We start from the raw sequence: 55,931 nt of genomic DNA, 5'->3' as shown, positions 1-55,931 counted from the left end.
GGCCGGGCCGACGGCCACGGCCGCGCCGTCGCCGTCCAGGTCCCACCAGCGGTCGCACTCGACGTGCAGGCTCACCAGGTCGGTCTCCGGAAAGGCGTTGTGGCAGTGCGCGGTCACCTGGGAGCCCTCGATCGAGGTGGCGCAGTCGGCGCCGAACGGTTCGCGGACTGCGGGCCGCGAGGGCTGCACGGGGGGTTCGACGGGGATGTCGGAGAGGTCCACGACGGCCGGTCCCGCCACCTCGGGGCCGGTTGCCGCCTCTTCTCCGGAGGGCTGCGCGGCCACCGCCGGGATCAGGAGTCCGGTCACGATCACCGATGTGACCAGTATCGATACCGCTCGGCTCGGCCTGGTGCGCACTCCTGCCTCCTCCCCGCCGGAGCCGGGAAGATCCCGACCTGGCCAGTTTGCAGGCATCTGTCCGGGTTTTCGACTCGGGAAGATCCGGCCGACCGGTGAACATGCGAGCGAAGGGCGCCCCGCGGGACCGCCCGGCCCCGCCCCGGCGGTCACCGCGCCGCCCCGGCCCCGGCGGCGGACGCGAGAACGGCGGCGGCCGCGCCCCCTGGAGGGAAGCGCGGCCGCCGCCGTACGACACCGGGTTCTGACCTGGGGTCAGGCACCCATCGCGTGGACGCCGCCGTCCACGTGGACGATCTCGCCGGTGGTCTTCGGGAACCAGTCCGACAGCAGGGCGACGACGCCGCGGCCGGTCGGCTCCGGGTCGCTCATGTCCCACTCCAGCATGGAGCGGGTGTTCCAGACCTCGGCCAGCTCGCCGAATCCCGGGATGGACTTCGCGGCCATGGAGCCGATCGGACCCGCCGAGACCAGGTTGCAGCGGATGTTCTCCTTGCCCAGGTCGCGGGCGAGGTAGCGGCTGGTGGCCTCCAGGGCGGCCTTGGCCGGGCCCATCCAGTCGTACTGCGGCCAGGCGAACTGCGCGTCGAAGGTGAGGCCGACGACGGCCCCGCCCTCCGCCGGGAAGAGCGGCTTGCAGGCCATGGTCAGCGACTTCAGCGAGAACGCCGAGACGTGCATGGCGGTGGCGACCGACTCGAACGGCGTGTTGAGGAAGTTGCCGCCGAGGGCGTCCTGCGGCGCGAAGCCGATGGAGTGCACGACGCCGTCGAGGCCGCCGAGCTCGTCGCGGACGAGGCCCTCCAGGCGGGCCAGGTGCTCGTCGTTGGTGACGTCGAGCTCGATCACCTTGACCGGCTTGGGCAGCTTCTTCGCGATGCGCTCCGTCAGGGACGGGCGCGGCCACGCGGTGAGGATGACCTCGGCACCCTGCTCCTGCGCCAGCTTGGCCGTGTGGAAGGCGATGGAGGACTCCATCAGCACACCCGTGATGAGGATGCGCTTGCCCTCGAGAATTCCGCTCATGGTGATCAGTGACCCATGCCCAATCCGCCGTCAACGGGAATGACGGCTCCGGTGATGTACGCGGCGTCGTCCGACGCCAGGAAGCGGACGGCTGCCGCGATCTCCTCGGGCTGCGCGTAGCGGGCGAGCGGCACCTGCGCCACGATCCCCGCGCGCTGCTCGTCGGTGAGCACCTTCGTCATGTCGGTGTCCACGAATCCGGGCGCGACGACGTTGAAGGTGATGTTGCGGGAGCCCAGCTCGCGGGCGAGCGAGCGGGCGAAGCCGACCAGCGCGGCCTTGGAGGCGGCGTAGTTCGCCTGCCCCGCCGAGCCGAGGAGCCCGACGACCGAGGAGATCAGGACGACGCGGCCCTTCTTCGCGCGGAGCATGCCGCGGTTCGCGCGCTTGACCACCCGGAAGGTGCCGGTGAGGTTGGTGTCGACGACCGAGGCGAAGTCCTCCTCGGACATCCGCATCAGCAGCGTGTCCTTGGTGATGCCGGCGTTGGCCACGAGCACCTCGACCGCGCCGTGCGCGTCCTCGATCTGCTTGTAGGCCTGCTCCACCTGCTCGGAGTCGGTGATGTCGCACCGCACCGCCAGGACACCGAGCTCGGTGAGGGCCTGCGGCGGCTCACCCGACCGGTACGTGATCGCGACCTTGTCGCCCGCCTCCGCGAAGGCTCGGGCGATGGCGAGGCCGATGCCCCGGTTTCCTCCGGTGACGAGAACCGAGCGGCTCAACGGATCACCCTTTCGCTAGCGGTCTGAATACCGAAAACCTATAGGTCGCATCGCTCGTACGGGGAATCGACCCCCGACAGGGCCTCGCAGCGGGCTCTGTCGAATCCCTACAGAAAGATGTAGGCACAAGCGCCCCGATCGCGACATGATCGGGGCGACCGTCCCAGACCCCGGGAGGACTTCCGTGCCCCATTCCATCGACGCGGCCTTCACCGCGCTGCCCTTGCGGGCGCTCGCCGACGCGGCGCTCGCACGGGCCCGCGCGCTGGGCGCCGAGCATGCCGACTTCCGGCTGGAGCGGATCCGCAGCGCCTCGTGGCGGCTGCGCGACGCCAAGCCCTCCGGCGGGTCCGACACCACCGACCTCGGCTACGCGGTCCGGGTCGTGCACGGGGGCAGCTGGGGGTTCGCCTCCGGTGTGGACCTGACCATGGACGGCGCCGCCAGGGTGGCCTCGCAGGCCGTGGCCATGGCGAAGCTGTCCGCCCAGGTGATCAAGGCCGCCGGTTCGGACGAGCGCGTGGAGCTCGCCGAGGAGCCGGTGCACGCGGACAAGACGTGGATCTCCGCCTACGAGGTGAACCCCTTCGAGGTGCCGGACGCCGAGAAGGCGGCGCTGCTCGCCGACTGGAGCTCCCGGCTGCTGGCGGCCGACGGCGTCGCGCACGTGGACGCCTCGCTGCTCGCCGTCCACGAGAACAAGTTCTACGCCGACACCGCGGGCACCTCGACCACGCAGCAGCGGGTCCGGATCCATCCGCAGGTCACGGCGGTCGCCGTGAACGGCACCACCGGCGAGTTCGACTCGATGCGCACCATCGCCCCGCCCGCCGGCCGCGGCTGGGAGTACCTGACGGGCACCGGCTGGGACTGGGACGCCGAGCTGGAGGAGATCCCCGGCCTGCTCGCCGAGAAGATGCGGGCGCCGAGCGTGCAGGCCGGGCGCTACGACCTGGTGGTGGACCCGTCCAACCTGTGGCTCACCATCCACGAGTCCATCGGCCACGCCACCGAGCTCGACCGGGCGCTGGGCTACGAGGCGGCGTACGCGGGGACCTCCTTCGCCACCTTCGACCGGCTGGGCAAGCTCAAGTACGGCTCTCCGATCATGAACGTGACGGGCGACCGCACCGCCGAGCACGGGCTGGCCACCGTCGGCTTCGACGACGAGGGCGTCCAGGCGCAGAGCTGGGACCTGGTCAAGGACGGCACCCTGGTCGGCTACCAGCTGGACCGGCGGATCGCGAAGCTGACCGGCCTGGGACGCTCCAACGGCTGCGCCTTCGCCGACTCCCCCGGGCACGTGCCCGTGCAGCGCATGGCGAACGTGTCCCTCCAACCGGATCCCGGCGGGCTGTCGACCGAGGACCTGATCGGCGGCGTGGAGCGCGGGATCTACGTGGTCGGCGACCGCTCCTGGTCGATCGACATGCAGCGCTACAACTTCCAGTTCACCGGGCAGCGGTTCTTCCGGATCGAGAACGGCAGGCTGGCCGGGCAGCTGCGCGACGTCGCCTACCAGGCCACCACCACCGACTTCTGGGGCTCGATGGAGAAGGTCGGCGGCCCGCAGACGTACGTCCTGGGCGGCGCCTTCAACTGCGGCAAGGCCCAGCCGGGCCAGGTCGCGGCGGTCTCGCACGGCTGCCCGTCCGCGCTGTTCCGCGACGTGAACATCCTGAACACCACGCAGGAGGCCGGCCGATGAGCCGATCGACCAAGCCGCACGAGATCGTCGAGCGGGCCCTGGAGCTGTCCACCGCCGACGGATGCGTCGTCATCGCCGACGAGGAGTCGAGCGCCAACCTGCGCTGGGCCGGCAACGCCCTGACCACCAACGGCGTCACCCGCGGCCGGACCCTGACGGTCATCGCCACCGTCGACGGCAAGGAGGGCGCGGCCTCGGGGGTCGTGTCGCGTTCCGCCGTCACCGCGCAGGACCTGGAGCCGCTGGTGCGGGCCGCCGAGGCGGCCGCGCGGGGCGCGGGTCCCGCCGAGGACGCCCAGCCGCTGGTCACCGGGACCCCGGCGTCGCCGGACTTCACCGACGCGCCGGCCGAGACCGGCTCCGCCGTGTTCGCGGACTTCGCCCCGGCGCTCGGCGAGGCCTTCGCCCGGGCCCGGGCGGGCGGCCGGGAGCTCTACGGCTTCGCCAACCACGAGCTGGTCTCCACGTACGTCGGCACCTCGACCGGCCTGCGGCTGCGCCACGACCAGCCCAACGGCACCCTGGAACTCAACGCGAAGTCCCCGGACCGCCAGCGCTCGGCGTGGGCCGGCCGCTCCACCCGGGACTTCAAGGACGTGGACCCGACCGCGCTGGACGCGGAGCTCGCCGTACGCCTGGGCTGGGCGGAGCGGAAGATCGACCTGCCCGCCGGGCGGTACGAGACCCTGCTGCCGCCGACGGCCGTGGCGGACCTGCTGATCTACCAGATGTGGTCGGCGGCGGCCCGGGACGCGGTGGAGGGCCGTACGGTCTTCTCCAAGCCCGGCGGCGGCACCCGGCTCGGTGAGAAGCTCACCGACCTGCCGCTGACCCTGCGCAGCGACCCGAACGCTCCGGGCCTGGAGTGCGCCCCGTTCGTCATCGCGCACAGCTCCGGCGACAGCGGCTCGGTCTTCGACAACGGCCTGCCGGTCCCGGCGACCGAGTGGATCCGGGACGGCGAGCTGGCCAAGCTGTCCACGACCCGGCACACGGCCGGCCTGACCGGCCTGCCGGTCTCCCCCGGCTTCGGGAACCTGATCCTGGACGGCGGCGGCGACAAGAGCCTCGACGAGATGGTCGCGGACACCGAGCGGGGGCTGCTGCTGACCTGCCTCTGGTACATCCGCGAGGTGGACCCGGCCACGCTGCTGCTCACGGGCCTCACCCGGGACGGCGTCTACCTGGTGGAGAACGGGCAGGTCGTGGGCGAGGTGAACAACTTCCGCTTCAACGAGTCCCCCGTGGACCTGCTGTCGAGGGCCTCGGAGGCGGGCCGGACGGAGAAGACCCTGCCGCGCGAGTGGAGCGACTGGTTCACGCGGGCCGCGATGCCGGCTGTCCGCATCCCGGACTTCAACATGAGTTCGGTGAGCAAGGGCGTCTGACCCACCTAGACTGAGCACGGCATTTCCACAAAACGTAAGGAGTCGAGAGACCGTGACGGACATCGTCGACGAACTGAAGTGGCGCGGGCTCTTCGCCCAGTCCACCGACGAAGAAGCGCTGCGCAAGGCCTTCGCGGACGGTCCGGTCACGTTCTATTGCGGCTATGACCCGACCGCCGCCTCGCTGCATGTCGGCCACCTGGTGCAGGTGCTCACGATGCGGCGGCTGCAGCTGGCGGGCAACCGGCCGCTCGCGCTGGTCGGCGGGGCCACCGGTCAGATCGGCGACCCCCGTCCGACCGCCGAGCGCACCCTGAACGATCCCGCGGTCATCGCGGAGTGGGTGAACCGGCTGCGCTCGCAGATCGAGCCGTTCCTGTCCTTCGAGGGCGAGAACGCCGCGGTCATGGTCAACAACCTGGACTGGACGGCGGGCATGTCCGCCATCGAGTTCCTGCGGGACATCGGCAAGCACTTCCGCGTCAACAAGATGCTGACGAAGGACTCGGTCGCCAAGCGGCTGGAGTCGGACCAGGGCATCAGCTACACGGAGTTCAGCTACCAGCTGCTCCAGGGCATGGACTTCCTGGAGCTGTACCGGCGCCACGGCTGCACCCTGCAGCAGGGCGGCTCGGACCAGTGGGGCAACCTGACGGCCGGCCTCGACCTGATCCACCGGGTCGAGCCGGACGCGCACGTCCACGCGATGGCGACCCCGCTGATGGTCAAGGCGGACGGCACGAAGTTCGGCAAGACCGAGGGCGGGGCCGTCTGGCTGGACCCGGAGATGACCACGCCGTACGCGTTCTACCAGTTCTGGCTGAACGTGGACGACCGGGACATCTCCACCTACATGCGGATCCTCTCCTTCAAGTCCCGTGCGGAGCTGGAGGAGCTGGAGGCGCAGACCGCCGAGCGGCCGCAGGCGCGTGCCGCGCAGCGGGCGCTGGCGGAGGAGCTGACCGCGCTGGTGCACGGCGCCGACCAGTGCGCCGCCGTGATCGCCGCGTCGCGGGCGCTGTTCGGCCAGGGCGACCTGGCGGAGCTGGACGAGGCCACGCTGGCCGCGGCCCTGTCCGAGCTGCCGCACGTCAAGGTGGCGGAGCCGGCCCTGGTCGTGGACCTCTTCGCGGAGACGGGTCTGGTCGCGAGCAAGTCGGCCGCGCGCCGGACCGTGAAGGAGGGCGGCGCCTACGTGAACAACACGAAGGTCACCGCCGAGGACGCGGTCCCCGCCAAGGAGGACCTGCTGCACGGGCGCTGGCTGGTCCTGCGCCGCGGCAAGAAGAACCTGGCGGCGGTGGAGGTCACCGGCGCCTGACGCCCGACGCCTCACGGGTGTCGCGGAGCACGGCGGAGGGGCCGGTTCGGACTCATGGTCCGGCCGGCCCCTCCGGCATGCCGTGGCCTAGGTGGTCTGGCGACTGCTGCCGCGCATCGCCTTGTAGGCCATCTCGCCGAGGAAGACGAAGAGGACGGCTCCCGCGAGCTGCAGCAGGTGGCGGGTCCAGTCGATGCCCCGGGTGTCGGCGACGCCGATCCAGGCGGCGACGGCGTTGCCGAGGACGCTGCCGATGATGCCCATCAGCGTGGTCAGCCACAGCGGCTGGTGCTGTTTGCCCGGCAGGATCGCCTTGGCTATCAGCCCCAGCACGAAACCGACGATGATCGCCCACAACCAGCTCATGTCCAGCCTCCTCCTGGCGCGGTGTGCGCACGTGGGCCCAGTTTCGACCGGTCCGGCGTACCGCGCATTTCGGGCGGCACCATTGGGGGTCCCCCTGTCCCCACTGCGACGGGGGCCGCGTACCGTGGAAGGGTCCGGTCCGGGGAAGGACCGGCCGGCGATCGGGTGGTAGGACGTGGAACGGGTGAAGCGACAGAAGCAGAACGGGGCCGAGGTCTTCCGGATCACCGGCGCCCGGATGGGGCTCGCCGAGGACGTGCGGGGCCGCCAGCGGCGCTACGTGATCTCGATGGTCGTCAGGACCCTGTCGGTCATCGCGACCGTGCTGCTGTGGAACGTGTCGCGCCCGGTGGCCGTCGTGACGCTCGTCGCGGGCGCCCTGCTGCCCTACGTGGCCGTTGTCATCGCCAACGCGGGCCGCGAGTCGACGCCGTCCCTGCCCTCCCACTTCGTCCCGGCTCCCGTCCGTCCGGCACTGGACGCGGGAAACCTCAAGAAAACCTCAGATCAATCATGAAGTTCCGGTGCACCGCACCGGGTCCTGCGTGACATACTGCTCACGCGCTCCGCATCCCCCGTCGGAGCGACGGACCGACGCCGGGCAGCTCCCCCCGTGGCTGCTCGGCGTCGCCTTTCCGTTCTAGGGTGAGGTCGTGACTTCCTCCGACTCCCCCGCCCCCGGCGAAATCCCCACCTGCTCGGCCAAGGGCTGCCGCGACGCGGCCGTCTGGGTCCTCGCGTGGAACAACCCGACGCTGCACACGCCGGAACGGCGCAAGACGTGGCTGGCGTGCGAGGAGCACCGCGAGCACCTCTCCCAGTTCCTGGGGGTGCGCGGCTTCCTCAAGGACGTCGTGAAGCTCGACGAGTGGGTGCAGCCGGAGGGCTCGGAGCGCCTGCGCTGACCCTGCGCTACTGCTGGCCCGGGGCGGCGGCCGGTCCCGTACCGGCCGCCGGTACCGACCGGTCAGCCGCCGATCGCGGACATGGGGCGGTCGGGCTGGAGGAACGACGGGTCGTCGAGGCCGGAGCCGGCCTTCTTGCCCCACATCGCCACCTTCCACAGCCGGGCGATCTCCTCGTCCGGGGCGCCCGAGCGCAGGGCGGCGCGCAGGTCGGACTCCTCGGTGGCGAACAGGCACGTGCGGACCTGGCCGTCGGCCGTGAGGCGGGTACGGTCGCAGGCGCCGCAGAACGGACGGGTGACCGAGGCGATGACGCCGACGGTGGCGGGGCCGCCGTCGACCACCCAGCGCTCGGCCGGGGCGGAGCCGCGCTCGTCGGCGCCCTCCTCGGTGAGCGTGAAGCGCGTGCGCAGCGACTCCAGGATGTCCCCGGCGGTGATCATGCCGTCGCGCTTCCAGCCGTGCTGGGCGTCGAGGGGCATCTGCTCGATGAAGCGGAGCTCGTACTCGTTCTCGACGGCCCAGGCCAGCAGGTCGGGGGCCTCGTCGTCGTTGAGTCCGGGCATGAGCACGGCATTGACCTTGACGGGGGTCAGGCCGGCCTCGCGGGCCGCGGCCATGCCCTCGATGACGTCCTTGTGCCGGTCGCGGCGGGTGAGGGTCTTGAAGACCTCGGGGCGCAGGGTGTCCAGGGAGACGTTCACCCGGTCCAGGCCGGCGGCCTTCAGGGCCTGTGCGGTGCGCTTGAGCCCGATGCCGTTGGTGGTCAGCGACATCTTGGGGCGGGGTTCCAGCGCCGCGCACTGTTCGACGATCCCGACCAGACCGGGCCGCAGCAGCGGTTCGCCGCCGGTGAAGCGGACCTCGGTGATGCCGAGCTGCGTGACGGCGATGCGGATCAGCCTGACGATCTCGTCGTCGGTGAGCAGGTCGGACTTGCCGAGCCACTGGAGGCCCTCTTCGGGCATGCAGTAGGTACAGCGCAGATTGCACCGGTCGGTGAGCGAGACGCGCAGGTCAGTGGCCACGCGGCCATAGGTGTCGAGAAGCACTGTGGGCCCCCTCCCCTGTCCGGAAAGTAGACATACGCGCGACATCGGCTCTACTTCACGCGTTCTATTTCGAGACTACGGGACGCGTGTGTCGTTCTGTGATGCCCGAATGAACGAGACGTGACGTGGCCGCGTCGTAGGGAACTACGACACGGCCACGCTGGGTGTTCGGACGATGTCAGACCGCCCCTGTTCCGGTGAGGGACCGCACCTCCAGCTCGGCGAACTTCTGCGGGTCGGCCTCCTCCTTGGTGAGGACGGTTCCCAGCCACCCCAGCAGGAAGCCGAGGGGGATGGAGATGATGCCCGGGTTCTCCAGCGGGAACCAGAAGAAGTCCGCGTCCTTGAACATCGAGGTGGGCTTGCCGGACACGACCGGGGAGAAGAGCACCAGGCCGACCGCCGAGACGAGCCCGCCGTAGATGGACCAGAGCGCGCCCTGGGTGTTGAAGCGCTTCCAGAAGAGGCTGTAGAGGATCGTCGGCAGGTTGGCGGAGGCGGCGACCGCGAAGGCGAGCGCGACCAGTCCGGCCACGTTCAGGTCGCGGGCCAGGGCCCCCAGGCCGATGGCGACGGCGCCGATGACGACCGTGGACCAGCGGGCGGCCCGCACCTCCTCCTGCTCGGTGGCCTTGCCCTTGCGGATCACGTTCACGTACAGGTCGTGGGCGAAGGACGAGGAGGAGGCGAGGGTGAGGCCCGCGACCACGGCGAGGATGGTGGCGAAGGCGACCGCGGAGATCACGGCGAGCAGGACGGCCCCGCCGGTGGAGTCCGCGCCGCCGCCGACGGCCTGGGCCAGCAGGGGTGCGGCGGTGTTGCCGGCCTTGTTCGAGGCCAGGATGTCGGCGCGCTCCAGCAGGGCCGCGGCGCCGAAGCCGAGGGCGATGGTCATGAGGTAGAAGGCGCCGATGATGCCGATGGCCCAGTTCACGGACTTACGGGCGGCCTTCGCGGTGGGCACGGTGTAGAAGCGGATCAGGATGTGCGGGAGGCCGGCGGTGCCGAGGACGAGGGCGAGGCCGAGGGAGATGAAGTCCAGCTTGGACGTCGAGTCCTTGCCGTACTTGAGGCCCGGTTCGAGGAACTTGGCTCCCTGGCCGCTGTTCTCGGCCGCCTTGCCCAGCAGGTCGGAGACGTTGAAGTTGAACTCCAGCAGCACCAGGAAGGTGATCAGCAGGGCGCCCGCGATCAACAGGACGGCCTTGATCATCTGGACCCAGGTGGTGCCCTTCATGCCGCCGATGGTCACGTAGACGATCATCAGGACGCCGACCAGCGCGACGACCGCCACCTTGCCGCCGTCGCTGGTGATGCCGAGGAGCAGCGAGACCAGCACGCCGGCGCCGGCCATCTGGGCGAGCAGGTAGAAGATCGAGACCACGATGGTGGAGGTGCCGGCGGCGGTGCGGACGGGCCGCTGGCGCATCCGGTACGCGAGGACGTCGCCCATCGTGTAGCGGCCGGAGTTGCGCAGCGGCTCGGCGACGAGCAGCAGGGCGACCAGCCAGGCCACGAGGAAGCCGATGGAGTAGAGGAAGCCGTCGTAGCCGAAGAGGGCGATGGCTCCGGCGATGCCGAGGAAGGACGCGGCGGACATGTAGTCGCCGGAGATGGCCAGGCCGTTCTGGAAGCCGGTGAACTGGCGGCCGCCCGCGTAGAAGTCCGCGGCGTCCTTGGTCTGGCGGCCGGCCCAGACCGTGATGATCAGGGTGGCGACGACGAACAGCCCGAACAGGGTGATGATGAGCGGCCGGTGCTCGGAGGCGCCCGCCGCGACCGTCGTCAGGTGGTGCGTTCCGCTCATTCGGAGGCCTCCATCCGCGCCTTGATGGCCGCCGCCCGGGGGTCGAGCTTGGCGGCGGCGTGGCGCGCGTACAGCCAGGCGATGAGGAAGGTCGTCGCGAACTGTGCGAGGCCGAGCACCAGGGCGACGTTGATGTTGCCGAAGACCTTGGTCCCCATGAAGCCGCCCGCGTAGTTGGACAGCAGGACGTAGAGCAGGTACCAGGCGATGAAGGCCACGGTGAGCGGGAAGGCGAAGGAGCGGTAGGAGCTGCGGAGTTCGGCGAACTCGGGACTCTGCTGGACGCTCACGAACTCATCGGCCGTGGGGCCCGCCAGGGGCGTTCCCGTGCTGCCCGGAGGCGGCGCTGCTTCGGTGGTCACGGGGGAATCTCCTTGTGACGCAGGTGCGGTGGGGACGACGGACAAAACAACCTCCGTGTGGGGCCGATGGCGCTGAGCCCCCTCTGTCAACGGCACGGCCGGCGTGCCGGGACGGTTCAACACCCGTGGATTCTTCGGAAACTGATTTCTCGAACTGATGGCGGAGAGGGGAACGGCGGCACTAGGTTCACTTGTCATGGACCCGTCCGACGCGACCGCGTGCGGACGGCTTTTTCAAGATGATCTGGAGAACCCATGGCTCATCTGGGATCCGCCCGCCGGCGCGCCCTCGCCATACCGGTCGGCCTGGCGCTCACCGCCTCGCTCGCCCTGCTGCCCTCGGTGTCGGCCTCCGCCGCCCCGCTGGCCGGCTCAGCGGACGCGGCGACGGCTTCGAAGGCCGCGACCACCGGCCCCAAGCTGTCGTACGTGGCGAACCTGAACGCCTACGCCACGGTGAAGGCGGCGAAGAAGGCCGTCGAGCGGGCCGGCGGAACCGTGGTGACGGCCTATGAGCAGATCGGCGTCGTCGTCGCACACTCCCAGAACCCCGACTTCGCCAAGCAGCTGCGCGCCCAGCGCGGGCTGTTCGTGTCGGTCGGCGCCACCCGGACGGCCCCGATGTCGGCCGTGCAGACCACCGAGGAGGGCGCGACCCAGCGGCTGAGCGAGGCGGACGCCGCCAAGGCGGCGGCGCAGGCGCAGGAGGGTCAGGAGCCGCTGGAGCCCAACCAGTGGGACCTGCGGACGATCAAGGCCGACGAGGCTCACAAGATCAACGATGGCAGCCGGAACGTCACCGTGGGCATCATCGACACGGGTGTGGACGACACCCACCCCGATCTCGCCCCGAACTTCTCCAAGGGCCAGTCGGCCAACTGCGTCGGCGGCGTCGCGGACACCACCGAGGGCGCCTGGCGCCCGTACGCGGACGGCAGCGACCACGGCACGCACGTGGCAGGCACCATCGGCGCCCCGCGCAACGGCGTCGGCATCAGCGGTGTGGCGCCCGGCGTGAAGATCGCCGCGATCAAGGTGAGCGAGCCCGGGACCAGCCTCTTCTACACCGAGGCGGTCGTCTGCGGCTTCATGTTCGCCGCCGAGAAGGGGATCGAGGTGACCAACAACAGCTACTACGTCGACCCGTGGCTCTTCAACTGCAAGTCGGACGACGACCAGAAGGCGCTGGTGGAGGCCATCGGGCGGGCGACCAAGTACGCCGAGCGCAAGGGCACGCTGCACGTGGCCTCGGCCGGCAACTCCAACCAGGACCTGGCCGCGGCCTCCCTGGAGGACACGACCAGCCCGAACGACACCACCCCGGTCACCCGCACCATCGACCCGAAGGTCTGCCTGGACCTGCCCACGCAACTGCCGGGCGTGGTCACCGTCTCCGCGACCGGCGACAAGGGCCTGCGCTCGTACTACTCCAGCTACGGCCTCGGGGTCGTGGACGTCGCGGCCCCCGGCGGCGACAAGTGGCAGGTCCCGGCCACCCCGGACGCCAACGGGCGCGTGCTGTCGACCGTCCCGGGCGGCTACGGCTACAAGCAGGGCACCTCGATGGCCGCCCCGCACGTCGCGGGCGTCGCGGCGCTGCTCAAGAGCGCCCACCCGTCGGCCACGCCCTCGCAACTCCAGGCGATGCTGAAGGCGCAGTCCACCAAGGCGGCCTGCCCGGCGCAGATCTACGACGCCACGGGCGCGCTGATCAACGCCACCACCTGCCAGGCCAAGTGGGGCCAGACCGGCTACTACGGCCACGGCGTCGTGGACGCCCTCAAGGCCGTGAAGTAGTCCGACGCGGCAGACGGACGGGCCGGGCGGGGATCACCCCGCCCGGCCCGTCCTCGCTTGCGCCCGCCGGCGGGTCAGGGCTTGATCAGCACCTTGAGCGCGCTGCGGTCGTCCATCGCGCGGTAGCCGTCCGGGACCTCGTCCAGGGACACGGCGCGGTCGAAGACGGGCGCCGGGTCGATCGCTCCGCTGAGCACGTCCTCCAGGAGCTCCGGGATGTAGGCGCGGACCGGGGCCACACCGCCGCGCAGGGTGAGGTTGCGGTCGAACATGACGCCGAGGTCGAGGCCGGTGCCGCTGCCGTGCGGGACGCCGACGTAGCCGACGGCCCCGCCGTCGCGGGTGATGTTCACCGCGGTGCGCATGGACTGCTCGGTGCCGACCGCTTCGATGACGCAGTGCGCGCCGCGGCCGCCGGTGAGCTCGCGCACCGCCGCCTCCGCGGCCTCGCCGCGCTCGGCGACGACGTCGGTGGCCCCGAAGAGCCTGGCTATGTCGGTGCGGACCGTGTGGCGGCCCAGTGCGATGATCCGCTCGGCGCCGAGGCGCTTGGCGGCGAGGACGCCGCACAGGCCGACCGCGCCGTCGCCGACGACGGCGACCGTGGAGCCCGGGCGCACGCCCGCGCCCAGCGCGGCGTGGTGGCCGGTGCCCATGACGTCGGAGAGGGCGAGCAGGCCGGTGAGCAGGTGGTCGTCGGAGACGGCCTCGGCGGGCAGCTTCACCAGCGTTCCGTCGGCGTGCGGGACGCGCACGGCCTCGCCCTGGCCGCCGTCGTGGCCGACCGAGCCCCAGAAGCCACCGTGGTCGCAGGAGGTGTAGAGGCCTTCCTTGCAGTACTCGCAAGTGCCGTCCGACCACATGAAGGGCGCGACGACCAGGTCGCCGGCGCGCACGCCGGACACGGCCGGGCCGGTCTCCTCGACGACGCCCAGGAACTCGTGGCCGATGCGCTGGCCCGGCTGGCGCTGGGCCTCGCCGCGGTAGGCCCACAGGTCGCTGCCGCAGATGCAGGCACGCAGGACGCGGACGACGGCGTCCTCGGGGCGCTGGATCGCAGCGTCGGGCACCTCCTCCACGCGGATGTCGTGCGGGGCGTGGATGACGGTGGCGCGCATGGTGGTGCAGTCCTCCGGCTCGGGGTTGTTCAGTCTTGTACGACTGATGACCGTCCTACGGTACGCCTGCTTCGCGGGTGGTCGCTCCGGTGGCCAGCAGGTACTGGGCGGCCAGGTAGGTGGCCATGATCCAGAAGTCGGGGCGGGGCAGCTGGGGCCATTCGGCGACCCCGGTGGCGATGAGGGTGTCGGACAGCAGGAACAGCGCACCGCCGATGCCGGCCCGCAGGCCGAGGGCGCTGGAGCGGAAGGCCATGGCGGTCAGCAGCAGGCTGTAGCCGGCCACGGGGATCCGCAGGTCCGCGGGCAGATCGGACCACAGCAGGGCGACGGTCCCGAGGAGGGCCAGGACGTAGCCGCCCCCGAGCAGCGCGTTCGCGGGCCGCTTGCCGAACAGGACGAGGTAGCAGACGTGCCCGACGGCGAAGGAGCCCATGCCGACGAGGAAGGCGGCCTCGGCGTCGAAGAGCAGGGCCAGGTCCCCGCCCCAGCCGAACAGCAGGGCGGCGACCAGCAGGCGGGGCGCGCCGCGCGTGATCACGTAGACGACGAGCAGCGGCATCAGCAGCGGCTTGGCGATGACGTGCCCGAGGTGCCAGTCGGCCAGCAGCGACCCGAGGTCGGCGGCGGTGGCCACGGCGAAGGACGCGAGGGCGACGCGGCCGATCCGTTCCCGGCCGGGCACCGCCCGGTCGGCCGCCCAGGAGGGGCCGGGGCGGCCGGTGGACTCTGCGGTGCTCACGCGGTGGTCTCCTGTACGGCGGCCGGGTCGGCGACGGGGGCGGGCGCGGCGGCCCGGGCGGGCGGGGTCGCGGGCGCGGCGGCCTGCGTCGCAGGCGCGGCGGCCCGGGCGGCCGGGGTCGCGGGCTGCCAGCCGGGGCCGCGGAAGACCCGGCCGGCCCGCTCGCTCCAGCTCCGGGCGGCGCGCACGTCCCGGGCGATGGCGGCGTACTCGTGGGTGGCGACGCGCAGCGGGTTGTAGGTGTTGATGTTCTTGGTGAGCCCGTAGACGGGCCTGTCCGTCTCGCCCACCCAGGAGCCGAACATCCGGTCCCAGATGATCAGGATGCCGCCGTAGTTGCGGTCGAGGTAGCCGCCCTGGGACGCGTGGTGGACGCGGTGGTGGGACGGGGTGTTGAAGACGTACTCGTAGGCCCGGGGCAGCTTCCCGATGCGCTCGGTGTGGACCCAGAACTGGTAGAGCAGGTTGATGCCGTAGCAGAACGGGATCACGGCCGGGTGCACGCCGACGGCCACCATCGGCAGGTAGAACCAGTAGGTGGTGGCGCTGGTCCAGGGCTGGCGCAGGGCGGTGGTGAGGTTGAACTTGCGGCTGCTGTGGTGGACCACGTGGCAGGCCCACAGGATGCGGATCACGTGGTGGCCGCGGTGCTGCCAGTAGTAGAGGAAGTCCTGGGCGAGCAGCATCAGCGGGATGGTCCACCACAGCAACGGCACCCGCAGCGGGGTGAGTTCGTAGACGGCGGTGAAGACCGCGACCACCGGGATCTTCCAGAGCAGGTCGAAACCGATGCTGCCGAGCCCCATGCTGATGCTGGTGACGGCGTCCTTCGTCTCGTAGCCGTCCGCGTCCTCGTCGGGATGGAGGCGGTAGCTCACCAGCTCGATGACGGTGAGCAGCACGAAGGCGGGTATGGACCACAGCACGACATCGGGCAGGTTCGGCATGTCCGCACCATAGAGGCGCCTCCGGGGGTGCCGCTAGAGGTTGTTACCGATCGGTATCCGTCCAGGTTACCGTCGGTTCGGGGAGGGTGGGGAATGACGGGATTCGAGACGGTTCTCTTACGGGTGGCGGGGACGGCGGCGAGCGCCCTGATCAGGTCCGCTCTGTCCCGGGCCCCCGGCGCGGGCCTGACGGCGGACCCGGCCCGCCCGGTGCCGAGGTGGCGCCGAACGACCGCGGAGCTGGGCGAGCCGGAGATCCGCCGGCTGACGGAGACCCTCGCGGCCCGCATGGACGAGGCCACCGCCCGCCTCCCGGAACACGAGCGCCTGGCGGCGGTGGCCGCGGCCGGCGACGCCTTCGCCGCGCTGGGCCCGCTGGACGCGGAGGCCCTTTTCGCGGCGGACCTGGACCCGGCGACCCTGGCGGCGACACTGCCGCCGGCCCCGCCCGGCCTGGGCGAGGCGGCCGAGGCCCTGTACGGGCGGCTGGTCCGGCTGTGCTGCGAGCACACCGTGGAGTACCTGACGACCCTGCCGGGCTTCGGCGCCCGGACGGACGTGGAACTGGTCCGGCGGACGGGCCGACTGGAGCGGCACGTGGACCGGATGGCGGCGCGGCTCGCCGCGACGGCTGCGTCGGAGGCCCACCGCTTCGAGCAGAAGTACGCGCAGTACGTGGCGCAGGCCCACGGCCGCCTGCAGCTGTTCGGGCTGACCACCGGCCGGGCGCGGGAGGAGTGGCCGCTGGACCTCGCCTACATCAGCCTCACGGTGAGCGGCGAGCAGCAGCTGATGCCGGGCGAGCCGGGCATGCACCAGAGCCCGGTCAGGGCGGAGCACGCCCTGGGCTCGGCGGACCGGGTGCTGCTGCGCGGCCCGGCCGGCTCAGGCAAGAGCACGCTGATGCAGTGGCTGGCGCTGAACGCGGCCCGGCAGGCGGAGGGGCCGTGGGGCACGTGCGTGCCGTTCGTCCTGCGGCTGCGGGCCTTCACGTCCGCAGAGAGCCTGCCGCTGCCGGAGGAGTTCCTGCGCGCCTCGGGCGTACCCCTGTCGGCTCCCGCCGGCTGGGCCGAGGACCTGATGCTGAACGGCCGGGCGCTGGTGCTGGTGGACGGGGTGGACGAGGTCCCGCAGCGGCTGCGCACCCGCACGGAAGTCTGGCTGCGGTCGCTGATCGCCGCGTTCCCGAAGGCGCGGTACGTGGTGACGACCCGGCCGTCGGCCGTGCCGGAGGACTGGCTGGCGGGGCAGGGCTTCACGCCGCACTCGCTGCTGCCGATGGAGTTGGACGACATCCGCGCGTTCGTCTCGCACTGGCACCGGGCGGCGCGCGCCGAATGCCCCGGCGAGGACCTGGACGCGTACGAGGCCTCGCTACTGGAGGCGGTGTCGGCCCGCCGCGACCTGGCGCGGCTCGCCACCAACCCCCTGATGTGCGCACTGCTCTGCGCGCTGAACCGGGACCGGCGGATGCACCTGCCCCGGGCGCGCAAGGAGCTGTACGACGCCGCCCTGGACATGCTGCTGGTCCGGCGGGACACGGAACGGGAGATCAGCGGGGTCGAGGGCGTCTACCTCACCCGCGACGAACAGGTCCTGCTGCTCCAGCGGTTCGCGTACTGGCTGATCAGGAACGGCCAGGTGGAGGCGGACCGGGGCGAGGCCGTCGAGATGGTGGGCGAGTGGCTGGACTCGATGCCGCAGGTTGCCGCGCAGGGCGGCGCGGAGCAGGTCTTCACCCACCTGCTGATCCGCAGCGGGCTGCTCCTGGAGCCGGTGCCGGGCTCTGTCGTCTTCGTCCACCGCACCTTCCAGGACTACCTGGGCGCTAAGGCCGCGGTGGAATCGCGGGACTTCGGCGTGCTGGTGAGGAACGCCCACGACGACACCTGGGACGACGTGGTCCGCATGGCAGTGGGCCACGCACGCCCGGATGAACGCACCCGCATCCTGCGGGGCCTGCTGAAGCGCGCGGACAAGGTCAAGAGCGCCCGCAACCGCCTGGTCCTCCTCGCCGCTGCGAGCCTGGAACACGCCCCGGAACTCGACCCGGCGATCCGCTCCGACATCCAGTCCCGCACGGCGGAACTGCTGCCGCCGCGGACCATGGATCAGGCCGCCGAACTGGCCAAGGCCGGCGAGCTGGTCCTGGAGCTGCTGCCGGCCCCGGCGGGGCTGCCGGTGGCCGAGGCGGCGGCGGCCGTCCGTACGGCCGCACTGATCGGCGGCCTCCGGGCCCTCCGCGTGCTGGCCGCAGCACGGTCGGACACGCGGTTCTCCGTCTGCCACGAACTGGCTGCTTCGTGGGGCCGCTTCGACACGGCCCTCTACGTGGACGAGGTACTGGGCGGGGCCCCGCTGGGGGACGCCTTCCTCCCCGTCCACACTCGGGAGCAGCTCGCACAGCTCCACAGGCTCCCTCACCGGCGCATCCGGCTGGAGGGCGACTACGGCGTCCCCCCGGAGCTGATGAGCCTGCGGGACCTGGAACGGGTCTTCTTCAGCCTCAACCACCGGCTCGCCGACCTCGGGGCCCTGTCCGCGCTGGCCGATCTGCGACTGGTCGGCTTGGACCAGTGCCGCGACGTACGCCTCGACGGGTTGGGCGACCTCTCACTGGAGACCTTGTACCTGTACCGGCTCGACGAGGCGGACCTGCGGCCGCTGGCCGATCTGGGCGGGCTGCGGCACCTGGGACTGGACCTGCGCCTCGGCACTCGTTCGGTGGCCGACCTGCCGGTGGCCGGTGCCCTGACCGGCTTCGGGCTCTACCAGCGGGCGGCGGAGGTGAGCCTGGACGGGCTGGAACGGTGGCCGGACCTCTCCTGGCTGACCGTCTCCGGCACCCAGCAGGCGCGCAGTCTGGCGGTCCTGCCGGTTCCGCCGCCGCTGACCGTCCTGCAGCTCCTGGCCCAGCCGGAGCTGGACCCGCGCAGCCTGGTGAAGCACCAGGGCCTGAAGGAGCTCTACCTGGGTTCCTGCGAGCTGGTCGGCTCGCTCGAACCGCTGCGTGAACTGCCCGACCTGGTACAGGTGAACCTGACCGACTGCCTCCCCGTCATCGACATCGGGCCGCTGGCCGACCTGTCGGGCCTGCGGGTCGTCGCGTCGGGTGGCACCCGGCTCACCGGCACGGAACGATTCCCGCCGGAGCGGCTCACGGCGTACGACACCTGAGCCGCCCCGGCGGGAACGCCGTGGCTACCAGACGCGGACCGAGCCGCCCTTGGCGAAGGCCGGGCTGGTGGCGGCCGGGGGGATTTCCGCCAGGGGTTCGGCGATCTCCGAGACCAGGGGGCCGTGTTGCGCGGCCAGCGCGTCCAGCCGGGCCAGGTCGAAGCCGTACACGCGGGCCGCGTTGCCGCCGGCCATGGCGGCGACCTCGTCCCGCGGGAGGCCCGCGTAGGCGATGCGGAGGCCTTCGCGGGAGTACGGCGTCGTGCCCTCGTCGTGGGGGTAGTCGCTGCCCCACATGATCTTGTCGAGGCCGATCCGGTCCCGCAGCGGGACCTCGTGGGGGCGCATGAAGCTGGCCCCCACGAAGCAGTTGTCCCGCCAGACCTCGCTCGGGCCCCTGCCCATCGCCTCGGCGAGGCCCGCCCCGAACTTGGACTCGGCCGTGGCCGAGGCCGCGACCAGGCGGCCGTGGTAGTAGTCCAGCATCTCCAGCACGCCCGGGATCCAGCCGGAGCCCTGCTCCGTCAGGACCAGCTTCAGGCCCGGGTGGCGCCGGAACGCCCCGCCGAAGACCAGGTGCCACAGGGCCCGGTGCGAGAACCAGGTCGTCTCCACCATGAAGACGGCCCGGGCCGCCGGTTCGTCACCGAGCGGCGGCGAGGCCGAGCCGCCGTGGTGGTTGACCGGGACGTCCAGTTCGTCGCACACCGCCCAGATGGGGTCGTAGGCGGCCGAGTACAGCTCGGGGACCGTGGAGCCGGGCGGCACGCCGGGGAGCAGGACGCCGCCCGTCAGGCCCGCCGCCTTCGTGCGGCGGATCTCCTGCACCGCCGCGTCGACGTCGTTGAGGAGGATCTGTGCGACGCCCGCCCGCCGGCCCGGGGCGTCCGCGCAGAAGTCCGCCAGCCAGCGGTTGTGGGCCTGGAGCCCGGCCCAGCGCATCGTGTACTCCGCGGCCGTCGGCGGCTGCGCCATCAGGGAGGCCTTGGGGAAGAACGGCGGGATGGTGTTGGGGAAGACGACCTCGGCGACGATGCCGTCCGCCTCCAGCTCCGCCAGGCGCCGCGCCGAGTTCCAGTTGCGGTCCGCGGTGTCCGCGAGGAGGTCCTCGTACGGGTTCACGTAGGTGGCGGCCCAGGCGTCGAAGTCGTCGTGATACCGCTTCTCCAGGTAGGGCTTGTAGTCCAGGAGGTCGGCGCCCGCGTGGCAGTCCGCCGAGATCACCGTGTAGCGGTCGTCGCCGGTCACTGCGTGACCCCCAGTACCGGGAAGTCGTGCTCGGTCAGCCAGTGCCGGCCCACCTCGCGCGAGCGCGCCCAGGAGGCCGCCACCGCCGCCTGGTCCGGGGACTGGCCCAGTTCGGCCGGGGTGGGGCCGATCCGGCGGGCGATCGGGGCCAGCTTCGCGGTGTCGAAGCCGAAGACCTCCGCCGCGGCGAGGCCGAGCATCCGGCGGGTCTCCTCGACCGGGATGTCGTGGAAGGTGTTCTTCAGCCAGGTCCGGGTGTTCGGCCAGGTGCCCTCGGGGTGCGGGAAGTCCGAGCCCCACAGGATGTTGTCCACGCCGATCTCGTAGCGCTGGGCCAGTTCGCGCCGCTTGGTGTTCGTGGCGCAGACGAAGACCTGGCGGTCCAGGTACTCGCTCGGCGGCCGCTTCAGCTCCTCGAACGGCGAGAGCTTCTTGCCGCCGTGCGCGCCGAGGTAGAGCCGGTCCATGAACCACAGCTGGTTCGGCAGCCACCAGCAGCCCGACTCGGCGACCCCGAACTTCAGGCCCGGGTGCCGCTCGAACACCCCGGACCAGAGCAGGAACCACAGCGGGCGGGCCGGCCACCAGGTGACCTCGGAGACGAAGATGCCCAGGTGGTCGCCGTACTCGTGGCGCGGCGAGGAGCCGGAGTGGGTGACGATCGGCATCCGGGTCTCGGCCGCCGCCGCCCAGACGGGGTCGTAGCGGCGGTCGTGGTAGGGCGCCTTGTCCACCCACATGGCGGGGATCATCAGCGCGCCCAGCCCGGACTCCTTGGCCCGGTGGATCTCGGCGACGACCTTGCCCGGCTCGCCCGTGATGGGCAGCAGCGCGACGCCGCAGTGGCGCTCGGGGGTCTGCGCGACGAACTCGGCCAGCCAGCGGTTGTGCGCCTGCGCGCCCGCCATGCCGAGCTCGGGGTCCTGGTCGCCGGAGAGCCCGAGGCCCACCCCGAAGGGGGCCGCGGTCTGGCTGTCGACGGCGTCCGCGTCGGGGAAGACGACCTCGGCGGCCACGCCGTCGCCGTCGAGCTCCTTCAGCCGCTGTCCGGTGTCCCAGCCTCCCCGCAGGCCCTCCTCGTGGTCGTGGAACCACTTCTCGGCGAAGGCCTCGTTGCGGACGCCCAGCCGGGTGGCCTCCGCGCGGCGGGCGTCGCGCTGGCCGAGGAACTCGTCGAACTGGCGGTGGAAGCGGGAGTCGAGGTACGGGCGGTACTGCTCGGTGGGCAGGCCCGCGTGGCAGTCGGAGGAGATGATCAGGTACGGGTCTTCGTACGGTGTGTCACTCACTGCGGACGCTCCTCAGTCGAGGATGAAGCTCTCCAGGTAGGCGGGATCGGCGCGGTCGAGCATCGACTGCGACCGGGCGCGGATCTGCCGGTCGCTGTGCTCGCTCGGCGGCAGCATCCAGAAACGGTCGGCGCGGATGCCGTCGACGACGTGCTCCGCGACCTCCTCGACCGGGGTGAAGGCCACCTCGTGGCCGGCCTGCTCCATCGCGGCCTCGTACTGGTCGAGGCTGCGGTACGGGGTCCTGCGCGGGCGCTGCTTCGCGTACCGCTCGGGCCGGTTGCGGTGGGACTCCCACAGCCCGGTGCGCAGCATGTGCGGGCCGGGGAAGAGGACGGAGGCGCCGACGGCCGCGCCCTCCGCCTTGAGGTGGGCGTAGAGGGACTCGGTCATGGTGACCACGGCGGCCTTTGTGACGGCGTAGACGGAGGCGGTGGGCAGCGGGGCGATGCCGCCGTCGCCGGAGGAGGTGTTGACGACGTGGCCGGGGGCGCCGCCGGCGATCATGCGGGGGACGAAGGCCTGGATGCCGTGGAAGACGCCCCACACGTTGACGGAGAAGGCCCACTTCCAGTCGTTGGGCTCGTGCTCCCACATCCGGCCCTCGGCGCCGGAGCCGACGCCCGCGTTGTTGCAGAGGACGTGGACGGCGCCGAAGGCGTCGTAGGCCGCGTCGGCGAGGGCGAGCACGCAGTCGCGGTCGCTGACGTCGACGGTCCGGGCGAGTACCTGTGCCCCGTCCGCGGCGAGTTCGTCGGCGGCCTTGCGCAGGGCGGCTTCCTCGACGTCGGCGAGGACCACCTTCAGTCCCTCGGCGGCGAAGCGGCGGGCCATGGCGAGCCCGATGCCGCTCGCCGCGCCGGTGACGACGGCCGTCTGTCCCGGTTCGAGCCTCATCTCACAGGCTCCCTTCCGGGGGGCCGTCGAGGATCTGCATCGGGTCGTCGTAGCGCTGGTGGATGTACGGGAGCAGGGCCCGGGCGCTGACCCGCTCGACGACCCGGCCCTTCTGGTCGGTGGTCTTCTCGCCGAGGGTGATCTCCACGATCCGGCGGACGGGGAGGTCGGCTACGGGATCGAACATCGACTCGCGCAGGACGATGTCACCGGTGACGTGCTCCAGTTTGCGGACCTTCTCGTTGCGGACGCAGTGCACGAGGACCGGGTCCGTGTCGAAGCCCGAACCGTCCACGGCGGGCAGGAACTTGAAGTAGAAGTCGGTCTTATGGGTGGGCTCCGGCAGCGGCAGCGGGCGGTCCACGGCGCCCCGCACCTCGACGAAGGCGATCCCGTGCCGGACGAGGGCGGCCCGTACGACGAGGCCGTCGCGCTCGACGGTGACCTCGCCCAGCTTCTTCGGTTCGCCGAAGACCTCGCGGCCGCCGGTCAGGGCGCGCTCGTGGGTCATCGGCATGACCAGCGGGTACCAGCCCTCCACGCCGTCGTGGTGGGCGGCGACGGCCACCGAGCCGGCGCCGAGCGGGTAGCCGGGCAGGTCGACCTTGCTGATGTTCGCCCGCACGAGGGGCCGCTCGGCCGGCTTGAGCGGCGGCGGGAGGACCGCGGCGACCACGTCGGGATCGGTCTCCCAGACGGCCACCACGCCGGTGGACCAGATGTCGGGGAGCTTGGAACTCTTCTCGCGCGACGCGGCGATCTCGGCCTCGGTGCGCGCTCCGTACCGTACGCGTGCCATGTCTCGCACCACCTCTCGGTTCGGTTCTGTAACACAGTTACACCGCGGCCGATGAAGGGTAAACCCCCGTGCACACACGAGAACTGACGAATCGACAGATCGGTGGACCGCTGACATGGCCAGATCCTCGCTGACCCGGGACGAGGTGCTGGACGCCGCCGCGTCCCTGGTCAAGCAGCGCGGGCCGGCCGCCCTCACGATGCGGGGACTCGCCGCCGCGCTGGGCACCGCGGTGACGTCCATCTACTGGCACGTCGGCAACCGCGAATCGCTCCTCGACGCCCTCGTGGAGCGGACGGTGCAGGAGATGGGCGCGATCTCCCCGGTCGGGCGCACCCCGGCCGAGCGGATCGAATCGGTGGCCCGGATCCTGCGCCGCGAGCTGCGCGAGCGCCCGCACCTGATCGCGATGGTCCACGAACGCGGGCTCACAGAGCGGATGTTCCTGCCGGCGCAGCAGGCCCTCGTCCACGAAGTGCACGCCGCGGGACTGCGCGGCGCCCGGGCGGCCGACGCGGTGCGCGCCGTGCAGTTCCAGATCGTCGGGTTCCTGCTGGTCGAGCGCAACCGCGAGCGCTCCCCCGCCCAGTCCCCGGCCGAGAGCGAGCTCTGGGACCCGGCCGCGGCCCCCGACGACCCCGCCCTCGCCCGCGCGCTGGCCCGGCCCGCGGATCCGGAACGGCTCTTCCTGCTGTCCGTACGGGCTCTGGTGACGGCCCTGCTGACGGCGCCGCCGCAGGGCGCGAGGACCGGTCCGTAAATCGGTTTGCGCCTCGGCCCGGCCGTGGTTGTATCTGCTGCGCGGGGGCGGCTCCGCGACGTGCTTCCTTCTCACCTCTCCGATGACCACGCAGCGCGTCCCCTCTCCGCCCCCGCCCCATCCCTCTCCCCGGTCCCGGAGGACTCCCCCCTTTGCCCGAGCTGTCGACCGTCCTGCTGCGCCGTCTCCACACCGTGTACGTCGACCAGGCCGGGCCGCGCCCCGGCGATCCGTCCACGGCCGAGGGCCTGACCGCCCTCGAAGCCGAACTCCTCGACCGGGGCTTCGCCCTGACGGCGCCGCTGCGCTCCGCACTCGCCTGGCTCGGCCCCGCCGGGCTCGCCGACGCCGGCACCTCGCTCGTCCGCGACATCGACGTCCTGCTGGGCGCGGACCGCACCCACATGCCGCTGTTCCGCACGTTCCCGGCCTCCGTGCCCGACGACACCGTCGCCCTGTGGCTCGACCGGGTCTTCGCCCTGCTCCTGCAGTGGCCCGCCCAGCCGTGCGTGCTGTGCGCGACCGTCGGCAGCGTCCACCCCGTCTCCCCCTGCGCCCACCTGGTCTGCCGGACCTGCTGGGACGGCGCCGTCTACACGGGCTGCCCGATCTGCCACCGCCGGATCGACCTCGCGGACCCCTTCCTGGACCCGGCCGCCGAGCGGCCCGGTCGGCCCGCGCCCGGCGAAAGCGCGGGCCCGCTGCGGCTGCTGGGCCTGGGCACCGACCGCGCCGCCGACTCCGTCACCGCCCTCGGCCGGCTGCTCGCCCGCCGGACCCCGCTGTCGGCCCAGGACACCGAGGAGGCGCGGGTGCTGCTCGCCGCCGCGCCGGCCGGCCTCGACTGGCTGCCGGACGACATCCCGGTACGGGAGACCAAGGCCATGGTGCTCGGCACCCTGCTGCGCGAGCGCCGCACCCGGGAGGCCGTACGGGCCCTGCTCCCCGACCGGCTGACCACCGCCACCGACGTCCTGCGGCTCCTGGCCGTCTGGTCCGGCGGCGAGGCCGACCTGCTGTCGCCGCCCCGGATGCGGTCCCTGCCGCGCCCGCTGCGCCGCGAACTGCTCGCCCTGCTCGACGCACTGGACCCCGCCCTGCTCGTCGAGGACGTCCTGCGCCACCCCGACCCGTGGAAGCGGGCCGCCGAGGTCCTGCACCCCTTCGAGCAGTACGGGCGCCACCCGCGGGCCTCCCTGGCCTTCGCCGTGCTGCGCGAGACCGACGTCCGGGGCACCGCGCTGGGCGAGGCCCTGCTGGCCACCGCCGCCCGACACCCGCAGGCCGTACGGGTCGACGGCTCCCGCATCAGGGCCGCCACCTGGACGGGCCGCGCGGAGGAGGCCCTGCGCGGGGCGGACCCGGACCTCGCCCTCGCCGTCCTCGCGGAGCGGCCCGGGGAGCTCGTACGGCGCCTCGACCACCTGCTGCGCCGGTACGCGGCCGACGCCCTGCCCGAGCAGGTGGCGGCGGTGCTGGCGGAGCGGCTGCCGAAGGCGGGGCCGGGGCCGGTGCTGTCCGCGCTGGGACGGCTGCGGATCCGCCATCAGCCCGGTACCCGGCGGGTGTTCTTCCCGCGCGGCCAGGTCGCGCACTCCTACACCGTGGACGACACCCGGGCGCCGCTCGCCGAGCCCGTGACAGTTGCGGTGGCCGGCCTGTTCGAGCGGGAGCTGCTGCGCCGGCTGTCCGCGGCCGAGCCGTACGACGTGGCGGTCCTCGACTCCCGCCTGGCCCACCTGCACGTCCCCTCGGCCGAGCGGGCGGCCGCCAAGGCCCTGGTCACCGTACCCAAGGGCAGTTTCCAGGCGCTGCCCGACGGCGAGGTGCTGCGGATGTTCCTGCACTGGATGGAGCCGCCGAAGAAGACGGTGGATCTCGACCTGTCGGTGGTGCTGTTCGACTCCGACTGGAACTACGCGGGCCTGTGCGACTACACCAACCTCGTCTACGGCGGACGGGCCGTGGTCCACTCCGGCGACCTCACCTCCGCCCCCGCGCCCGCCGGGGCGAGCGAGTACGTGGACATCGACCTCGACGCCCTCGCCGACACCGGCGTCCGCTTCGCCATGCCGGTCGTCTTCAGCTACAACAACATCCCCTTCGAGCTGCTGCCCGACGCCTTCGCCGGCTTCATGTCGCTGCCGAGCCGCTCCGGGCGCACCGCGCGCTACGACCCGCGGACCGTGCGGCAGCGCTACGACCTGGTCGGCAACTCGCGGATCCACGTGCCGCTGCTCGTCGACCTGGAGCGGCGCGGCTTCCTGTGGACCGACGTGCACCTGCCCGACGACGAGGGCTACCACAGCGTGCACGCGCACCAGGACGACCTGGCCCGGATCGGCCGCGACCTCTTCCAGTACTTCTCCACCGGCCGCACCACCCTGTGGGAGCTGGCGGGCTGGCACGCGGCGGCGCGCTGCGCAGAGGTCGTCGTGCTGCGCCGCACGCCCCGGCCCAGCGACCCCGACGAGCTGTGGACCTACCGGCGCCGGGCGGACGAGGACACCGCGGCCTTCGCCGGGCGGCTGCTCGGGCTGGAGGATCCGGACTCCGTGCTGCCGTCGCCGGACGTGGAGGCCCTCGCGGGCGCGGCCGCCTCGGGGAGGTCGGCGCTGCTCGCGCTGGTGGACGGCGACGTGGCGCCGGCCGGTGCGCGGGGGTCCGTATACCGGCTGCTGCCGGGGCCCGTTGACGGCTGCGGGCTCGAACAGCTGGCCGCCGGGGACCTGGTCTCCGCGCTGGGCTGACCGAGGGTGGGGCCGCGGTGTCAGTCCGTGCCGATATCCTCTGTGACCATGCTCGACGACCGTACGACCGCAGAGACGACGTGGCCGACCGCGTACCCACAGGGGTACGCGGTCGTCGACGTGGAGACCACCGGGCTCGCTCGCGACGACCGGATAGTCTCCGCCGCCGTCTACCGGCTGGACGCACAGGGCAACGTGGAGGACCACTGGTACAGCCTGGTCAACCCGCAGCGGGACCCGGGACCGGTGTGGATCCACGGTCTGACGAGTGACGTGCTCGAAGGCGCACCGCTCTTCAAGGACATCGCCGAGGAGTTCGCCGGCAGGCTCGCGGACCGCGTGCTGGTCGCGCACAACGCCATCTTCGACTGGCAGATGATCGCCCGGGAGTACGCGCGCGCCGAGACGACCGCGCCGGTCCGTCAGCGGCTGTGCACCATCGCCCTGTCGAAGGAGCTGAACCTCCCGCTGCCCAACCACAAGCTGGAGTCGCTCGCCGCGCACTTCGGTGTGGTCCAGCAGCGCGCCCACCACGCGCTCGACGACGCCCGGGTGCTCGCGGAGGCCTTCCGTCCGTCGCTGCACGCCGCGGCGCAGGGCGGCGTACGGCTGCCCCTGCTGGAATGCCGGCCGCTGACGGAGTGGTCGGACTCGGCGGCCACTCCGCGCGTGGGCCACCAGGCGTCGTACCGGGGCAGCAGCTGGCGGCCCTCGCGCAAGCGTCCGCCGTGCCCGCACCCCAATCCGGGGCGCTTCGAGGACGGTGAGCCGCTGAAGCAGGGCATGCGGATCGCCTTCTCCGGCGACACCTCGGTGGAGCGGGAGCTGCTGGAGGACCGGGCGATCGAGGCGGGCCTGCACGTCGCGACGAGCGTGTCGCGGCTCACCAGCCTCCTGGTGACGAACGACCCGGACTCGGCGACCTCGAAGACGGTCAAGGCGAAGGCCTTCGGCACCCCGGTCGTCGACGAGGCGGCCTTCACGCAGCTGCTGCGGGACGTGGCACCGGCCGGGGAATGACCGGGGAATGAGGCGGCCGGCCGCCGGCCGTTGGTCCGGGCGGGTGTCCGCGCGGCGACTCACCAGGGTGGATCTTGTTCCGCTGCTCCGCCGTGCGCAGCATGCGGCGCATGGCACGTTGTGAGGTCTGCGGAAACGATTACGGCATGTCCTTCGAGGTGCACGCGCAGGGCGCCGTGCACGTCTTCGACTGCTTCTCCTGCGCCATCCACCGCATGGCGCCCATCTGCGAGCACTGCCGGGTCCAGATCATCGGACAGGGCGTCGAGGTCGAGGGCCAGTGGTACTGCGGCGGGCACTGCGCCCGCGCGGAAGGGAAGGTGGGCATCGTCGACCACGTCTGACCGCTTCCTCCTCCTCCCCGCGACCCCGGAGGGCCACCCGGCCGCCGGGGTCCTCGTCGGCCGGGGTACCGTCGTGGGCGTGTACCGCTTTGTGCTGACCCGGCAGTGGGTGTGCCTCACCCTCATCGCCCTCGTCCTCATCCCCGTGATGATCAAGCTCGGGTTCTGGCAGTACCACCGCCATGTGCACCGGGTCGCGCAGAACCAGCTGATCGAGGCGAACCTGCGGGCGAAGCCGGTCCCCATGACGGAGGTCACCTCCCCCGGCCACAAGGTCCCCCGCGCCGACTTCTGGCGCGCGGTCACCGCCACCGGCACCTACGACTCCGCGCACGAGGTGGTCGTACGGATGCGGACCTCGAACGACGACAAGGTCGGCTTCCACGTCGTGACCCCGCTCGTCCTCTCCGACGGCGGGGTGGTGCTGGTCGACCGCGGCTGGGTGGTGGGCGGCGACGACCCGCGCGCCTACCCGCCGGTGCCGGCCGCGCCCGCGGGCGAGGTCACGGTCACGGGCCGGCTGAAGGCCGACGAGACGAGCGGCGGCAGCGGCATCAAGGACCGCAAGGGCCTGCCCGACCGTCAGGTGATGCTCATCAACAGCGAGCAGCAGGCCGCGTCCCTGGGCCGGCCGGTCCTCGGCGGGTACCTGGAACTGACCGATCCGGCTCCCGCGGACGGCAGTCCCGAGACCGTCGCCGACCCCGACCACGACTCGATCGGCGCGCACATGGCCTACGCGGTCCAGTGGTGGCTGTTCGCCTCCGCGGTGCCGGTGGGCTGGCTGGTCCTCGTACGGCGCGAGAAGCGCGACCGCGAGGAGGCCGCGGCCCGGGCCGAAGCGGCCGAACAGGAGCCTGCGACGGCGTAGCGTGTCGGGCATGGATCTTGGACTGAAAGACCGTGTCTACATCGTCACCGGGGCCACCCGCGGCCTCGGCTTCGCCTCCGCCCGGGAACTGGTCGCCGACGGCGCGAAGGTCCTCGTGACGGGCCGGGACGAGAAGCGGACGGCCGACGCCGCCGCCGAACTCGGCCCGAACGCCGTGGGGGCGGCCGCGGACAACGCGGACCCGGCGGCGGCCGGGCAGCTCATCGCCACGGCGCGGGAGCGCTTCGGCCGCTTCGACGGCATCCTCATCAGCGTCGGCGGCCCCGTCCCGGGCTTCGCCGTCGACAGCACCGACGAGCAGTGGTCGGCCGCCTTCGAGTCGGTCTTCCTCGGTGCGGTGCGCCTCGCCCGGGCGGCCGCCGCGGTGCTGGGCGAGGGCGGGGTCATCGGCTTCGTCCTGTCGGGCTCGGTCCACGAGCCGATCCCCGGCCTGACCATCTCCAACGGCCTGCGACCGGGCCTGGCCGGCTTCGCGAAGTCCCTCTCGGTGGAGCTCGGTCCGCGCGGGATCCGCGTCGTCGGCCTGCTGCCGGCCCGTATCGACACCGACCGGGTACGGGAGCTCGACGCGCTGTCCGGCGACGCGGCCTCGGCCCGCGCGGGCAACGAGTCCCGCATCCCGCTGCGCCGGTACGGCTCCCCGCAGGAGTTCGGCCGCACGGCCGCGTTCCTGCTCTCGCCGGCCGCCTCGTACCTGACGGGCGTGATGCTCCCGGTCGACGGCGGCTCCCGGCACGGCTTCTGAGCGGGCGTCCGGCCCCGGGCTCGTCGCGCCCGGGGCCGGCGGGTGCTCAGCTGACGCGCTGGGCCCGGTGGGACGTCACCTTGAAACGTGCCTCCGCCGGCAGTTCCGGGAGGCCCGCCGAGGTCCGGGCGTGGGTCAGGACCGGCCCCGCCAGCCCCGCCAGCGCGTCCGCGGGGACCGCGTGGGCCTCCAGCTCGACCGCCACCCGCAGGGCGGGCGAACCGCGCCGCCCGCGCAGGACGACCCGGCAGCCGGCGACCCCGTCCAGGGCTCCGGCCTCCGCGGCGACGGCGTCGGACAGGGCGCGCCCGCGCAGTACGGCGAAGGCCCCGTCCCCGGTGTCCACGGCGACCTCCCGCAGCCTGGAGCGCCGCAGCTGGGACAGCAGCCACCACAGCGCCAGCAGCAGGCACAGGGTGAGGGCCGCGACCAGCACCCACCAGGCCCAGCCCTCGGCGTGCAGGTACCGGCGCCGGTCCTCGGCGCTCAGCAGCGGTTCCGCACGGCCCTTGAGCGGGCGTACCGCCGTCAGCAGCACGACCCCGGCCGCCAGCAGGACCGCTCCGGCTACCGCCAGCAGGATCCGGTTCACCGTCCCGAGCAACCCGCTCACCTCCTGACCCGTACGCGCCGCCGCAGCGGGCGCACGAGGCCCAGTTCTTCGATGCCGACGGCCAGTACCGCGTCCAGGTCGGCCCGTACCTCGTCCAGTTGCCGGAAGTGGGAGGTGGCCCGCACCCGGACGCGGGAGCGGCCCATCCGGACCCGGGCCGACCGCACGCCGGGCACCTCCATGGCCCGGTCCCGCAGTACCTGAGCCGCGTCCTTGCGGCCGATCCCGGCGCGCAGCGGGGGGCCCGCGCCCGCTTCCCCGTCCTGGTCCGGGCTCAGCATGGGGAGGATCCTGCGGATCCCGGGGGTGACGGCCAGCAGCAGGAGCACCGCCCCGGCCAGGGCCAGCGCCCCGCCGGCCAGCTGCACCGCGAGGTCCGCCGGGGTGTGGACCTCCAGCCGGTGGGCGAGTTCGCGGCGCCAGGCCATGGCGGGGCGGTCGGCCCGTACGGCGGCCAGGTCGTACAGGAGCAGTCCCACCGCCCCGAGTACGACCAGGGCGACGAGGGCCGCGGGGATGCGGCGGGCGGACCGGAACCGGGTGGCCGTCACCGCAGCCGCCGGTCCCGCCCGGCGGCGGTGCGGGTGTGCGCGGAGTGCAGGTGTTCGATGTCGATGTCGACCTCGGGTACGGACATCTGCGCGTACTCCTCGACTCGGCGGGTGACCCGGCTGCGTACGGCCGCGCACTGGGCCGCCAGGTCGGAGGGGTAGTGGAGTTCCAGGCTCACCCGGACCCGCGCGATGTCGTGGTGCACGGTGACGGTGGCCTGCGGGGGCGCTCCGGTGCTCGCGGGGAGCGCCTCCCGGGCGGCCTGGGCGGCGATCTTGGCGACGACCCGGTCGGCGATGCGGGTGGCCCCGCGGTCGGCGGCGGCCACCGCGTGCGGGGTGGCCCGTGCGGCGGCCCCCGGCGCGGCGGGGCCCGGTGGGGTGGCCTGCGGCAGGGTGCTCATCGCGCCTCACCTGCGCCGGTCGTCGCGGCGGCGGAACAGGTCCCCGGGATCCAGGTCCCCGTCGAGGAAGCGGCCGGCGACGAAGCCCACGGCTCCGAGGGCCGCCACCAGCAGGAAGGCACCGAATCCGCCGAAATAGCCGGCGAACCCCAGGGCCATGCCGGCCAACATGCCGGCGACCGCCATGCTCATGTGCGGGCTCCTCTCGGCTACTGGAGTCGGGATTCCGGCTCCTCGTCGGGCTCGTCGGGCAGCTTGACGTCGCTCACGGCGATGTTGACCTCGACGACTTCCAGGCCGGTCATTCTCTCGACCGCGGAGACGACGTTCTCACGGACAGCCCGTGCCACGTCACGGATCGACACGCCGTAGTGGACGACGATCTCCAGGTCGAGGGCGGTCTGGACCTCGCCGACCTCGGCCTTGACCCCACGGCTGACCGCCGCTTTCCCGCCGCCGGGAACCCGGTCCCGGACGGCACCGAAGGTGCGGGAGAGGCCGCTGCCCAGAGCGTGCACGCCGACCACTTCGCGGGCGGCCAGTCCGGCGATCTTCTCGACCACCCCGTCCGCGATGGTCGTGCGCCCCCGGTCGCCTGCAGCCTTGTGAGAGCCCCCTGATGTGGTTTCGGTCATCGCGTGTCCCTTCACGTGTACGGACTCACTCCGCACCACGTTAGGCGCGCGGCGGCCTCGGCGCCCCGGGACTACGCCGGTCGGCGTCGTCCCGGGTCGGTTTCCGGGCCCGGAATCGAGGACGGCGGGTCAGTCCGAGAGGCCCGCGAGGTCGCGCAGTCGACGGGCCTGGGCCGCGCGCTCGGCGGCGCGCTGGTCGTCGTAGGTGCGGGTCTGCGCGCTGCGCAGCAGGGTCTTGGTCTCGATCACGGCGTCCCGCGGCGGGGCCAGCAGGGCGGTGGTCAGGTCCTGGACGGCGGCGTCGAGCTCGTCCGCCGGGACCACCAGGTTGGCGAGGCCCACGCGCTCCGCCTCCTCGGCATGCACGAAGCGGCCCGTCGCGCAGATCTCCAGCGCGCGGGCGTACCCGACCAGGGAGGCCAGCGGCTGGGTGCCGGCCAGGTCGGGGACCAGGCCCAGGCTCGTCTCGCGCATGGCGAACTGCACGTCGTCGGCGACAACGCGCAGGTCGCACGCGAGTGCGAGCTGGAAGCCGGCGCCGATCGCGTGCCCCTGCACGGCGGCGACGGAGATGATGTCGTTACGCCTCCACCAGGTGAATGCCTCCTGGTACTCGGAGATCGTGGCGTCGAGCAGTTCGTCCGAACCGCGCGCCAGATCGAGGAAGGACGGCTCGCCCTCGAAGCCTTCGGGGGTGAATGCCTGCCGGTCGAGCCCGGCGGAGAAGGACTTGCCCTCGCCGCGCAGCACGACGACCCGGACGGTGCCCGGCAACGACCTGCCCGCCTCGGCCAAAGCCCGCCAGAGCGCGGGGGATTGGGCATTTCGCTTGGCCGGATTGGTCAGTGTCACCGTGGCGACCGTGTCGTCGACGGTGAGTCGTACGCCGTCCTTGTCGAGCAGAGCCATCTGTATGCCTCCGGTGTGCAGTCGGCCGCAAGCTCGGCCTAAGTGACTGCACAGTAACCACCCAGTCGGCCGGGGGGCCGACCGGGGGTCACCGAAGGGAACGTCGGATCATGTGAGCCTTGAAGCCGTTGGAGCGTTGGATCCGATGGACCGGGGTCAGGCCGTAGCCGCCTTCTTGCCACGCGTCGCGCCACCGCGGCCGCGCAGCGAAACCCCGGACTCACTGAGCATCCGGTGGACGAATCCGTAGGACCGGCCGGTCTCTTCGGCCAGCGCCCGGATACTCGCACCGGAGTCGTACTTCTTCTTCAGGTCTGCCGCGAGCTTGTCGCGCGCGGCGCCGGTAACCCGGCTGCCCTTCTTCAGAGTCTCGGCCACCCGTGCCTCCTCATGGGAAGTGCGCTCTGGACTTCTCATGATCACCCCTCCCCGGCTTCCTGGCCACCCATTCAGCAAGGTCGGTACGGCGGCATTTCCCGAGCCGTGGACACCCGAGCAGAACGGAATCTCCTCTTCCGCCGCATGACTTCCGTCACACTCCGTCGACCTCCCCGGGAATCTCCAGGTCAGGGGCCGGACCGCGGAAAAACGAGGGCCCCGGTCGGGCACCCTCGCGGGTGCGGCCGGGGCCGTCGTACGACGCGCAACGGTACGAGACCGTCTCACTCAGATGATGGATCACCCCTGAGCCGAATGATCCATAAGGAACTGGATCAGAGCCGGGACGGCATCCCGGCACCTCCCCGGCAGGCCGGGGAGGGGTCAGGCGAGGGCCACCAGGTCCCGGTAGTCCGGTCCCCACAGGTCCTCGACACCGTCCGGGAGCAGGATGATGCGCTCCGGCTCCAGGGCCTCCACGGCGCCCTCGTCGTGCGTGACGAGGATGACGGCGCCCTTGTAGGTGCGCAGCGCGCCCAGGATCTCCTCGCGGCTGGCCGGGTCGAGGTTGTTCGTGGGCTCGTCGAGGAGCAGCACGTTCGCCGAGGAGACGACCAGCGTGGCCAGGGCCAGACGGGTCTTCTCACCGCCGGAGAGCACGCCCGCGGGCTTGTCGACGTCGTCCCCGGAGAACAGGAAGGAGCCGAGCGTCTTGCGCACGTCGACCAGGTCCAGGTCGGGCGCGGAGGAGCGCATGTTCTCCAGGACCGTGCGGTCCGGGTCCAGGGTCTCGTGCTCCTGGGCGTAGTAGCCGAGCTTGAGGCCGTGGCCGGGCGTGACCTGGCCGGTGTCGGGCTGCTCGGCGCCCGCGAGCAGGCGCAGCAGGGTGGTCTTGCCGGCGCCGTTGAGGCCGAGGATGACCACGCGGGAGCCCTTGTCGATGGCCAGGTCGACGTCGGTGAAGATCTCCAGGGAGCCGTACGACTTCGACAGGCCCTCGGCGGTCAGCGGCGTCTTGCCGCAGGGGGCCGGGTCCGGGAAGCGCAGCTTGGCCACCTTGTCGGAGACGCGGACGGCCTCCAGGCCCGACAGCAGCCGCTCGGCCCGCTTGGCCATGTTCTGCGCGGCGACCGTCTTGGTGGCCTTGGCGCGCATCTTGTCGGCCTGGGAGTTCAGGGCCGCGGCCTTCTTCTCGGCGTTCTGGCGCTCGCGCTTGCGGCGCTTCTCGTCGGCCTCGCGCTGCTGCTGGTAGAGCTTCCAGCCCATGTTGTAGACGTCGATCACGGACCGGTTGGCGTCCAGGTAGAACACCTTGTTCACGACGGTCTCGACGAGGTCGACGTCGTGGGAGATCACGACGAAGCCGCCGCGGTAGTTCTTGAGGTAGTCCCGCAGCCAGACGATCGAGTCGGCGTCGAGGTGGTTCGTCGGCTCGTCGAGGAGCAGGGTGTCGGCGTCCGAGAAGAGGATCCGGGCCAGCTCGACGCGGCGGCGCTGACCACCGGAGAGGGTGTGCAGCGGCTGGCCGAGGACCCGCTCCGGCAGGCTGAGCGCGGCCGAGATGGTCGCGGCCTCGGACTCGGCGGCGTACCCGCCCTTGGTGAGGAACTCGGTCTCCTGGCGCTCGTACTGCTTGAGCGCCTTCTCGCGGGTGGCGCCGGCGCCGGTGGCGATGCGCTCCTCGTTCGCCCGCATCTTCTTGATGAGGACGTCGAGACCGCGGGCGGACAGGATCCGGTCGCGCGCCAGGACGTCGAGGTCTCCGGTGCGGGGGTCCTGCGGGAGGTAGCCCACTTCGCCCGAACGGGTGATGGAGCCGCCGGCGGGCTGGCCCTCCCCCGCGAGGCACTTGGTGAGGGTGGTCTTGCCGGCGCCGTTGCGGCCGACGAGGCCGATGCGGTCGCCCTTGGAAATGCGGAAAGAGGCGGACTCGATGAGGACGCGGGCGCCGGCGCGCAGCTCGATGCCGGTGGCGGTGATCACGGAAATACTCCAGGGCGGGTCGGGACGGCGGAAGGGGGCGGGACGCGAGGCTTCGACGCCGTTAATCCGCGAGGAGATTCGCCATGGGAGACATTCTACCGGGGGTGTGCAACTGGTTTCCGGGGCGGCGGCGAGGCCGCCCGGCCGCCGCGCTCCACTCCCCCCGTCCCCCGTTCGGCCCAGGCACCCCCGGGGAGGGGCCGAGGCGCGTATCGGGATGAACAGGTTGATACTCGCCGCAGGGGCGGCCACGCGGCCGCGCCTGCTCCATGGATCGAGGGCGGTGCGGGATGCAGTTCGACGACAACGCCAATCTGGACACGTCCGAGGTCAAGGACGTGCGTGGCAGTCGCATCCCGGGCGGTAAGGCCACCATCGGCGGCGGCCTCGTCGGCATCCTCGCGCTCATCATGGGCCTGCTCTTCGGCGTGGGGCCGGAGCAGCTGGGGCTGTCCTCGGGGGACGAGGAGCCGGCTCCCGCCGCGTCCTCCGTCAACCAGGTCCAGCAGGCGTGCCGGACGGGGCAGGACGCGAACGCGCGCGAGGACTGCCGGCTGGTCGCGGTGGTCAACAGCACCCAGGACTTCTGGCGGCAGGAGTTCACGCGGCGCGGGGGCCAGTACAGCCCGGCGTCGACGGTCTTCTTCACCGGCCGGGTGAACACCGCCTGCGGAGCCGCCACCGCGGCCGTGGGCCCCTTCTACTGCCCCGCCGACCGGCAGGTCTACCTGGACCTGGGCTTCTTCGAGGAGCTGCGGACCAAGTTCGGCGCGAGCGGCGGCCCCTTCGCCCAGGCGTACGTCGTGGCCCACGAGTACGGGCACCACATCCAGAACCTGACCGGCACCCTCCAGCGGGCCCAGGACGGGCGGCAGGGCGCGAACAGCAACGCGGTCAAGGTGGAGCTGCAGGCCGACTGCTACGCGGGGGTGTGGGCGCACAACGCGACGCGGACCCCGGATGAGTCCACGGGGCGGCCCCTGATCACCACGCTGACCGACCAGGACATCAGGGACGGGCTGGACGCGGCGGCCGCGGTCGGCGACGACCGGATCCAGGAGAAGTTCCAGGGCCGGGTGACCCCGGAGTCCTGGACGCACGGCTCGGCCGAGCAGCGCCAGCAGTGGTTCTACCAGGGCTACCGGACCGGCGACATGGCCCAGTGCAACACCTTCCGCTGACCGTCGGCGGCGCCTGCCATGCTGTGTGACGCGGGTCACCGTCACGAGAGGGAGTGATCGTCATGGCAGGCGTTCCGTCCATCTGTCCCACGCTGGTCTACCGCGACGCGAAGGCGGCGATCAAGCTGCTGACCGAGGCCTTCGGCTTCAGCCAGGTCGCGGTGTACGAGGGGGACGACGGCTCGGTGGTGCACGCGGAGCTGGCGTACGGCAACGGTGTGGTGATGCTGGGCAGCAAGGGCACCGGCGGGGCCTTCGACAAGGCCATGGAGGGCGCCGGCCCCTCGGGGGTCTACGTCGTGGTCGACGACGTGGACGCCCACCACCGGCGGGCCGTCGAGCACGGTGTGGAGATCCTGATGGGGCCCACCGACCAGGACTACGGCTCCCGCGACTACATGGCCCGGGACGGCGAGGGCAACATCTGGAGCTTCGGCACCTACGCGCCGCAGGCCTGAGAGCCGCGGGACGTGCGCGCCGCGGATCCGGTCGGAGCCGCGGCGCGTACGCGCGTAGCGCGGGTGTCAGGCGCCGCCGGTGTGGACCTGGAAGGCGGCCCGGCGGACCGCCTTGGCCAGGGCCGGGTCCGGGTGGGCGGCGGCCAGCGCGACCAGGACCTGCACGGTGCGCGGATGGCCGACCGCGCGGACCTCGTCCAGCAGCCGGGGGACGGTGGTGCGGACGGCCGAGTCCAGGTGGCGGGCCAGCAGCTCGGCCTCGCCGTGGTCGGCGATGGCGGCGGCGGTGTCCACCCAGAGCCAGGTCGACTCCTCCGCGGTGAGCACGTCCTGCGCCTCGTCGGGGTCGACGCCGTCGTGCACGGCGAGCCAGAGCAGCGCGTACGGGCGCAGCGCGGGCTCGCGCACGGCGGCGCGCACCTCGGGCTCCGCGGGGGCGCCGACCACGCGCAGCGCCTCGAAGGCGAGGCCGCGCAGCAGGGCGTCCTCGCCGCGGGCGGCCTGGAGGAGCTCGGCGACGGCGTGGCCGACGGGCCGGGCGGCGAGCCAGGCCTGGTACTCGGCGCGGGCCGGTCCGGGGGTGAGCCGCGCGCAGCCGTGCAGCATGGCGGCGGCGGACTGCTCGATGTTCCCGGCGGGGCTCTGCGCCGCGACGCAGATCTGCTCCAGCTTGACCCACACGGCCCAGCTGCCGAGCGGGGTGAGGGTGGCCCGGGCGGGTCCTAGGGTCACCGCGTCCACGGCGGCGAGGCCGCCGAGCGCCCAGCGCAGCAGCCGGGCGAGCGGGACGGGGCGGGACTCGGCGGAGCCGGCCGCGGAGGTCAGCGCCGTCGCGGGCTCGGCCTCGTAGGGGATCTCGCAGCGCTCGTCGCGCAGTTCGGTGACGCGCTGGCCGAGCAGGTCCAGCAGGTCGGGGACGGTCACCGGGCCCGCGGACAGCTGGAGCAGGGAGAGCAGCTGGGGCATGGCCTCGACGACCTCGGCGACGGCCTCGGGGGCGATGTCGGCGGGGGCCGGGTGGACCAGCGACCAGGCGTCGAAGAGGGCGACCCAGCCGCGCAGTACGGCGGTGTCGTCGCGGTCCCAGGCGCGCAGCCGCCAGCCGGGGCGGGCGTGGCCGCCGTGCACCTCGACCAGGCCGGCGAGGCGGGCGCGGTCCCAGCCGACCCTGATCTGGCCGTGCGTCAGTCCCAGCTCGTCGGCGGCGCGTTCGACGTCGGCGGCGGGCAGGGCTCCCGTGGGGGCGGGCCGGCCCCCGTCCACCGCGCCGAGGTTGCGTTCCGCCCAGCGGGTCAGGCGTACGGCGTCCGCCAGCGAGGCCCGGGCCCGGTTCGCGAGGTCGGCGGTGGCCGGGGTGCCCGCCGGAGGGCGCGGGGCGGGGCGGGTGCGGCGGTCGGTCACCGCCTTGCGTGCCGCGGCGACGGAGCGCGGGGAGACGAGTCGGAGTCTGGAGTCGCGAGCCAACTGCTCATCAGGCTTTCGGGACGTCACGGAAGCAGTCTCGCCCGTCACTGGCCGAAAGCCCAAACGGAATCGGCTCCTTCCCCACCCGCCCCCGGGGCAGACCGGGACAACCCGCCCGCAGGGCCCGGTCCGTCACACGGCCTTCACATCAAAGGGGTGAGGAAGCGGCGCAGGGCTTCCTCGTATCCGGCGGGATCGGCGTTCCACATCGCCCCGTGCCCGGCCTCCCGCACCGTGTGCAGGGTGATCAGGTCGGGGCGGGCGGCGGCGAGCCGCTGGGAGGGCTGCCAGGGGGCGAGCGTGTCGTCGGGGCCGTGGAAGATCAGTACGGGGGCCTTCAGCGCTCCGGGGTCGGCGCCGGGCGGCAGCCGGTCGGCGCGCAGCCCCGCGCGGCCCTCGGCGGCCCGCACGGCCAGCGGCAGCACCAGGGCCGGGGTGCGGCGCGCCGCGGCGAGTGCGCGCAGGGTGGTGTGCCAGTCGAGCACGGGCGAGTCGAGCACCAGGCCCGAGATCCGGTCGGCGAGCGCCGAGCGCTCGACGGCGCGCAGGGCCATGGTGGCGCCGGTGGACCAGCCGTGCAGGATCACGCGCCGGGCGCCGTAACGCAGGGCGTAGCGAATGGCGGCGTCCAGGTCCCGCCACTCGGATTCGCCTAGGTGGCCGAGGCCGTCGGGGGGTTCGGGGGCACCGAGGTCGCCGCGGTAGCCGAGGTCCAGGACGGGCAGCCGGTGGCGGTGCAGGAAGGGCATGACCACCATCGGGTGCTCGCGGCCGGCGCCGAGTCCGTGCACGGTGATCACCCAGGTGTCCCGGGCGGCGGGCACGAACCACGCGGGCAGGGCGCCGAGCTCGCCGGGGACGTCCACGTCTGCGTGGTCGAGCCCGAGTGCGGTGCGCGGATCGCCGATGTGGACCTGGGGGGTGAGGGTGACCCGGGTGCCGGGGTCGAGGCTGCCGTGGGTGACGGAGAGGAGCCGGCGCACGACGGTGTCGGGGTCGTGGGCGGCGTCCGGGAGCACGGGCCCGACGACGGCGTGCACACCGGGCGCGGTCAGGCCGTACACGCCGGGGCGCAGGGAGGCGAGCGAGCGGGTGAGGGCGATCCTGCCGTCGCCGGCGGAATGGACGCTCAGCCGCGGTCCGCCGGGGAGCGGAGCGCCGGGCCGGGGGCGCAGGGCGGCGTCGGCGGCGTACCGGCCGGCCGCCACGGCGGCCGCGCCCGCCCCGAGGAGGGTCGTCGTGACGGCCGCTGCCGTCGCTGTCACGGTACGCACCGTTCCAGTGTGGTCGCGCAGAGTCCGGCGAGCCACCGGAGGTGACCCTTCCGGGTCTACGCGGGGAGAGTGATCTGGGTCTCTTTCGAGGGACGCCAGGGGTGGCGGCGTGCGCCGCCGGGGACGGGCGGAGGGGTTCATTCACCCGGCTTTGGCCTGCGTTAATGCCGAAATCTACGTAAGAATCAGGACGAATGTCCCGATCGCGCCCCGTGCCCGTACACCGCTCCGCCGGAGCCAGTTCACCTTCCGTTCATCCAGGTTGCCTACGTTCACCGAGCCACTGACGCCAAACAGAAGCCTGGGTAAATGGAGCACATAACGCTTCTCCTCGGGATCGTGATCATCACCGCTCTCGTGTTCGACTTCACGAACGGTTTTCACGACACGGCCAACGCGATGGCCACCACCATCTCGACCGGCGCCCTCAAGCCCAAGACCGCGGTGGCCATGTCCGCCGTGCTCAACCTCGTCGGCGCGTTCATGTCCGTGGAGGTCGCCAAGACGATCTCCAAGGGCCTCGTCAACGAGGAAGGCATCCAGCCAGAGGTGATCTTCGCCGCGCTGGTCGGCGCGATCCTCTGGAACCTCGTCACCTGGCTGGTCGGACTCCCGTCCAGTTCCTCCCACGCCCTGATGGGCGGCCTGATCGGTGCCGCTGTCGCCTCCGCCGGCATCGGCGCGGTCAACGGCGGGGTCGTCGTGACCAAGGTCCTCATCCCCGCGATCGCCGCCCCGCTGGTCGCCGGCATCGCCGCGTACCTGGCCGCCAAGCTCACCTACAAGCTGGGTGACAAGGTCGGCGAGAAGACCTCCGCCAAGGGCTACCGCGCCGGCCAGATCGCCTCGGCCGGCCTGGTCTCCCTCGCGCACGGCACCAACGACGCGCAGAAGACGATGGGCATCATCACCCTGGCCCTCATCGCCGGCGGCGCGCTCGCGCCCGACGCGAACCCGCCGGTCTGGGTCATCGTCTCCGCCGGTCTGGCCATCGCGCTCGGCACCTACCTGGGCGGCTGGCGCATCATCCGCACCATGGGCAAGGGCCTGACCGACCTGCAGCCGCAGCAGGGCTTCGCCGCCCAGACCTCGGCCGCGTCCGTCATCCTCGCCTCCTCGAACCTGGGCTTCTCGCTCTCCACCACCCACTCGTGCTCCGGTGCGGTCATGGGTGCGGGCCTGGGCCGCAAGGGCGGTGTGGTCCGCTGGTCCACCGCGACCCGCATGTTCGTCGCCTGGGGCCTGACCCTGCCGGCCGCCGCGCTGGTCTCGGCCGGTGCCGAGCTCGTCATGCGCGCCGGTGACATCGGCATCGCCGCCGTCACCGTCTTCCTGGTCGGCTCCTGCCTGGCCATCTGGCTCATCTCTCGCCGCCAGGTCGTCGACCACCACAACGTCAACGACGTCGAGCAGGCGGACGCCGAGGAGCCGGGCGTCGTCACCACGGCGATCGCGGCCGTCACCGTCCCGCCGACCGTCGCCGCGGCCGGCACCATCGCCGCGGTCACGGACGAAGACCTCAAGGCCACCATCCCGGCCGCGACGCAGACCCCGGCGGCTCCGGCCGCCACGGTCTGACCGAGACAGAGACACACAGAGGAATCGGCAGTATGAAGATCGACTGGGAAGCGCTCGGCTCCGTCTTCGGGGTCAGCCTCTTCGCCACCGTCGCCCTCGTGGCCCTCTTCACCCTGGGCCTGGTGGGCCTGTCCAAGCACGAGGCCGCCACCGAGCAGGGCGGCACCGCCACCCTGGCCCGCAGCGGCGCGTACCTGTGCTTCGCGCTCGTCGCGGCGGCCGTGACGTACGGGATCTACCTGATCGTCGCCTGATCCCCGCAGCAGCGCGGGCAAGGCGTGAGGCTCCCTCCGGGTTCGTCCCGGGGGGAGCTTCCGCATCTCCCGACCCTGCCGCGCCGCAGGTCAACGGCGAGTTGACGGGCCTTCCGGGTGCGTGGTGGACTGCCCGAGCCAATACGGCGGCATGGAGAGGAAGTCCGGTGCGAATCCGGCGCGGTCCCGCCACTGTCACCGGGGAGCGCACGCCGCGCGTGCGCCCCGGGAGCCAGGAACTCTCGCCGCCGGACACGTCGAACCAGGGCGCGGACCCTGAGTGAGGACATACCTGCCACCATGCGTGCCGATCGCGTCTTCGCGTACGGCGCCACGGCGGGCCTGATCGGCGACCGGATCCTCGGTGATCCCCGCCGAGGGCACCCCGTGGCCGCCTTCGGACGAGCCGCCGCCGCAGTCGAGCGCTCCCTGTGGCGTGACGACCGCGGCCGGGGCGTCCTGCACACCCTGCTGTGCGCCGGGGGCGCGGCCGTCGTCGGCGCGCTGGGCGCCCGCTCTGTGCGCTCCCGCCCCGCGGCCGCGCGTATCGCATTGACCGCCGCCGCCACCTGGGCCGTCGTGGGCGGCACCTCGCTGGGCCGGGAGGCCCGTGCCATCGGCGGCGCGCTCGCCGCCGGGGACGTCGAGGTGGCCCGCGAGCGGCTGCCGCACCTGTGCGGCCGCGACCCGCATTCCCTGGACGGACAGCAGATGGCCCGGGCCGTCGTGGAGTCCGTCGCCGAGAACACCTCCGACGCGGTGGTCGGGGCCCTGGTGTGGGGCGCCGCCGCCGGGGTCCCCGGACTGCTGGCGTTCCGCGCCGTCAACACGCTGGACGCGATGGTCGGCCACAAGTCCCCCCGCTACCTGCGCTACGGCTGGGCCTCCGCCCGGCTCGACGACCTCGCCGGCTGGCCCGGCGCCCGGCTGACGGCCCTGGCCGCCGTGGTGGCCGGCCCCGACCGGCGCGGAGCCGTGCGCGCCTGGCGCGCGGACGCCGCCGCGCACCCGAGCCCGAATGCCGGTCCCGTCGAGGCCTCCTTCGCCGGGGCGCTCGGCGTCAGACTGGGCGGGACCCTGGCCTACGGCGGCCGGGTGGAGCACCGGGCCGTGCTGAACGGCGGGGCGGGGCGGCCGGTGGAGGTCGCGGACATCGAGCGGGCGGTACGGCTGTCGCGGCAGGTGACGTGGCTGGCCCTGGGCGCCTGCGTGGCCACCCGGCTGCTGCTGGCACGAGCACGAGGGGGACGCGCATGAGCGGCACGAGGCGCGGCGGGGGCCTGCTGGTCGCGGGCACCACGTCGGACGCGGGCAAGAGCGTGGTCACAGCGGGCATCTGCCGCTGGCTGGCCCGCCAGGGCGTGAAGGTGGCGCCCTTCAAGGCGCAGAACATGTCGCTGAACTCCTTCGTCACCCGGGAGGGCGCCGAGATCGGGCGCGCCCAGGCGATGCAGGCCCAGGCGGCCCGCGTGGAGCCGACCGCGCTGATGAACCCGGTGCTGCTCAAGCCCGGCAGCGACCGCAGCAGCCAGGTCGTACTGCTGGGCAAGCCCGTGGGCGAGATGAGCGCTCGCGGCTACCACGGCGGGCGCCAGGAGCAGCTCCTCGGCATCGTCACGGACTGCCTGGAGCAGCTTCGGGGCACGTATGACGCCGTGATCTGCGAGGGGGCCGGCAGTCCGGCGGAGATCAACCTGCGCCGGACCGACATCGTGAACATGGGCATCGCGCGGGCCGCGCGCTTCCCGGTGGTCGTGGTCGGCGACATCGACCGCGGCGGGGTCTTCGCGTCCTTCTTCGGGACGACGGCGCTGCTCTCCCCGCAGGACCAGGCGCTGATCGCCGGGTACCTGGTCAACAAGTTCCGCGGCGACGTGTCGCTGCTGGAGCCGGGCATGGAGATGCTGCGCGGCCTGACCGGTCGGGCGACCTACGGGGTGCTGCCGTTCCAGCACGGGCTGGGCATCGACGAGGAGGACGGCCTGCGCGTCTCCCTGCGGGGCGCCGTCCGCGAGTCCGTGGTGGCGCCGCCCGTGGGCGAGGACGTGCTGCGGGTCGCCGTGTGCGCGGTGCCGCTGATGTCGAACTTCACGGACGTCGACGCGCTCGCGGCCGAGCCGGGGGTCGTGGTGCGCTTCGTGGACCGCGCCGAGGAGCTGGCCGACGCGGACCTGGTCGTCGTACCGGGCACCCGCGGCACGGTGAAGGCACTGGCGTGGCTGCGCGAACGAGGGCTGGCGGACGCGCTGGCGCGGCGGGCCGCCGAGGGCCGGCCGGTACTGGGCATCTGCGGCGGCTTCCAGGCCCTGGGCGAGCACATCGAGGACGACGTCGAATCGCGGGCGGGCTCGGTGGAGGGCCTGGGGCTGCTGCCCGTACGCGTCCGCTTCGAACGGGAGAAGACCCTGGCGCGGCCGGTCGGCTCGGCGCTCGGGGAACCTGTCGAGGGGTACGAGATCCACCACGGGGTGGCCGAGGTCCTGGGCGGGGAGCCGTTCCTGGACGGCTGCCGGGTCGGTGCGGTGTGGGGTACGCACTGGCACGGCTCGCTGGAGTCGGACGGCTTCCGCCGGGCGTTCCTGCGGGAGGTGGCGGCGGCCGCCGGACGGCGGTTCGTACCGGCCCCGGACACCTCCTTCGCCGCTCTGCGCGAGGAACAGCTCGACCTGCTGGGCGACCTGATCGAACAGCACGCGGACACGGACGCGCTGCTGGGCCTGATCGAAGCCGGCGCCCCGGCCGGCCTCCCGTTCCTCCCTCCGGGCGCGCCGTGACGCGCCCCGCCCCGCGGGCGGCTCTCCCCCGCCCCGCCCCTACCCGAAACCGGGCTCTGCCCGGACCCGCGCCCCGATCGCCGGCGAGGCTGGGATCTCAGCCCCGCCGGCGATCGGGGCGCGGGGTCTGGGGCGGCGCCCCAGTAACGGTCCGCACCTTCCAAGGAGTGAGCAACGCATGAGCACGCCCTATCCGTTCACCGCGGTGGTCGGCCAGACCGACCTGCGGCTGGCGCTCCTGCTGAACGCCGTGAGCCCGGCGGTCGGCGGTGTGCTCGTACGCGGCGAGAAGGGGACCGCCAAGTCCACCGCCGTGCGCGCGCTGTCGACGCTGCTGCCGCAGGTCGACGTCGTGCCCGGCTGCCGCTTCTCGTGCGCGCCCGTCGCGCCGGACCCGGACTGCCCCGACGGTCCGCACGAGGCCGGCCCCGGCGGCGCCCGGCCGGCCCGCATGGTGGAGCTGCCCGTCGGCGCCTCCGAGGACCGCCTCGTCGGCGCCCTCGACATCGAACGGGCCCTCGCCGAGGGCGTGAAGGCCTTCGAGCCGGGGCTGCTGGCCGACGCCCACCGCGGGATCCTCTACGTCGACGAGGTCAACCTCCTCCACGACCACCTGATCGACCTGCTGCTGGACGCCGCCGCGATGGGCGCCTCGTACGTGGAGCGCGAGGGCGTCTCGGTCCGGCACGCGGCCCGGTTCCTGCTCGTCGGCACCATGAACCCGGAGGAGGGCGAGCTGCGCCCGCAGCTCCTCGACCGCTTCGGGCTGACCGTGGAGGTCGCCGCCTCCCGCGAGCCCGCCCAGCGGGTGGAGGTCGTCCGCCGCCGGCTCGCCTACGAGGACGACCCCGCGGGCTTCGCCGCCCGCTGGTCGGGGGACGAGCACGAGGTCCGCGCCCGGGTCGTGGCCGCGCGGGCGCTGCTGCCGCAGGTCCGCCTCGGCGACAACGCGCTCCTGCAGATCGCCGCGACCTGCGCCGGCTTCGAGGTCGACGGCATGCGGGCCGACATCGTGATGGCGCGGACCGCGACCGCGCTGGCCGCCTGGGCGGGCCGGACGACCGTGCTGAAGGAGGACGTACGGCAGGCCGCCCTGCTCGCGCTCCCCCACCGGCGGCGCCGCAACCCCTTCGACGCGCCGGGCCTGGACGAGGACAAGCTGGACCAGATCCTCGACCAGTTCCCCGACGAGGAGCCGCAGGACGAGCCGGACCCGGAGCCGGACCCCGGTACCGACCCGGAGCCCGACCCGGACGGGGGCCCCGAGAACCCGCAGGGCCCGGACGACGGCGGCGGCCCCGACGGCGGCGGTGTGCCCCCGCAGGGCGGCGGACCCCAGGACGCGCAGCACCCGGCGGAGCCCGCCGAGGCTCCCGCGGACGCTCCGGAAGGCGCCCCGCAGTCCCCCGCCCAGGAGGCCGGCGGGCCCGAGCAGGCCGCCGTACGGGCGGCCGAGCCGTTCCGGACCAAGATGCTGAGCGTTCCGGGGCTCGGTGAGGGCGCCGCAGGGCGGCGTTCGCGCGCCCGCACCGCGCACGGCCGCACCACCGGCGCCCAGCGCCCCCGCGGCCAGCTCACGAAGCTGCACCTGGCGGCCACCGTGCACGCGGCCGCCCCGCACCAGAAGGCGCGCGGCCGCACCGGGCGCGGCCTGGTGATCCGCAAGGACGACCTGCGCCAGGCCACCCGTGAGGGCCGCGAGGGCAACCTCGTCCTCTTCGTGGTCGACGCCTCCGGCTCCATGGCCGCCCGGCAGCGGATGAGCGCGGTCAAGGGCGCCGTGCTGTCGCTGCTCCTGGACGCCTACCAGCGGCGGGACAAGGTCGGACTGATCACCTTCCGGGGCGCCGCCGCCGAGCTGGCGCTGCCTCCCACCTCCTCGGTGGACGCGGCCGCCGCCCGACTGGAGAAGCTGCCCACCGGCGGCCGCACCCCGCTCGGGTCCGGGCTGCTGAAGGCCCGCGAGGTGCTGCGGATCGAGCGGCTGCGGGATCCGAGCCGCCGTCCGCTGCTGGTCGTGGTCACCGACGGGCGGGCCACCTCGGCCGGGGCCGTCGGCGGCGACCCGCGCGAGCTGACGGCGCGCAGTGCCCGGCTGCTGGCCGCCGACGGGGTCGCGTCCGTCGTCGTGGACTGCGAGTCGGGGCCGGTCCGGCTGGGACTGGCCGGGGCTCTGGCCGCCGACCTCGGCGGGCCGGCCGTCACCCTAGACGGGCTGCGGGCCGACTCCCTGGCCGGACTCGTGAAGGACGTACGTACCGCAGTGACAACTCCCGCCACCCACACCACCAGGAGGGCCGCGTAATGCCTCAGGGACAGCCGTCCGTCGTTCCGGACGACGGGCTCACCACGCGCCAGCGCCGCAACCGCCCGCTCGTCTTCGTCCACACCGGACCCGGCAAGGGCAAGTCCACGGCCGCCTTCGGGCTGGCGCTGCGCGCCTGGAACCAGGGCTGGCCGATCGGGGTGTTCCAGTTCGTCAAGTCGGCGAAGTGGAAGGTCGGCGAGGAGAACGCGCTCAAGGTGCTCGGCGCCTCCGGCGAGGGCGGCACCGTCGTCTGGCACAAGATGGGCGAGGGCTGGTCCTGGGTCCAGCGGGACGCGCAGCTCGACAACGAGCAGGCGGCGAAGGAGGGCTGGGAGCAGGTCAAGCGCGATCTGGCCGCCGAGACGCACAAGCTGTACGTGCTCGACGAGTTCGCGTACCCGATGCACTGGGGCTGGATCGACGTCGACGAGGTCATCGAGGTGCTGCGGAGCCGTCCCGGCACCCAGCACGTGGTGATCACGGGCCGCAACGCGCCGGAGAAGCTGGTGGAGTTCGCGGACCTCGTCACCGAGATGACGAAGGTCAAGCACCCGATGGACGCCGGCCAGAAGGGCCAGAAGGGCATCGAGTGGTGACTTCGTTCGACGTTCCCCGGCTGGTCGTCGCCGCGCCGTCGTCCGGCAGCGGCAAGACCACCGTGGCCACGGGCCTGATGGCGGCCTTCGCGGAGTGCGGCCTCGCCGTGTCCCCGCACAAGGCCGGGCCCGACTACATCGACCCCGGCTACCACGCGCTGGCCACCGGCCGGCCGGGACGCAACCTCGACGCCTTCATGTGCGGGCCGGAGCTGGTCGCTCCGCTGTTCGCGCACGGGGCGGCCGGGTGCGACCTGGCCGTGGTCGAGGGCGTGATGGGGCTCTACGACGGGGCCGCGGGCCGGGGCGAGCTGGCATCGACGGCGCAGGTGGCGAAGCTGCTGCGGGCGCCGGTGGTGCTGGTGGTCGACGCCTCCTCGCAGTCGCGGTCGGTGGCGGCGCTGGTGCACGGCTTCGCCTCCTTCGACCCGCAGGTGCGCCTCGGCGGCGTGATCCTCAACAAGGTCGGCTCCGACCGGCACGAGGTGATGCTGCGGGAGGCCCTGGAGGAGGCGGGGATGCCGGTGCTCGGTGTCCTGCGGCGGGCCCCGCAGGTGGCCACGCCCTCGCGCCACCTGGGGCTGGTGCCGGTGGCCGAGCGGCACGCCGACGCGCTGGCCGCCGTGGCGGCGCTGGCCGAACAGGTGCGGGCGGGCTGCGACCTGGACGCGCTGATGGCGCTGGCGCGGACGGCCCCGCCGCTGTCCTGCGAGCCGTGGTCGCCACATGCGGCCCCGCCGGCGTTCGAGGCGCGGGGGTCCGGGGGCGGCGCCCCCGGCGCGTCCGCACCGGTCATCGCGGTCGCCGGCGGGCCCGCGTTCACGTTCTCGTACGCCGAGCACTCCGAGCTGCTGCGCGCCGCGGGGGCGGAAGTCGTCACCTTCGACCCGCTGCGGGACGAGGCACTGCCCGAGGGGACCGGCGGCCTGGTGATCGGCGGCGGCTTCCCGGAGGTGTACGCGCCCGAGCTGTCCGCCAACGGGGCGCTGCGCCAGGCCGTTTCCGCGTTCGCCGCGGCCGGCGGTCCGGTGGCGGCCGAGTGCGCCGGGCTGCTGTACCTGGCGCGGTCGCTGGACGGCAAGCCCATGTGCGGGGTGCTCGACGCGGACGCGCGGATGTCGGAGCGGCTGACCCTCGGCTACCGCGAGGCGGTGGCGGTGTCCGACAGCTCGCTGGCGGCGGCCGGTACCCGGCTGCGCGGGCACGAGTTCCACCGGACGGTGATCGAGCCGGGCGCCGGGGCCGCTCCCGCATGGGGGTTCACGCATCCCGAGCGCCGGGTCGAGGGCTTCGTCCAGGAGGGTGTGCACGCCAGCTATCTGCACACGCACTGGGCGGCGGAGCCGTCCGTCGCCCGCCGCTTCACCGAGGCCGCGGCCGCGCGGACGGCGGCCGTGCGGGAAGCCGCGGCAGCACGGCGGTGAACCCTGTCGGCTCACTCCGCGATGCCCACCACCAGCCAGATCCCGGCCACCCCGCCCACCGTGCACATCAGCGTGGACAGGGCGGGGTGCTTGTGGTGCGCCTCGGGCAGGATCTCGGCGGCCGCGAGGTAGAGCAGCAGGCCTCCGAAGAACCCGAGGTACGCGCCGAGGGGTTCCTCCGGAAGGGTGAAGAGCAAAGTGGACGCGGCGCCCACCACCGGGGCGACCGCGTCCGCGAAGAGCATCATCAGGGCCTTGCGGCGGTCGTTGCCGTAGAGGCTGGTGAGCGTGTACGTGTTGAACCCGTCGGCGAAGTCGTGGGTGATCACGGCCAGCGCCACGGCCACGCCCATCCCGCCGCCGACCTGGAAGGCCGCGCCGAGCGCCACCCCGTCGGCGAGGCTGTGGCCGACCATCGCGGAGGCCGCGGTGAGCCCGACCTCCGGGACGCGCGCACCGTTCTCGGCGCCGTGCGCGGCCTGGCGCACGGCCAGCAGCCGTTCGACGACGTGGGCGACCAGGAAGCCGGCCACGAAGAGGAGCAGGGCGAGCGGGACGCCGAAGACCTCCCTGCCCGCCGCGTGCAGGGCTTCCGGGAGCAGGTCGAGGCCGACGACGCCGAGCATCAGGCCGCCCGCCAGGCCCAGCACGAGGTGGCGGCGGTCGGTGACGCGCTGCGCCGTCCAACCGCCCAGCAGGGTCATCAGGAACGCGCCCAACGCCACGATCACGGCCATGTGCCCCTGAATACAGATTCCTCGGCCCGCGCGCACGTCCGTGTCGGGGCGGTCGGCGTAGCGGTGTTGACGAATGAATGACCGGTGTCGGGTGATGTGCCGGTGACGGTGACTACGGAGGGAGGCCCCGAGGTGGGCGAGTACACGACGCGGCTGGTGGTCGGGGTCGGCGGCCGTGCGGGGGTCTCCGTCGAGGAGGTCTGCGCCCTGGTCGAGGAGACGCTGCGGGGCGCCGGACTGGCCGCGGAGGCGGTCACGGCGCTGGCCACGGTGGACTCGAAGGCGGCCGAGGCGGGGATCGCCGGCGCGGCGGAACGTTTCGGCGTGCCCGTCCTCGGCTATCCCGCGGACCGGCTGGCCGCCGTCGCCGTACCGCACCCCTCGGAGGCGGCGCGGGCCGCGACCGGGACTCCCTCGGTGGCGGAGGCCGCCGCGCTGATGGCGGGCGGGGAACTCCTCGTGCCCAAGCGGCGTTCGCTGTCCGCGACCTGTGCGGTGGCCACGGCCGAGGCGCACGACCTGCGCCACCACGGGGACGCCGAGGTGGTGGACGCGGGCTCCGCCCTGGTGGACCTCGCGGTCAACGTACGGGCGCACACGCCCCCGGAGTGGCTCAAGCAGCGGATCGCCGCCTCCCTCGGGGACCTCGCCGCGTATCCCGACGGGCGGGCCGCCCGCGCGGCGGTGGCGGCCCGGCACGGCCTGCCGGCCGAGCGGGTGCTGCTGACGGCCGGGGCGGCGGAGGCCTTCGTGCTGATCGCGCGGGCCCTGGGCGCCGTACGGCCGGTCGTGGTGCATCCGCAGTTCACCGAGCCGGAGGCGGCCCTGCGGGACGCCGGCCACCGGGTCGAGCGGGTGGTGCTGCGGGCCGCGGACGGGTTCCGGCTCGATCCCGCGGCCGTGCCGGAGGACGCGGACCTGGTGGTCATCGGCAATCCGACCAACCCGACGTCCGTCCTGCACCCCGCGGCGACGCTGGCGCGGCTGGCCCGGCCGGGCCGGATCCTGGTGGTGGACGAGGCGTTCATGGACGCCGTCCCGGGCGAACGGGAGGCCCTCGCGGGCCGGACGGACCTGCCGGGGCTGGTGGTCCTGCGGAGCCTGACGAAGACGTGGGGTCTGGCGGGGCTGCGGATCGGCTACGTGCTGGCCGAGCCCGAGGTGATCGCGAAGCTGGCGGCGGCGCAGCCGCTGTGGCCGGTGTCCACGCCCGCCCTGGTGGCTGCCGAGGCCTGCGTGGCTCCGACGGCGCTGGCCGAGGCGGAGGAGGCGGCGCGGCGGATCGCGGTGGACCGGGCGCATCTGCTGGCGGGGCTCGCGGAGTTCGACGAGGTGGAGGTCGCGGGCGTGGCCGAGGGGCCGTTCGTCCTGATCAAGGTGGCGGACGGAGCAGAGGTCCGCACCCGGCTGCGGGCCCTGGGCTTCGCGGTCCGGCGAGGGGACACCTTCCCCGGGCTGGACCGGACCTGGCTCCGGCTGGCGGTGCGCGACCGGGCGACGACGGGGCGGCTGCTGCAGGCGCTGGACCGCGCCCTCGCCCTGACCTCCCGCTGACCTCACGCTTCTTTTTCCTCCCCTTCCCTGACCTGCAAGTTTTCGGGGGTTCCAGGCTCGGATTCACTCGAACGGCCCACCTACGATGGCTGCGGGGGCGGGGCCGTTCGAGGATCCCCGCATCGGTTCACGAACAACGGGGGTCGGGAATGAAGGCATCCGCCGCTACAGGCGCAGTGCTGGCCGCACTGGTGGTCGCGGGCGGCGCGCTGTACGCCGTACCGCAGCTGCTCGACAGGGGCGGCGCGCCCGCCGCGCAGCAGCAGCTGGGGGGCGAGCCGGGCCAGGGCGGGACGTCCCGGCCGGCGGCCCCCGCCGCTCCCGCCGTCCCCGCGGGGCAGCCGTTCACGCTGGTCGCGACCGGGGACATCATCCCGTACCCGTCGATCATCCAGCGGGCGGGGGACGACGCCGACGCGGCAGGGGAGTACGACTTCCGGAAGATACTCGCCGGGGTCAAACCCCTGGTCTCCGCCGCCGACCTGGCGATATGCCACCACGAGATACCGTACGGGCGCCCCGGCGGCCCCTACACCGGCTACCCCGCCTTCAAGGCCCCGCACCAGCTGGCGGACGCGCTCAAGGACGCCGGGTACGACGGGTGTTCCACCGCCTCGAACCACACGCTGGACGACGGCTACCAGGGCCTGGCCCGCACCCTGGAGCACCTCGACCGGGTCGGCATCCCGCACGTCGGCTCGGCGCGCAGCGCGGAGGAGGCCAAGGCGCCGGCCCTGCTCTCCGCGGGCGGCGCGAAGGTCGCCCAGTTGTCGTACACGTACGGCACGAACGGCATCCCTCTCCCCCAGGACAAGCCGTGGGCGGTGAACCTGATCGACAAGGACCGGATCATCGCCGACGCCCGCGCGGCCCGGGCGGGCGGCGCGAACGTGGTGGTGCTCAGCGTCCACTGGGGCACCGAGTGGCAGACGGCGCCCGACGAGCAGCAGAAGGAGTTGGCGCAGGCGCTGACCGCCTCCCGCTCGGCCGACGGCCTCCCCGACATCGACCTGATCATCGGCACGCACAACCACGTGCCGCAGCCCTACGAGAAGATCAACGGCACCTGGGTGGTCTTCGGCATGGGCGACCAGGTCGCCAGCTTCGTCCCGGCCGACAAGCTGCGCGGCAACCAGTCATCGGTCCCCCGCTTCACCTTCGCCCCGGCGGCGGACCGCCCGGGCCGCTGGGAGGTGGTGAAGGCCGAGTACCTCACGCAGTACTCGGACATGGGCCCGCCGTTCCGCGTCGTCTGCGCCTCCTGCGCGGCCTCGGACGAGGCGCTGCCGGCCGCGAAGCGCGACGAGTACGCGCGGATCGACCGGCAGGTCACCGACGCCGTGCTGTCGCGGGGCGCGGGCGGGCAGGGGCTGGCCCACGCCACCCGTTGAGCACTCCCCTCCGATGTGCTCGCCGGGTGGCGGGGGTCCGCACGCGGCCGCGCCGCACGGCGGGCCGGGGGCACGGGCTGGCCGGGGCCGCCCGGCGGCCCTACTGGGTCTTGCCCCGGCGGGTCAGGAAGAGCGCGCCGCCGCCGAGCGCGAGCAGGGTCAGCGCACCGCCCGTGATGTAGGGGGTGAGCGAACCGCCGCCGGTCTCGGCCAGGTTGGCGTCCGCGGTGCCCGAGCCGCTGCCGCCGGAACCGGCGGTGGTGCCCGAACCCGCGGTGGTGCCGCCGGTGCCCGTCCCGGTCTGGGTCTTGATGTCGGGCTGCTCGGGCGCCTTCGTCGTCGGGGCCGAGCCCTTCGGGGACTCGCAGTGCGCCTCGGCCAGCACGATCTCGCCGTCGACCTGTGCCACGTTCAGGTTCAGCGGGTTCACGGCCACTTTCAGGCGGAGCGCGGCTGCGGCGGCCGTGGTGGAGGTGGTCTCGGTGCTGGACAGCTCCAGGCTGACCATGCCCACGCCCGGGACCTCGACCTTGGTGGGGCCGCCCGCCGACAGGGTGACCTTCTTGCCGAGCGCGGTCACCGTGCCGAGGACGTTCGCGCTGGCCACCGGCTTCTTGCCGGCTTCGCAGACGGCCTTGGAGGTGACCTTCTCCACCTCGATCAGCGAGAGCAGCGGCAGCCCGGGCACGTGCACGCGGGCCTTGGCCAGGTTCGCCTCGGCCTCCGCCTTCGTCTTGTCCGCGGTGGCCTTGGAGGTGGCGACGTCCGCGCGCAGGACGCTGACCGGCCTGTTCCCCTCCACCCCGTCCAGTGTGACGGTCAGCGCCGTCTTCTCGGCCTTCGCGGGGGCGCTGACCTCGTTGAGGGTCGCCTTCAGCGGGACGTGCACGGTCTTGTTGAGCAGGCCCACGTCCAGTCCGGTGCGCAGGACCACGGCACCGGACTTGCCCTCTCCGCCGGCGGGGGTGCCTCCCGTGGCGGAGGCGGGCGGTGCGGTGAGCAGGACGACCGCTCCCGTGGCGAGCAGAACGGCCGCGGGCATGCGGAAGGTGTTGCTGTTCAAGGTGGTGGAACCCCCGGGGAGTTGGGTGCCGTCGCGCGGCCAATGGGGGACATCGCGCGCGCCGACGGCTTCGACCCTGGGAATCCTTACTCAATGTGGGTGACGGGGCAGCTACCCGAGGTCACTTCACCCCAACGGGTGGTTTCCGTGCGGGGTTTCGATTTGCGGCCCCGCTCACCGCACCGCGCTCAGGCCCTGACCCTGCCGTCGACGACCACCCGTCGCGGCTGCGCCAGGACGCCCACGTCGGCCCGCGGGTCGGCGTCGTAGACCACCAGGTCCGCCGGGGCACCCTCGGTGAGCCCCGGCCTGCCGAGCCACTCGCGCGCCGCCCAGGCCGTCGCCGAGAGGGCGTCGAGCGCCGGGATCCCGGCCTTCACCAGCTCGGCGACCTCCGCCGCGACCAGCCCGTGCGGCAGGGAACCCCCGGCGTCGGTGCCGACGTAGACCTGGATGCCCGCGTCGTAGGCGGCCCGGACGGTGTCGTAGCGCCGCTCGTGGAGCCGCCGCATGTGCGCCGACCAGCGGGGGAACTTCGCGTCGCCGCCCGCCGCGAGCTTCGGGAAGGTCGCGATGTTGACGAGGGTGGGGACGATGGCGACCCCGCGTTCCGCGAACAGCGGGACGGTGTCCTCGGTGAGACCGGTGGCGTGTTCGATGCAGTCGATGCCCGCCTCGACGAGGTCGCGCAGCGAGTCCTCGGCGAAGCAGTGCGCGGTGACCCGGGCGCCCAGCCGGTGCGCCTCGGCGATGGCCGCCTCGACCTCGGCGCGCGGCCAGCAGGCCGTCAGGTCGCCGGCGTCGCGGTCGATCCAGTCGCCGACCAGTTTCACCCAGCCGTCGCCGCGCCGCGCCTCGCGGCCGACGTACTCGACGAGGTCGGCCGGCTCGATCTCGTGGGCGTAGTTGCGGATGTAGCGTCGGGTGCGCGCGATGTGCCGGCCCGCCCGGATGATCTTCGGCAGGTCCTCGCGGTCGTCGATCCAGCGGGTGTCGGAGGGCGATCCGGCGTCGCGGATCAGGAGGGTGCCCGCGTCGCGGTCGGTGACCGCCTGGCGCTCGGCCGTGTCGGCGTCGACCGGGCCGTGGGCGTCCAGTCCCACGTGGCAGTGCGCGTCGACCAGCCCGGGCAGGACCCAGCCGGTGACCGTGGTGACCTCGCGGGCGCCCGGCGGGCTCTCGTAGGAGACGCGCCCGCCGACCACCCAGAGCTCGTCGCGGACCTCGTCGGGCCCGACCAGCACCCGCCCCTTCACGTGCAGCACGCCGCTCACATGGCCCGGACCGCTCACATCGCTCACATCGCTCATGGCGGCACTGTACGTGCGGCCCGTGCGGCGTCAGGAGGCGGAGAGCACGTCCAGGAGCCGGTCCACGTCGGCCTCCGTGTTGTACAGGTGGAACGACGCCCGCAGGAGGCCCGCGCGGGCCGAGGTGAGGATGCCGGCCGCCTGCAGGGCCGGCTGCCGGCCGTCCAGGCCCGGTACGGAGACGATGGCGGCCTCGCCGGGCACGGGCTCGTGGCCGAGGCTCGCCAGTCCGGCGCGGTAGCGGGCGGCCAGGGCGGTGTCGTGGGCGTGCACGGCCTCGATGCCGATCCGCTCGATGAGGGCGAGCGAGACCTCCGCCGCGTGGTAGGCGAGGAAGGCCGGGGACTCGTCGAACCGCCGTGCGGAGTCGGCCAGTCGCGGCATCGGTCCGTAGACGGCGTCCCACATGGACTCCGCCGCCACCCAGCCGGCGTGCAGCGGGGTCAGGGTGTCCTGGGCCTCCCGCGACACGGTCAGGAACGAGGCCCCGCGGACGCTGAGGAGCCACTTGAAGCCGACGGCGACGGTGTAGTCGTACGGCGAGGCGTCGAAGGGGAGCCAGCCCGCCGCCTGGGAGGCGTCCACGAGCATCCGGGCCCCGTGCGCCGTCGTCGCCTCGCGCACCGCCGCCAGGTCGGCCTTGCGCCCGTCCGCGGACTGTACGGCGCTCAGCGAGACCAGGGCGGTGTCCGGGCCGACGGCCTCGGCGAGGGACTCCAGCGGCGCGAACCGCACCTTGAGGTCGTCGCGCACCACGAACGGGTTGATCACGGAGGCGAAGTCGCCCTCCGGGCACAGCACTTCCGCGCCGGAGGGGAGCGAGGCCGCGACGAGGCCGACATGGGTGGACACGGCCGAGCCGACGGCCACCCGCTCGGCGTCCACCCCGACCAGACGGGCGAAGGAGGCGCGGGCGCGGTTCACACGGTCGAAGTCGCCGAATCCGGTGGGGATCCCGGCCCCCGCCGCCTCGGCCAGTTCCCGTACGGCCGCGACGGCGGCACGCGGGACGACCCCGCAGTTGGCGGAGTTGAGATAGGTGGTGGAGTGGGCGAACTCGGCACGGGTCGCTTCGGCGATCGGAAGATCCATACCGTCAACTCTGCGCCAGGAAAGGCCCAAAGTCCATTGCCGAGTTTCAGTCGCCCACCCCAAGTAATACTTATACCTGTGGGACGGCGCACGCCCCGTCGGGCTCGCACGCGTCGGCCGCGGCCGCCGGCTCCTCCACCTCGCGCCCGGCCCACGCCTGCTCCAGGGCCCGGGTGAACACCTCGGCCGGCTGTCCGCCGGAGATCCCGTAGCGGCGGTCGAGGACGAAGAACGGCACGGCGTTCGCCCCCAGCTCGGCGGCCTCGCGCTCGTCGGCGCGGACCTCGTCGGCGTAGGCGGAGCCGTCGGCGAGGACGGCGCGGGCCTCGGCCTCGTCCAGACCGGCCTCTACCGCGAGCGCGATCAGCACCTCGGGGTCGAAGACGGAGCGCTCCTCGCCGAAGTTGGCCCGGTAGGCGAGGTCGAGCAGCTCCTCCTGCCGACCCCTGGCGTCG

Annotated in this window: 53 protein-coding genes and 1 riboswitch (2 of these 54 only partly in view); of the genes, 24 read left to right on the top strand and 29 right to left on the bottom strand. The window is 73.0% G+C overall.

Features of this window, described 5'->3' with window-relative positions:
* The 3 genes from OHA91_RS39900 to fabG all read right to left on the bottom strand — a co-directional run.
* On the bottom strand, positions 1–360 hold the 5' portion of the coding sequence (locus OHA91_RS39900; RefSeq protein WP_381629080.1) for a hypothetical protein. 72 nt of this gene lie to the left of the window's left edge; only the first 360 of its 432 coding nucleotides appear in the window; the start codon lies at positions 358–360; its stop codon lies beyond the left edge, outside the window.
* Between the two features lie 255 nt (positions 361–615).
* Positions 616–1,386: an enoyl-ACP reductase FabI gene (fabI, locus tag OHA91_RS28690; RefSeq protein ID WP_031148968.1), complete on the bottom strand. Its 771-nt coding sequence runs from the start codon at positions 1,384–1,386 to the stop codon at positions 616–618.
* A gap of 5 nt (positions 1,387–1,391) precedes the next feature.
* On the bottom strand, positions 1,392–2,111 hold the full coding sequence (fabG, locus tag OHA91_RS28685; protein WP_031148971.1) for a 3-oxoacyl-[acyl-carrier-protein] reductase: 720 nt from the start codon (positions 2,109–2,111) through the stop codon (positions 1,392–1,394).
* A 184-nt stretch (positions 2,112–2,295) separates the two neighbouring features.
* Here fabG and OHA91_RS28680 point away from each other — a divergent pair, with 184 nt between their 5' ends.
* The 3 genes from OHA91_RS28680 to tyrS are packed head-to-tail and all read left to right on the top strand — an operon-like array spanning position 2,296 to position 6,528.
* The gene (locus tag OHA91_RS28680) at positions 2,296–3,819 is read left to right on the top strand and encodes a TldD/PmbA family protein (protein ID WP_328740284.1); all 1,524 of its coding nucleotides are present in this window, start codon (positions 2,296–2,298) and stop codon (positions 3,817–3,819) included.
* Entirely contained in the window at positions 3,816–5,207 is a 1,392-nt protein-coding gene (locus tag OHA91_RS28675) for a metallopeptidase TldD-related protein (RefSeq protein WP_031148975.1), read from the top strand. Before OHA91_RS28680 ends, OHA91_RS28675 begins: the two co-directional genes overlap by 4 nt.
* A 52-nt stretch (positions 5,208–5,259) precedes the next feature.
* Positions 5,260–6,528, top strand: a complete 1,269-nt coding sequence (gene tyrS / locus OHA91_RS28670) for a tyrosine--tRNA ligase (RefSeq protein WP_266502540.1) — start codon at positions 5,260–5,262, stop codon at positions 6,526–6,528.
* Positions 6,529–6,615: 87 nt separating this feature from the next.
* Here the strand turns inward: tyrS and OHA91_RS28665 are convergent, their stop codons facing one another.
* Positions 6,616–6,894 (bottom strand): GlsB/YeaQ/YmgE family stress response membrane protein, encoded by a 279-nt coding sequence (locus tag OHA91_RS28665; RefSeq protein WP_328740283.1) that lies wholly within the window; start codon positions 6,892–6,894, stop codon positions 6,616–6,618.
* A 238-nt stretch (positions 6,895–7,132) separates the two neighbouring features.
* Here OHA91_RS28665 and OHA91_RS28660 point away from each other — a divergent pair, with 238 nt between their 5' ends.
* Both OHA91_RS28660 and OHA91_RS28655 read left to right on the top strand, forming a co-directional pair.
* Complete coding sequence (locus OHA91_RS28660; RefSeq protein ID WP_051893065.1) at positions 7,133–7,411, top strand: DUF3099 domain-containing protein; 279 nt, start codon at positions 7,133–7,135, stop codon at positions 7,409–7,411.
* Positions 7,412–7,547: 136 nt separating this feature from the next.
* On the top strand, positions 7,548–7,799 hold the full coding sequence (locus OHA91_RS28655) for a hypothetical protein (protein ID WP_266502537.1): 252 nt from the start codon (positions 7,548–7,550) through the stop codon (positions 7,797–7,799).
* 62 nt (positions 7,800–7,861) lie between these two features.
* Here the strand turns inward: OHA91_RS28655 and moaA are convergent, their stop codons facing one another.
* From moaA to OHA91_RS28640, 3 genes are all read right to left on the bottom strand, one after another.
* Positions 7,862–8,851 (bottom strand): GTP 3',8-cyclase MoaA, encoded by a 990-nt coding sequence (moaA, locus tag OHA91_RS28650; RefSeq protein ID WP_031148986.1) that lies wholly within the window; start codon positions 8,849–8,851, stop codon positions 7,862–7,864.
* A gap of 178 nt (positions 8,852–9,029) precedes the next feature.
* Entirely contained in the window at positions 9,030–10,658 is a 1,629-nt protein-coding gene (locus OHA91_RS28645; protein ID WP_051893037.1) for a solute symporter family protein, read from the bottom strand.
* Positions 10,655–11,020 (bottom strand): DUF485 domain-containing protein, encoded by a 366-nt coding sequence (locus OHA91_RS28640; protein ID WP_031148991.1) that lies wholly within the window; start codon positions 11,018–11,020, stop codon positions 10,655–10,657. Before OHA91_RS28640 ends, OHA91_RS28645 begins: the two co-directional genes overlap by 4 nt.
* A gap of 255 nt (positions 11,021–11,275) precedes the next feature.
* On the opposite strand from OHA91_RS28640, the gene OHA91_RS28635 reads away from it, so the two are divergent.
* Positions 11,276–12,817, top strand: a complete 1,542-nt coding sequence (locus OHA91_RS28635) for a S8 family serine peptidase (protein ID WP_031148993.1) — start codon at positions 11,276–11,278, stop codon at positions 12,815–12,817.
* 74 nt (positions 12,818–12,891) lie between these two features.
* Here OHA91_RS28635 and OHA91_RS28630 read toward each other — a convergent pair whose 3' ends face one another.
* From OHA91_RS28630 to OHA91_RS28620, 3 genes are read right to left on the bottom strand one after another with little or no spacing between them, the layout of a single operon-like run.
* Entirely contained in the window at positions 12,892–13,935 is a 1,044-nt protein-coding gene (locus OHA91_RS28630) for a zinc-dependent alcohol dehydrogenase family protein (protein ID WP_031148995.1), read from the bottom strand.
* Positions 13,936–13,990: 55 nt separating this feature from the next.
* Positions 13,991–14,677, bottom strand: coding sequence for a lysoplasmalogenase (locus tag OHA91_RS28625; RefSeq protein WP_408059191.1), 687 nt, complete (start codon positions 14,675–14,677; stop codon positions 13,991–13,993).
* On the bottom strand, positions 14,674–15,624 hold the full coding sequence (locus OHA91_RS28620) for a sterol desaturase family protein (RefSeq protein ID WP_328740282.1): 951 nt from the start codon (positions 15,622–15,624) through the stop codon (positions 14,674–14,676). The genes OHA91_RS28625 and OHA91_RS28620 overlap by 4 nt, the downstream gene beginning before the upstream one ends.
* 93 nt (positions 15,625–15,717) lie before the next feature.
* Here OHA91_RS28620 and OHA91_RS28615 point away from each other — a divergent pair, with 93 nt between their 5' ends.
* Complete coding sequence (locus OHA91_RS28615; RefSeq protein ID WP_328740281.1) at positions 15,718–18,801, top strand: NACHT domain-containing protein; 3,084 nt, start codon at positions 15,718–15,720, stop codon at positions 18,799–18,801.
* Between the two features lie 24 nt (positions 18,802–18,825).
* On the opposite strand, the gene OHA91_RS28610 is transcribed toward OHA91_RS28615, so the two are convergent.
* The 4 genes from OHA91_RS28610 to OHA91_RS28595 are packed head-to-tail and all read right to left on the bottom strand — an operon-like array spanning position 18,826 to position 23,034.
* Positions 18,826–20,049: an amidohydrolase family protein gene (locus OHA91_RS28610; protein WP_328740280.1), complete on the bottom strand. Its 1,224-nt coding sequence runs from the start codon at positions 20,047–20,049 to the stop codon at positions 18,826–18,828.
* Complete coding sequence (locus tag OHA91_RS28605; RefSeq protein ID WP_328740279.1) at positions 20,046–21,338, bottom strand: amidohydrolase family protein; 1,293 nt, start codon at positions 21,336–21,338, stop codon at positions 20,046–20,048. The genes OHA91_RS28610 and OHA91_RS28605 overlap by 4 nt, the downstream gene beginning before the upstream one ends.
* A gap of 12 nt (positions 21,339–21,350) precedes the next feature.
* Positions 21,351–22,235: an SDR family NAD(P)-dependent oxidoreductase gene (locus OHA91_RS28600; RefSeq protein ID WP_328740277.1), complete on the bottom strand. Its 885-nt coding sequence runs from the start codon at positions 22,233–22,235 to the stop codon at positions 21,351–21,353.
* 1 nt (position 22,236) lies between these two features.
* On the bottom strand, positions 22,237–23,034 hold the full coding sequence (locus tag OHA91_RS28595; RefSeq protein WP_031149010.1) for an acetoacetate decarboxylase family protein: 798 nt from the start codon (positions 23,032–23,034) through the stop codon (positions 22,237–22,239).
* Between the two features lie 115 nt (positions 23,035–23,149).
* Between OHA91_RS28595 and OHA91_RS28590 the strand changes: the two genes are divergently transcribed.
* From OHA91_RS28590 to OHA91_RS28565, 6 genes are all read left to right on the top strand, one after another.
* On the top strand, positions 23,150–23,794 hold the full coding sequence (locus OHA91_RS28590) for a TetR/AcrR family transcriptional regulator (protein ID WP_031149012.1): 645 nt from the start codon (positions 23,150–23,152) through the stop codon (positions 23,792–23,794).
* 152 nt (positions 23,795–23,946) lie between these two features.
* Entirely contained in the window at positions 23,947–26,544 is a 2,598-nt protein-coding gene (locus OHA91_RS28585; protein ID WP_031149014.1) for an MXAN_6230/SCO0854 family RING domain-containing protein, read from the top strand.
* A gap of 48 nt (positions 26,545–26,592) precedes the next feature.
* Positions 26,593–27,564: a DEDDh family exonuclease gene (locus OHA91_RS28580; RefSeq protein WP_266502352.1), complete on the top strand. Its 972-nt coding sequence runs from the start codon at positions 26,593–26,595 to the stop codon at positions 27,562–27,564.
* A 110-nt stretch (positions 27,565–27,674) separates the two neighbouring features.
* Positions 27,675–27,908, top strand: a complete 234-nt coding sequence (locus OHA91_RS28575) for a hypothetical protein (RefSeq protein ID WP_007263378.1) — start codon at positions 27,675–27,677, stop codon at positions 27,906–27,908.
* 79 nt (positions 27,909–27,987) lie between these two features.
* Positions 27,988–28,779, top strand: a complete 792-nt coding sequence (locus tag OHA91_RS28570) for an SURF1 family cytochrome oxidase biogenesis protein (protein WP_031149019.1) — start codon at positions 27,988–27,990, stop codon at positions 28,777–28,779.
* Positions 28,780–28,789: 10 nt separating this feature from the next.
* Positions 28,790–29,545: an SDR family oxidoreductase gene (locus OHA91_RS28565; protein WP_031149021.1), complete on the top strand. Its 756-nt coding sequence runs from the start codon at positions 28,790–28,792 to the stop codon at positions 29,543–29,545.
* A gap of 46 nt (positions 29,546–29,591) precedes the next feature.
* On the opposite strand, the gene amaP is transcribed toward OHA91_RS28565, so the two are convergent.
* The 8 genes from amaP to OHA91_RS28525 all read right to left on the bottom strand — a co-directional run bounded on the left by amaP (position 29,592) and on the right by OHA91_RS28525 (position 35,018).
* Positions 29,592–30,158 carry an alkaline shock response membrane anchor protein AmaP gene (gene amaP / locus OHA91_RS28560; protein WP_031149024.1) on the bottom strand — a complete coding sequence of 189 codons (567 nt, stop codon included), beginning with the start codon at positions 30,156–30,158 and terminating at the stop codon, positions 29,592–29,594.
* Positions 30,155–30,709 carry a DUF6286 domain-containing protein gene (locus tag OHA91_RS28555; RefSeq protein WP_051893038.1) on the bottom strand — a complete coding sequence of 185 codons (555 nt, stop codon included), beginning with the start codon at positions 30,707–30,709 and terminating at the stop codon, positions 30,155–30,157. The genes amaP and OHA91_RS28555 overlap by 4 nt, the downstream gene beginning before the upstream one ends.
* On the bottom strand, positions 30,706–31,113 hold the full coding sequence (locus OHA91_RS28550; RefSeq protein WP_328740275.1) for an Asp23/Gls24 family envelope stress response protein: 408 nt from the start codon (positions 31,111–31,113) through the stop codon (positions 30,706–30,708). The genes OHA91_RS28555 and OHA91_RS28550 overlap by 4 nt, the downstream gene beginning before the upstream one ends.
* A 6-nt stretch (positions 31,114–31,119) precedes the next feature.
* Entirely contained in the window at positions 31,120–31,305 is a 186-nt protein-coding gene (locus OHA91_RS28545; RefSeq protein WP_030662934.1) for a hypothetical protein, read from the bottom strand.
* A 17-nt stretch (positions 31,306–31,322) separates the two neighbouring features.
* The gene (locus tag OHA91_RS28540) at positions 31,323–31,748 is read right to left on the bottom strand and encodes an Asp23/Gls24 family envelope stress response protein (RefSeq protein WP_031149029.1); all 426 of its coding nucleotides are present in this window, start codon (positions 31,746–31,748) and stop codon (positions 31,323–31,325) included.
* 129 nt (positions 31,749–31,877) lie between these two features.
* Positions 31,878–32,657, bottom strand: a complete 780-nt coding sequence (locus OHA91_RS28535; RefSeq protein ID WP_031149030.1) for an enoyl-CoA hydratase/isomerase family protein — start codon at positions 32,655–32,657, stop codon at positions 31,878–31,880.
* A gap of 156 nt (positions 32,658–32,813) precedes the next feature.
* Positions 32,814–33,035: a helix-turn-helix domain-containing protein gene (locus OHA91_RS28530; protein WP_030010789.1), complete on the bottom strand. Its 222-nt coding sequence runs from the start codon at positions 33,033–33,035 to the stop codon at positions 32,814–32,816.
* 384 nt (positions 33,036–33,419) lie between these two features.
* On the bottom strand, positions 33,420–35,018 hold the full coding sequence (locus OHA91_RS28525; RefSeq protein ID WP_328740270.1) for an ABC-F family ATP-binding cassette domain-containing protein: 1,599 nt from the start codon (positions 35,016–35,018) through the stop codon (positions 33,420–33,422).
* Between the two features lie 290 nt (positions 35,019–35,308).
* Here OHA91_RS28525 and ypfJ point away from each other — a divergent pair, with 290 nt between their 5' ends.
* Complete coding sequence (gene ypfJ / locus OHA91_RS28520; RefSeq protein ID WP_328740268.1) at positions 35,309–36,199, top strand: KPN_02809 family neutral zinc metallopeptidase; 891 nt, start codon at positions 35,309–35,311, stop codon at positions 36,197–36,199.
* A 62-nt stretch (positions 36,200–36,261) separates the two neighbouring features.
* The gene (locus OHA91_RS28515) at positions 36,262–36,657 is read left to right on the top strand and encodes a VOC family protein (RefSeq protein ID WP_030849654.1); all 396 of its coding nucleotides are present in this window, start codon (positions 36,262–36,264) and stop codon (positions 36,655–36,657) included.
* Between the two features lie 66 nt (positions 36,658–36,723).
* Here OHA91_RS28515 and OHA91_RS28510 read toward each other — a convergent pair whose 3' ends face one another.
* Positions 36,724–38,148 (bottom strand): hypothetical protein, encoded by a 1,425-nt coding sequence (locus OHA91_RS28510; protein ID WP_381629040.1) that lies wholly within the window; start codon positions 38,146–38,148, stop codon positions 36,724–36,726.
* A 116-nt stretch (positions 38,149–38,264) separates the two neighbouring features.
* Positions 38,265–39,395 (bottom strand): alpha/beta hydrolase family protein, encoded by a 1,131-nt coding sequence (locus OHA91_RS28505; protein ID WP_328740266.1) that lies wholly within the window; start codon positions 39,393–39,395, stop codon positions 38,265–38,267.
* A gap of 309 nt (positions 39,396–39,704) precedes the next feature.
* Here OHA91_RS28505 and OHA91_RS28500 point away from each other — a divergent pair, with 309 nt between their 5' ends.
* The 7 genes from OHA91_RS28500 (at position 39,705) to OHA91_RS28470 (ending at position 48,329) form a co-directional block, all read left to right on the top strand.
* On the top strand, positions 39,705–40,973 hold the full coding sequence (locus tag OHA91_RS28500) for an inorganic phosphate transporter (protein WP_031149035.1): 1,269 nt from the start codon (positions 39,705–39,707) through the stop codon (positions 40,971–40,973).
* Between the two features lie 32 nt (positions 40,974–41,005).
* Positions 41,006–41,227 carry a hypothetical protein gene (locus OHA91_RS28495; RefSeq protein WP_030849642.1) on the top strand — a complete coding sequence of 74 codons (222 nt, stop codon included), beginning with the start codon at positions 41,006–41,008 and terminating at the stop codon, positions 41,225–41,227.
* A 156-nt stretch (positions 41,228–41,383) separates the two neighbouring features.
* Positions 41,384–41,469: riboswitch (cobalamin riboswitch) on the top strand.
* Between the two features lie 58 nt (positions 41,470–41,527).
* Positions 41,528–42,484 (top strand): cobalamin biosynthesis protein, encoded by a 957-nt coding sequence (locus OHA91_RS28490; RefSeq protein WP_031149036.1) that lies wholly within the window; start codon positions 41,528–41,530, stop codon positions 42,482–42,484.
* Positions 42,481–44,001, top strand: a complete 1,521-nt coding sequence (locus tag OHA91_RS28485) for a cobyric acid synthase (RefSeq protein ID WP_031149037.1) — start codon at positions 42,481–42,483, stop codon at positions 43,999–44,001. The genes OHA91_RS28490 and OHA91_RS28485 overlap by 4 nt, the downstream gene beginning before the upstream one ends.
* A gap of 178 nt (positions 44,002–44,179) precedes the next feature.
* Positions 44,180–46,306: a putative cobaltochelatase gene (locus OHA91_RS28480; RefSeq protein WP_031149038.1), complete on the top strand. Its 2,127-nt coding sequence runs from the start codon at positions 44,180–44,182 to the stop codon at positions 46,304–46,306.
* Entirely contained in the window at positions 46,306–46,905 is a 600-nt protein-coding gene (gene cobO / locus OHA91_RS28475; protein ID WP_031149039.1) for a cob(I)yrinic acid a,c-diamide adenosyltransferase, read from the top strand. The genes OHA91_RS28480 and cobO overlap by 1 nt, the downstream gene beginning before the upstream one ends.
* Positions 46,899–48,329, top strand: a complete 1,431-nt coding sequence (locus OHA91_RS28470; RefSeq protein ID WP_328740265.1) for a cobyrinate a,c-diamide synthase — start codon at positions 46,899–46,901, stop codon at positions 48,327–48,329. The genes cobO and OHA91_RS28470 overlap by 7 nt, the downstream gene beginning before the upstream one ends.
* 11 nt (positions 48,330–48,340) lie before the next feature.
* On the opposite strand, the gene OHA91_RS28465 is transcribed toward OHA91_RS28470, so the two are convergent.
* Positions 48,341–49,066, bottom strand: a complete 726-nt coding sequence (locus tag OHA91_RS28465) for a ZIP family metal transporter (protein WP_031149041.1) — start codon at positions 49,064–49,066, stop codon at positions 48,341–48,343.
* Positions 49,067–49,198: 132 nt separating this feature from the next.
* Here OHA91_RS28465 and cobC point away from each other — a divergent pair, with 132 nt between their 5' ends.
* Positions 49,199–50,620 carry an Rv2231c family pyridoxal phosphate-dependent protein CobC gene (gene cobC, locus OHA91_RS28460; RefSeq protein WP_266502312.1) on the top strand — a complete coding sequence of 474 codons (1,422 nt, stop codon included), beginning with the start codon at positions 49,199–49,201 and terminating at the stop codon, positions 50,618–50,620.
* 149 nt (positions 50,621–50,769) lie between these two features.
* Positions 50,770–52,011, top strand: a complete 1,242-nt coding sequence (locus OHA91_RS28455) for a CapA family protein (protein ID WP_328740264.1) — start codon at positions 50,770–50,772, stop codon at positions 52,009–52,011.
* Between the two features lie 100 nt (positions 52,012–52,111).
* On the opposite strand, the gene OHA91_RS28450 is transcribed toward OHA91_RS28455, so the two are convergent.
* The 4 genes from OHA91_RS28450 to OHA91_RS28435 all read right to left on the bottom strand — a co-directional run.
* Positions 52,112–53,074: an SCO1860 family LAETG-anchored protein gene (locus OHA91_RS28450; RefSeq protein WP_031149044.1), complete on the bottom strand. Its 963-nt coding sequence runs from the start codon at positions 53,072–53,074 to the stop codon at positions 52,112–52,114.
* A gap of 188 nt (positions 53,075–53,262) precedes the next feature.
* Complete coding sequence (locus OHA91_RS28445) at positions 53,263–54,384, bottom strand: amidohydrolase family protein (RefSeq protein ID WP_328740261.1); 1,122 nt, start codon at positions 54,382–54,384, stop codon at positions 53,263–53,265.
* 30 nt (positions 54,385–54,414) lie between these two features.
* Positions 54,415–55,476 carry an aminotransferase class V-fold PLP-dependent enzyme gene (locus OHA91_RS28440; protein WP_328740260.1) on the bottom strand — a complete coding sequence of 354 codons (1,062 nt, stop codon included), beginning with the start codon at positions 55,474–55,476 and terminating at the stop codon, positions 54,415–54,417.
* 70 nt (positions 55,477–55,546) lie between these two features.
* Positions 55,547–55,931, bottom strand: the 3' portion of a protein-coding gene (locus OHA91_RS28435) for a DsbA family oxidoreductase (RefSeq protein WP_266502305.1). The gene runs 323 nt beyond the window's last position; the window shows 385 of its 708 coding nt (coding positions 324–708); its start codon lies off the right edge, out of view; it ends in the stop codon at positions 55,547–55,549.

It is taken from the genome of Streptomyces erythrochromogenes (assembly GCF_036170895.1).
Taxonomy (GTDB): Bacteria; Actinomycetota; Actinomycetes; order Streptomycetales; family Streptomycetaceae; genus Streptomyces; species Streptomyces erythrochromogenes.
The sequence above is the reverse complement of the archived record's forward strand: the minus strand, read 5'-3'. Positions and strand labels throughout refer to the sequence as shown.

What these genes read in the sequence shown, in the direction of transcription:
- fabI (WP_031148968.1), bottom strand. Translation starts at nt 1,386, where the DNA reads ATGAGCGGAATTCTCGAGGGCAAGCGCATCCTCATCACGGGTGTGCTG.
- OHA91_RS28675 (WP_031148975.1), top strand. Translation starts at nt 3,816, where the DNA reads ATGAGCCGATCGACCAAGCCGCACGAGATCGTCGAGCGGGCCCTGGAG.
- OHA91_RS28665 (WP_328740283.1), bottom strand. Translation starts at nt 6,894, where the DNA reads ATGAGCTGGTTGTGGGCGATCATCGTCGGTTTCGTGCTGGGGCTGATA.
- OHA91_RS28660 (WP_051893065.1), top strand. Translation starts at nt 7,133, where the DNA reads ATGGGGCTCGCCGAGGACGTGCGGGGCCGCCAGCGGCGCTACGTGATC.
- OHA91_RS28645 (WP_051893037.1), bottom strand. Translation starts at nt 10,658, where the DNA reads ATGAGCGGAACGCACCACCTGACGACGGTCGCGGCGGGCGCCTCCGAG.
- OHA91_RS28635 (WP_031148993.1), top strand. Translation starts at nt 11,276, where the DNA reads ATGGCTCATCTGGGATCCGCCCGCCGGCGCGCCCTCGCCATACCGGTC.
- OHA91_RS28630 (WP_031148995.1), bottom strand. Translation starts at nt 13,935, where the DNA reads ATGCGCGCCACCGTCATCCACGCCCCGCACGACATCCGCGTGGAGGAG.
- OHA91_RS28620 (WP_328740282.1), bottom strand. Translation starts at nt 15,624, where the DNA reads ATGCCGAACCTGCCCGATGTCGTGCTGTGGTCCATACCCGCCTTCGTG.
- OHA91_RS28615 (WP_328740281.1), top strand. Translation starts at nt 15,718, where the DNA reads ATGACGGGATTCGAGACGGTTCTCTTACGGGTGGCGGGGACGGCGGCG.
- OHA91_RS28600 (WP_328740277.1), bottom strand. Translation starts at nt 22,235, where the DNA reads ATGAGGCTCGAACCGGGACAGACGGCCGTCGTCACCGGCGCGGCGAGC.
- OHA91_RS28595 (WP_031149010.1), bottom strand. Translation starts at nt 23,034, where the DNA reads ATGGCACGCGTACGGTACGGAGCGCGCACCGAGGCCGAGATCGCCGCG.
- OHA91_RS28590 (WP_031149012.1), top strand. Translation starts at nt 23,150, where the DNA reads ATGGCCAGATCCTCGCTGACCCGGGACGAGGTGCTGGACGCCGCCGCG.
- OHA91_RS28580 (WP_266502352.1), top strand. Translation starts at nt 26,593, where the DNA reads ATGCTCGACGACCGTACGACCGCAGAGACGACGTGGCCGACCGCGTAC.
- OHA91_RS28575 (WP_007263378.1), top strand. Translation starts at nt 27,675, where the DNA reads ATGGCACGTTGTGAGGTCTGCGGAAACGATTACGGCATGTCCTTCGAG.
- OHA91_RS28565 (WP_031149021.1), top strand. Translation starts at nt 28,790, where the DNA reads ATGGATCTTGGACTGAAAGACCGTGTCTACATCGTCACCGGGGCCACC.
- OHA91_RS28550 (WP_328740275.1), bottom strand. Translation starts at nt 31,113, where the DNA reads ATGAGCACCCTGCCGCAGGCCACCCCACCGGGCCCCGCCGCGCCGGGG.
- OHA91_RS28545 (WP_030662934.1), bottom strand. Translation starts at nt 31,305, where the DNA reads ATGAGCATGGCGGTCGCCGGCATGTTGGCCGGCATGGCCCTGGGGTTC.
- OHA91_RS28540 (WP_031149029.1), bottom strand. Translation starts at nt 31,748, where the DNA reads ATGACCGAAACCACATCAGGGGGCTCTCACAAGGCTGCAGGCGACCGG.
- OHA91_RS28535 (WP_031149030.1), bottom strand. Translation starts at nt 32,657, where the DNA reads ATGGCTCTGCTCGACAAGGACGGCGTACGACTCACCGTCGACGACACG.
- ypfJ (WP_328740268.1), top strand. Translation starts at nt 35,309, where the DNA reads ATGCAGTTCGACGACAACGCCAATCTGGACACGTCCGAGGTCAAGGAC.
- OHA91_RS28515 (WP_030849654.1), top strand. Translation starts at nt 36,262, where the DNA reads ATGGCAGGCGTTCCGTCCATCTGTCCCACGCTGGTCTACCGCGACGCG.
- OHA91_RS28500 (WP_031149035.1), top strand. Translation starts at nt 39,705, where the DNA reads ATGGAGCACATAACGCTTCTCCTCGGGATCGTGATCATCACCGCTCTC.
- OHA91_RS28495 (WP_030849642.1), top strand. Translation starts at nt 41,006, where the DNA reads ATGAAGATCGACTGGGAAGCGCTCGGCTCCGTCTTCGGGGTCAGCCTC.
- OHA91_RS28490 (WP_031149036.1), top strand. Translation starts at nt 41,528, where the DNA reads ATGCGTGCCGATCGCGTCTTCGCGTACGGCGCCACGGCGGGCCTGATC.
- OHA91_RS28485 (WP_031149037.1), top strand. Translation starts at nt 42,481, where the DNA reads ATGAGCGGCACGAGGCGCGGCGGGGGCCTGCTGGTCGCGGGCACCACG.
- OHA91_RS28480 (WP_031149038.1), top strand. Translation starts at nt 44,180, where the DNA reads ATGAGCACGCCCTATCCGTTCACCGCGGTGGTCGGCCAGACCGACCTG.
- cobO (WP_031149039.1), top strand. Translation starts at nt 46,306, where the DNA reads ATGCCTCAGGGACAGCCGTCCGTCGTTCCGGACGACGGGCTCACCACG.
- OHA91_RS28465 (WP_031149041.1), bottom strand. Translation starts at nt 49,066, where the DNA reads ATGGCCGTGATCGTGGCGTTGGGCGCGTTCCTGATGACCCTGCTGGGC.
- OHA91_RS28455 (WP_328740264.1), top strand. Translation starts at nt 50,770, where the DNA reads ATGAAGGCATCCGCCGCTACAGGCGCAGTGCTGGCCGCACTGGTGGTC.
- OHA91_RS28445 (WP_328740261.1), bottom strand. Translation starts at nt 54,384, where the DNA reads ATGAGCGATGTGAGCGATGTGAGCGGTCCGGGCCATGTGAGCGGCGTG.
- OHA91_RS28440 (WP_328740260.1), bottom strand. Translation starts at nt 55,476, where the DNA reads ATGGATCTTCCGATCGCCGAAGCGACCCGTGCCGAGTTCGCCCACTCC.